47 protein-coding genes and 2 riboswitches (1 of these 49 cut by a window edge) are annotated in these 57241 nt (G+C 73.8%); of the genes, 24 read left to right on the plus strand and 23 right to left on the minus strand.

What is annotated here, in order from left to right:
• Positions 1-44: 44 nt before the first annotated feature.
• The 10 genes from IF30_RS0124995 to IF30_RS0125045 form a co-directional block, all read right to left on the minus strand.
• On the minus strand, positions 45-1031 hold the full coding sequence (locus IF30_RS0124995) for an NAD-dependent epimerase/dehydratase family protein (RefSeq protein ID WP_030242540.1): 987 nt from the start codon (positions 1029-1031) through the stop codon (positions 45-47).
• 170 nt (positions 1032-1201) lie between these two features.
• Complete coding sequence (locus IF30_RS0125000) at positions 1202-2248, minus strand: hemolysin family protein (protein ID WP_030242542.1); 1047 nt, start codon at positions 2246-2248, stop codon at positions 1202-1204.
• Entirely contained in the window at positions 2245-3588 is a 1344-nt protein-coding gene (locus IF30_RS0125005; protein ID WP_030242544.1) for a hemolysin family protein, read from the minus strand. The genes IF30_RS0125000 and IF30_RS0125005 overlap by 4 nt, the downstream gene beginning before the upstream one ends.
• 275 nt (positions 3589-3863) lie before the next feature.
• Positions 3864-4304, minus strand: a complete 441-nt coding sequence (locus IF30_RS0125010; RefSeq protein WP_030242545.1) for a PH domain-containing protein — start codon at positions 4302-4304, stop codon at positions 3864-3866.
• A 106-nt stretch (positions 4305-4410) separates the two neighbouring features.
• A complete protein-coding gene (gene hisG, locus IF30_RS0125015; RefSeq protein WP_030242546.1) occupies positions 4411-5259 on the minus strand; it encodes an ATP phosphoribosyltransferase in 849 nt (282 codons plus the stop codon).
• A 129-nt stretch (positions 5260-5388) separates the two neighbouring features.
• Positions 5389-5661 (minus strand): phosphoribosyl-ATP diphosphatase, encoded by a 273-nt coding sequence (locus tag IF30_RS0125025; RefSeq protein ID WP_030242547.1) that lies wholly within the window; start codon positions 5659-5661, stop codon positions 5389-5391.
• A gap of 101 nt (positions 5662-5762) precedes the next feature.
• Positions 5763-6236, minus strand: coding sequence for a 6,7-dimethyl-8-ribityllumazine synthase (gene ribH, locus IF30_RS0125030; protein WP_030242548.1), 474 nt, complete (start codon positions 6234-6236; stop codon positions 5763-5765).
• A gap of 132 nt (positions 6237-6368) precedes the next feature.
• Positions 6369-7649 (minus strand): bifunctional 3,4-dihydroxy-2-butanone-4-phosphate synthase/GTP cyclohydrolase II, encoded by a 1281-nt coding sequence (locus IF30_RS0125035; RefSeq protein ID WP_030242549.1) that lies wholly within the window; start codon positions 7647-7649, stop codon positions 6369-6371.
• On the minus strand, positions 7646-8233 hold the full coding sequence (locus IF30_RS0125040; protein WP_078891676.1) for a nicotinamide mononucleotide transporter family protein: 588 nt from the start codon (positions 8231-8233) through the stop codon (positions 7646-7648). Before IF30_RS0125040 ends, IF30_RS0125035 begins: the two co-directional genes overlap by 4 nt.
• Before the next feature lie 56 nt (positions 8234-8289).
• Positions 8290-9000 (minus strand): riboflavin synthase, encoded by a 711-nt coding sequence (locus IF30_RS0125045; protein ID WP_051711080.1) that lies wholly within the window; start codon positions 8998-9000, stop codon positions 8290-8292.
• A gap of 214 nt (positions 9001-9214) precedes the next feature.
• A riboswitch (FMN riboswitch) is annotated at positions 9215-9342 on the minus strand.
• A gap of 385 nt (positions 9343-9727) precedes the next feature.
• Here IF30_RS0125045 and IF30_RS0125050 point away from each other — a divergent pair.
• Positions 9728-9976 (plus strand): SCO4226 family nickel-binding protein, encoded by a 249-nt coding sequence (locus tag IF30_RS0125050; protein ID WP_030242553.1) that lies wholly within the window; start codon positions 9728-9730, stop codon positions 9974-9976.
• Between the two features lie 84 nt (positions 9977-10060).
• Here IF30_RS0125050 and IF30_RS0125055 read toward each other — a convergent pair whose 3' ends face one another.
• A complete protein-coding gene (locus IF30_RS0125055) occupies positions 10061-10375 on the minus strand; it encodes an antibiotic biosynthesis monooxygenase family protein (RefSeq protein WP_158835458.1) in 315 nt (104 codons plus the stop codon).
• A 144-nt stretch (positions 10376-10519) separates the two neighbouring features.
• Here IF30_RS0125055 and IF30_RS0125060 point away from each other — a divergent pair, with 144 nt between their 5' ends.
• From IF30_RS0125060 to IF30_RS0125080, 5 genes are all read left to right on the plus strand, one after another.
• Positions 10520-11215: an MSMEG_1061 family FMN-dependent PPOX-type flavoprotein gene (locus tag IF30_RS0125060; protein WP_051711082.1), complete on the plus strand. Its 696-nt coding sequence runs from the start codon at positions 10520-10522 to the stop codon at positions 11213-11215.
• Positions 11216-11386: 171 nt separating this feature from the next.
• A complete protein-coding gene (locus IF30_RS0125065) occupies positions 11387-11800 on the plus strand; it encodes an HIT family protein (protein WP_030242557.1) in 414 nt (137 codons plus the stop codon).
• Between the two features lie 221 nt (positions 11801-12021).
• A complete protein-coding gene (locus IF30_RS0125070; RefSeq protein WP_051711084.1) occupies positions 12022-13086 on the plus strand; it encodes a serine hydrolase domain-containing protein in 1065 nt (354 codons plus the stop codon).
• A 421-nt stretch (positions 13087-13507) separates the two neighbouring features.
• A complete protein-coding gene (locus IF30_RS0125075) occupies positions 13508-14158 on the plus strand; it encodes a hypothetical protein (protein ID WP_158835461.1) in 651 nt (216 codons plus the stop codon).
• Positions 14159-14297: 139 nt separating this feature from the next.
• Positions 14298-15515: an alpha/beta hydrolase family protein gene (locus IF30_RS0125080; protein WP_030242560.1), complete on the plus strand. Its 1218-nt coding sequence runs from the start codon at positions 14298-14300 to the stop codon at positions 15513-15515.
• Between the two features lie 210 nt (positions 15516-15725).
• Here the strand turns inward: IF30_RS0125080 and IF30_RS0125085 are convergent, their stop codons facing one another.
• The gene (locus IF30_RS0125085; protein WP_030242561.1) at positions 15726-16268 is read right to left on the minus strand and encodes a winged helix-turn-helix transcriptional regulator; all 543 of its coding nucleotides are present in this window, start codon (positions 16266-16268) and stop codon (positions 15726-15728) included.
• 151 nt (positions 16269-16419) lie between these two features.
• Between IF30_RS0125085 and IF30_RS0125090 the strand changes: the two genes are divergently transcribed.
• Both IF30_RS0125090 and IF30_RS43915 read left to right on the plus strand, forming a co-directional pair.
• Positions 16420-17925 (plus strand): MFS transporter, encoded by a 1506-nt coding sequence (locus IF30_RS0125090; protein WP_051711086.1) that lies wholly within the window; start codon positions 16420-16422, stop codon positions 17923-17925.
• A gap of 772 nt (positions 17926-18697) precedes the next feature.
• A complete protein-coding gene (locus IF30_RS43915) occupies positions 18698-22423 on the plus strand; it encodes a SpoIIE family protein phosphatase (protein WP_158835464.1) in 3726 nt (1241 codons plus the stop codon).
• A 32-nt stretch (positions 22424-22455) separates the two neighbouring features.
• Here the strand turns inward: IF30_RS43915 and IF30_RS0125110 are convergent, their stop codons facing one another.
• From IF30_RS0125110 to IF30_RS0125125, 3 genes are all read right to left on the minus strand, one after another.
• Complete coding sequence (locus tag IF30_RS0125110) at positions 22456-23529, minus strand: S-adenosylmethionine:tRNA ribosyltransferase-isomerase (RefSeq protein WP_030242563.1); 1074 nt, start codon at positions 23527-23529, stop codon at positions 22456-22458.
• Complete coding sequence (locus IF30_RS45555; RefSeq protein WP_078891670.1) at positions 23526-24461, minus strand: SDR family NAD(P)-dependent oxidoreductase; 936 nt, start codon at positions 24459-24461, stop codon at positions 23526-23528. The genes IF30_RS0125110 and IF30_RS45555 overlap by 4 nt, the downstream gene beginning before the upstream one ends.
• A gap of 88 nt (positions 24462-24549) precedes the next feature.
• The gene (locus IF30_RS0125125) at positions 24550-25509 is read right to left on the minus strand and encodes a pseudouridine synthase (RefSeq protein ID WP_030242564.1); all 960 of its coding nucleotides are present in this window, start codon (positions 25507-25509) and stop codon (positions 24550-24552) included.
• A 233-nt stretch (positions 25510-25742) separates the two neighbouring features.
• On the opposite strand from IF30_RS0125125, the gene IF30_RS0125130 reads away from it, so the two are divergent.
• The 3 genes from IF30_RS0125130 (at position 25743) to IF30_RS0125140 (ending at position 28445) form a co-directional block, all read left to right on the plus strand.
• Complete coding sequence (locus IF30_RS0125130; RefSeq protein ID WP_037901147.1) at positions 25743-26831, plus strand: PP2C family protein-serine/threonine phosphatase; 1089 nt, start codon at positions 25743-25745, stop codon at positions 26829-26831.
• 160 nt (positions 26832-26991) lie between these two features.
• Positions 26992-27381, plus strand: coding sequence for a DUF3224 domain-containing protein (locus tag IF30_RS0125135; protein WP_030242566.1), 390 nt, complete (start codon positions 26992-26994; stop codon positions 27379-27381).
• Positions 27382-27512: 131 nt separating this feature from the next.
• Positions 27513-28445 (plus strand): DUF5995 family protein, encoded by a 933-nt coding sequence (locus IF30_RS0125140; RefSeq protein ID WP_063752772.1) that lies wholly within the window; start codon positions 27513-27515, stop codon positions 28443-28445.
• Here the strand turns inward: IF30_RS0125140 and IF30_RS0125145 are convergent.
• Entirely contained in the window at positions 28406-29845 is a 1440-nt protein-coding gene (locus IF30_RS0125145) for a GuaB1 family IMP dehydrogenase-related protein (protein ID WP_030242569.1), read from the minus strand. The two genes, IF30_RS0125140 and IF30_RS0125145, sit on opposite strands and share 40 nt — an antisense overlap.
• Positions 29846-30156: 311 nt before the next feature.
• Here IF30_RS0125145 and IF30_RS0125150 point away from each other — a divergent pair, with 311 nt between their 5' ends.
• From IF30_RS0125150 to IF30_RS43920, 3 genes are all read left to right on the plus strand, one after another.
• Complete coding sequence (locus IF30_RS0125150; RefSeq protein ID WP_030242570.1) at positions 30157-31644, plus strand: SDR family NAD(P)-dependent oxidoreductase; 1488 nt, start codon at positions 30157-30159, stop codon at positions 31642-31644.
• Positions 31645-31741: 97 nt separating this feature from the next.
• A complete protein-coding gene (locus IF30_RS41975) occupies positions 31742-32194 on the plus strand; it encodes a nucleotide triphosphate diphosphatase NUDT15 (protein ID WP_051711090.1) in 453 nt (150 codons plus the stop codon).
• Between the two features lie 280 nt (positions 32195-32474).
• On the plus strand, positions 32475-33137 hold the full coding sequence (locus tag IF30_RS43920) for a hypothetical protein (protein ID WP_051711092.1): 663 nt from the start codon (positions 32475-32477) through the stop codon (positions 33135-33137).
• Positions 33138-33179: 42 nt separating this feature from the next.
• Here IF30_RS43920 and IF30_RS0125170 read toward each other — a convergent pair whose 3' ends face one another.
• The 3 genes from IF30_RS0125170 to IF30_RS0125180 all read right to left on the minus strand — a co-directional run bounded on the left by IF30_RS0125170 (position 33180) and on the right by IF30_RS0125180 (position 36552).
• The gene (locus tag IF30_RS0125170) at positions 33180-33911 is read right to left on the minus strand and encodes a YoaK family protein (RefSeq protein ID WP_078891671.1); all 732 of its coding nucleotides are present in this window, start codon (positions 33909-33911) and stop codon (positions 33180-33182) included.
• A 99-nt stretch (positions 33912-34010) separates the two neighbouring features.
• Positions 34011-34745 (minus strand): MgtC/SapB family protein, encoded by a 735-nt coding sequence (locus IF30_RS0125175; RefSeq protein ID WP_030242576.1) that lies wholly within the window; start codon positions 34743-34745, stop codon positions 34011-34013.
• Between the two features lie 136 nt (positions 34746-34881).
• The gene (locus IF30_RS0125180; protein ID WP_030242578.1) at positions 34882-36552 is read right to left on the minus strand and encodes an NRAMP family divalent metal transporter; all 1671 of its coding nucleotides are present in this window, start codon (positions 36550-36552) and stop codon (positions 34882-34884) included.
• Between the two features lie 381 nt (positions 36553-36933).
• A riboswitch (M-box (ykoK) riboswitch) is annotated at positions 36934-37109 on the minus strand.
• 158 nt (positions 37110-37267) lie between these two features.
• Here IF30_RS0125180 and IF30_RS0125185 point away from each other — a divergent pair.
• The 4 genes from IF30_RS0125185 (at position 37268) to IF30_RS41985 (ending at position 42480) form a co-directional block, all read left to right on the plus strand.
• Positions 37268-38068 (plus strand): ABC transporter ATP-binding protein, encoded by an 801-nt coding sequence (locus IF30_RS0125185; RefSeq protein ID WP_051711095.1) that lies wholly within the window; start codon positions 37268-37270, stop codon positions 38066-38068.
• Positions 38065-40806, plus strand: coding sequence for an FtsX-like permease family protein (locus IF30_RS0125190; RefSeq protein WP_030242582.1), 2742 nt, complete (start codon positions 38065-38067; stop codon positions 40804-40806). Before IF30_RS0125185 ends, IF30_RS0125190 begins: the two co-directional genes overlap by 4 nt.
• A gap of 331 nt (positions 40807-41137) precedes the next feature.
• Positions 41138-41509 (plus strand): BlaI/MecI/CopY family transcriptional regulator, encoded by a 372-nt coding sequence (locus tag IF30_RS49575; RefSeq protein WP_267884565.1) that lies wholly within the window; start codon positions 41138-41140, stop codon positions 41507-41509.
• Positions 41506-42480, plus strand: a complete 975-nt coding sequence (locus IF30_RS41985) for a M56 family metallopeptidase (protein ID WP_051711097.1) — start codon at positions 41506-41508, stop codon at positions 42478-42480. Before IF30_RS49575 ends, IF30_RS41985 begins: the two co-directional genes overlap by 4 nt.
• A gap of 147 nt (positions 42481-42627) precedes the next feature.
• Here IF30_RS41985 and IF30_RS0125205 read toward each other — a convergent pair whose 3' ends face one another.
• Positions 42628-43713, minus strand: a complete 1086-nt coding sequence (locus IF30_RS0125205; protein ID WP_030242588.1) for an NlpC/P60 family protein — start codon at positions 43711-43713, stop codon at positions 42628-42630.
• A gap of 487 nt (positions 43714-44200) precedes the next feature.
• On the opposite strand from IF30_RS0125205, the gene IF30_RS0125210 reads away from it, so the two are divergent.
• From IF30_RS0125210 to meaB, 3 genes are read left to right on the plus strand one after another with little or no spacing between them, the layout of a single operon-like run.
• Positions 44201-46096, plus strand: coding sequence for a methylmalonyl-CoA mutase subunit beta (locus tag IF30_RS0125210; RefSeq protein WP_051711102.1), 1896 nt, complete (start codon positions 44201-44203; stop codon positions 46094-46096).
• Positions 46093-48297: a methylmalonyl-CoA mutase gene (gene scpA, locus IF30_RS0125215; RefSeq protein ID WP_030242591.1), complete on the plus strand. Its 2205-nt coding sequence runs from the start codon at positions 46093-46095 to the stop codon at positions 48295-48297. The genes IF30_RS0125210 and scpA overlap by 4 nt, the downstream gene beginning before the upstream one ends.
• A gap of 12 nt (positions 48298-48309) precedes the next feature.
• Complete coding sequence (gene meaB, locus IF30_RS0125220) at positions 48310-49296, plus strand: methylmalonyl Co-A mutase-associated GTPase MeaB (protein WP_030242593.1); 987 nt, start codon at positions 48310-48312, stop codon at positions 49294-49296.
• A 79-nt stretch (positions 49297-49375) separates the two neighbouring features.
• On the opposite strand, the gene IF30_RS0125225 is transcribed toward meaB, so the two are convergent.
• The gene (locus IF30_RS0125225) at positions 49376-50227 is read right to left on the minus strand and encodes a polysaccharide deacetylase family protein (protein WP_030242595.1); all 852 of its coding nucleotides are present in this window, start codon (positions 50225-50227) and stop codon (positions 49376-49378) included.
• Positions 50228-50409: 182 nt separating this feature from the next.
• On the minus strand, positions 50410-51009 hold the full coding sequence (locus tag IF30_RS0125230; protein ID WP_030242597.1) for a superoxide dismutase: 600 nt from the start codon (positions 51007-51009) through the stop codon (positions 50410-50412).
• Positions 51010-51354: 345 nt separating this feature from the next.
• Here IF30_RS0125230 and IF30_RS0125235 point away from each other — a divergent pair, with 345 nt between their 5' ends.
• The 3 genes from IF30_RS0125235 to IF30_RS50295 all read left to right on the plus strand — a co-directional run bounded on the left by IF30_RS0125235 (position 51355) and on the right by IF30_RS50295 (position 56297).
• The gene (locus IF30_RS0125235) at positions 51355-53610 is read left to right on the plus strand and encodes a M9 family metallopeptidase (protein ID WP_030242598.1); all 2256 of its coding nucleotides are present in this window, start codon (positions 51355-51357) and stop codon (positions 53608-53610) included.
• A gap of 513 nt (positions 53611-54123) precedes the next feature.
• Positions 54124-55212 carry a cytochrome P450 gene (locus IF30_RS0125245; RefSeq protein WP_158835467.1) on the plus strand — a complete coding sequence of 363 codons (1089 nt, stop codon included), beginning with the start codon at positions 54124-54126 and terminating at the stop codon, positions 55210-55212.
• 77 nt (positions 55213-55289) lie between these two features.
• Positions 55290-56297: a JmjC domain-containing protein gene (locus IF30_RS50295; RefSeq protein WP_051711104.1), complete on the plus strand. Its 1008-nt coding sequence runs from the start codon at positions 55290-55292 to the stop codon at positions 56295-56297.
• 136 nt (positions 56298-56433) lie between these two features.
• On the opposite strand, the gene IF30_RS0125255 is transcribed toward IF30_RS50295, so the two are convergent.
• A protein-coding gene (locus IF30_RS0125255) for an ATP-binding cassette domain-containing protein (RefSeq protein ID WP_030242604.1) crosses the window boundary here: on the minus strand, positions 56434-57241 show its end. The gene runs 1190 nt beyond the window's last position; 808 of the gene's 1998 nt are visible here — the last part of the coding sequence; the start codon falls outside the window, past its right edge; its stop codon occupies positions 56434-56436.

Consider the following 57241-nt stretch of genomic DNA (forward strand, 5'->3'; position numbering starts at 1 on the left):
ACCCCCGACCCCCGCCCCCCAGCCGCGGGCCCCGGGCCGCAGGGTCAGCCCTTGAGCAATGCGGCCTCCCGTTCGGGGTCGAGCCCGACCGTGACCCGGTCGGAGCGCTGCGGGGCGGCGCCGCCGATCGACCGCAGCCACGCCCAGGTGTCCTCGACCGTCTCCGCGACCGGACGGCAGCGCAGCCCGGCGCCCACGGCGCGCTCCACCGAGCCGGTGTGCAGGAAGTCGTACAGCTCTCCGGGCGCCAGCCAGATCGGCAGCTCGGTCCACGGCTCGATGCCCGCCGCGAGGATCCGCTCGGGGTCGGTCCAGCGCAGTTCGGCGTCGGAGCCGGTGGCCCGGACGCACGCCTCCAGCAGTTCCCCCGTCGTGGCGTGGCCGGAGGGGCTGACCACGTTGTAGGGGCCGCCGAGCCGGGCCGCCGTCGCGTCCAGCGTCCAGGCCGCGAGGTCGCGGACGTCGATGTACTGCAGCGCCAGCCCGCGCGGCCCGGGGGCGAGCACCGGGCCGCCCCGGGCGATCCGGTTCAGCCACCAGGGCAGTCGGCCGATGTTCTCGTGCGGGCCGAGGATCAGCCCGGCGCGGGCCAGCAGGGCCTGCCCGCCGAACTCCGCTTCCAGGGCCAGTTCGGCGCCGCGCTTGGCCTCGGCGTAGGGCACCTCGCCCGCGAGGTCGGGAGAGGAGGCCACCGTCGGCGCCGACTCGTCCGCGCCGCCGGCGAGCGGGTGGTCGTACACCGACCGGCTGGAGACGTACGTGTAGTGGCCCACGCGGCCCTTCAGGGCGCGGGCGCTGTCCCGCACCGCCGCCGGGGCCCAGGACCAGGTGTCCACCACCGCGTCCCACTCACCCGCACCCAGCGCCGCGAGGCCGTCCTCGGCCGTGCGGTCGCCCTTCACCGCCCTGACGCCCTCGGGAGCGGGCTGCGTGCCCCGGTTGAGGGCCGTCACCTCCCACCCCCGGGCCAACGCCTCCTCGGCGATGACCCGTCCGACGAACTCGGTTCCACCCAGCAGCAGAAGTCTCATGCCGACCACCATCCTCCGAGGGTGGCCGGCATGGAACGGCTGAACGCTCTGGGCGGAATCGCCGGGAGCGGACACGCCGTCAGCGAAAGCGGGAACTCCGGGCGGGGAGCGGCGCGCTCACGCGCTCACCTCGGCCGTCTCGGCCACACTGGTCACACCGGCCACACCGGTCACGCGGTGGCGCGGTGGTCCGGGTCGTGCATCTCGCCGACCAGCTCCTCCAGGACGTCCTCCAGCATGACCACGCCGAGCGTGCGCCCGTCCTGGTCCAGCACGGCGGCCAGGTGGCAGGCGGCGCGACGCATCGCGCCGAGGGCGTCGTCCAGCGGAAGGCCGCCGCGCAGCACCGTGATCGGCCGCCACAGACGGGCCGGGATCGGCGCCGAGGCGTCCTCCACGTCGAGGACGTCCTTGAGGTGCACGTAGCCGAGGTAGCCGTGGCCCGCCGGGTCCCCGTCCGTGACCGGGAAGCGCGAGAAGCCGGTGCGCAGGGCGAGCTCCTCGACCTCGGCGGCGGTCGCCTTGGTGTCCACGGTGACCAGTTGCTCGGGCTTGAGGAGCACCTCGGTGACCGGGCGGCGGCCCAGCTCCAGGGCGTCCTCCAGACGCTCCTGGCGCTCCTCGTCGAGCAGGCCGGCGTCCCGGGAGTCGACCAGCAGGTACATCAGCTGCTCGGTGGTGAAGACCGACTCGACCTCGTCCTTGGCCTCGACCCGGAACAGCCTGAGGACGCCGTTGGCGAAGGCGTTCAGCGCCCGGATCACCGGGGTGAGCCAGCGGGCCAGCCGGTCCAGCGGCGGGCCGAGCCAGAGCGCGGCCTTCTCGGGGCCGGCCATCGCCATGTTCTTCGGCACCATCTCGCCCATCACCATGTGCAGGAAGACCACGACGGCGAGCGAGATCCCGTACGAGAGCGGGTGCATCAGGCCGGACGGGACGCCGATCGCGTGGAACGGGCCCTCCAGCAGCGCGGCGATGGTCGGCTCGGCGAGGGCACCGAGGCCCAGCGAGCAGACGGTGATGCCCAGTTGGGCGGCGGCCAGCATCGCGGAGACGTTGGACAGCGCGTGCAGCACCGTGCGGGCGCGCTTGTGGCCCGCCTCGGCGAGCGGTTCGATCTGGCTGCGGCGCACGGACACGACGGCGAACTCGGCGCCGACGAAGAAGGCGTTGCCCAGCAGGAGCAGGAGCGCGACGACGAGTTGGAGGGCGGTCATCGGAGATCGCCCCCGTCGTCGCCGAACGTCGCGGGCGCGACGGTGCGCTCCACCCGGACCCGGCTGGTGCGGTGGCGGTCGACCCCGGTCACGGTGAGCCGCCAGCCGGGCAGCTCGGCCTGCTCGCCCACCTCCGGGAGCTTGCCGAGCAGGTCGGAGACCAGGCCCGCCAGGGTCTCGTACGGGCCGTCCGGGGCGTTCAATCCGATCTTCTCCAGCTGGTCGGTCCGGGCGCGGCCGTCGGCCTCCCAGACCGGCAGGCCGTTGACGGGAGGCAGCGGGAACAACTCGGGGTGGTCCTCCGGGTCGTGCTCGTCCTGCACCTCGCCGACGATCTCCTCGACGATGTCCTCTACGGTGACGACGCCGGCGGTGCCGCCGTACTCGTCGACCACGATGGCCATCGGCTGGAGACGGCGCAGCCGGTCGAGCAGCCGCTCGGCGGGCAGGGTCTCGGGCACCAGCAGCGGCGGGGCGGCCAGCTCGCCGACCCGCACCAGGCCCCGGCGGGCGGCCGGGACGGCGAGGGCGTCCTTGAGGGTGACGATCCCGGTGACCTCGTCCAGGCTGTCGGCGTAGACGGGGAAGCGGGACAGGCCGGTGGCCCGGGTCAGGTTGATCACGTCGGAGGCGGTGGCGTCGCGCTGGAGCGCGGAGACGTCGATGCGCGGGGTCATCACGGACTCGGCGGTCAGCTCGCCCAGGCCCAGGGTGCGGACGAACAGGGTCGCCGACTCCTCGTCTATCGCGCCGGCCCGGGCCGAGTGCCGGGCCAGCGAGACCAGTTCGGCGGGGGTGCGGGCATGGTCCAGCTCCTCCTGCGGCTCGATGCCGAAGGCCCGGACGGTGCGGTCGGCGGCGCCGTTGAGGAAGCTGATCAGCGGGCGGCAGACGAAGGAGAACGCCATGTGCGGGGCCGCGACGGCGCGGGCCACCTGGAGCGGGCGGGAGATCGCCCAGTTCTTCGGCACCAGCTCGCCGATCACCATCTGGACGACGGTGGCCAGCACCATGCCGACGACGACGGCGACGCCGCGCGCGGCCGAGTCCGGCACGCCGAGGCCGGACACGACGGGCGCGAGCAGGGTCGACAGGGCCGGCTCGGCGAGCATGCCGACCACCAGCGAGGTGACGGTGATGCCGAGTTGGGCGCCGGACAGCTGGAAGGAGAGGCGCCGAAGGGCCTTGGCGACGCGGCCGGCCTGGGCGTCGCCCGCCCCGGCGGAGCGTTCCACCGCCCCGCGGTCGACGGTCACGAAGGCGAACTCGGCGGCCACGAAGAGGCCGTTGGCGAGGATCAGGAGAACGGCTGCGGACAACAGCAGCCAGGCGGTGATCACAGAGCCGCCTGCCTTCCGGGGGCCGGAAGTGGGGCGGCGCAGGTACTACCGGACGGATCGTCCATCGAGGGGGAGTGTCACTCCTCAAGTCAGTGCGGTCGGTCGCAGGTCGGGTCGGGCGATCTTTGCCCTGCTTTTACCAGCGTAGACCATAGCCGGACGGGTGTAAGAAGCCGGTTCGGACCCGCCGTGCTCCGGAACCCGCAGGTCCGGGGCCCTGCCGGCAGGTCCGGGGCTGCTGCGGCCTCGGCCGGCGGGCTCCCGGACCTCGGGTGTCAGACCTTGGCGTGGAGCTCGACCAGGTCTCGCAGCGCGCGGGCGTCCGCGATCGCCTGCGCCTTGCCGACGCCGGACTGGATGCCGACCACGGCGAGCGAGGTGCCGTCGGCCAGGTCGAGGGTCGCCCACGGGTCGCCCTGGCGGAAGTTGACCCGGACGATCTCGGCCCACGCGAGTCGGCGGCGGCGGACGAAGTTGACCACCGTCACGCCGTCCCGGTCGGCGCTCACCCGGGGGCGCGCCAGCATCAGGCCGACCGCGGCGAACAGCACGCCACTGCCCGTCATCATGATCCGGTCGTTGAGCTGCCAGTTCTCCGGCAGCAGCACGGCCAGCACGGCGAACAGCACCACCAGCAGGAAGCAGACCGGCAGCAGCAGGGCGCGGGTGCGGCGCGGCGCCCAGGTGACGGGGTACTCGACGGGCGGCGTGGACACGTGGGGTCTCCGGGTGGTTCTGGTTGCGGCAGCACGACGGGGTGGGGACGCCGGCCGGCGTCCCCACCCCATTGAACCGTTCTTTACCCGCGGGTGGGCGGGCAGGTCAGAGGCGGCAGGCGTGGATGTTGGTCACCAGGATCGCCCGGGCGCCGATGCCCCACAGGTCGTCCATGATCCGCTGGGCCTCCTTGCGGAGCACCATCGCGCGGACCGCGACCCAACCCTCGGTGTGCAGCGGCGAGACGGTCGGCGACTCCAGGCCCGGGGTGAGCGCCACGGCGGCGCCGACGCTCTCGGCGCGGATGTCGTAGTCCATCAGCACGTAGCGGCGGGCCACGAGCACGCCCTGGAGGCGGCGCAGGAACTGCTCCACCCGCGCGTCCTCGCCCGCGCCCTTGGGGCGGATCACCACGGAGTCCGACACCAGGATGGGCTCACCGAACACCTCCAGGCCGGCGTTGCGCAGGCTGGTGCCGGTCTCCACGACGTCGGCGATCACGTCGGCGACGCCCAGCTGCACCGCGGTCTCGACCGCGCCGTCCAGCTTGGTGACCGTCGCCTTCACCCCGTGGTCGGCCAGGTGCTGCTCGACCAGACCGGTGTAGGAGGTCGCGATCCGCAGGCCCTCCAGGCCCTTGACGTCCTCCACCGCCACGCCCTCCGGACGGGCGAAGCGGAAGGTCGACCCCGCGAAGCCGAGGGCGAGCACCTCCTCGGCGTTGGAGTGCGAGTCCAGCAGCAGGTCGCGGCCGGTGATGCCGACGTCCAGGCGGCCGGAGCCGACGTAGACGGCGATGTCGCGGGGGCGGAGGAAGAAGAACTCCACGTCGTTGTTCGGGTCGACGAGGACGAGCTCCTTGGGGTCCTTCCGCTGGCGGTAGCCGGCCTCATGGAGCATCTCCGCCGCGGGACCCGAGAGCGAACCCTTGTTGGGGACGGCGATGCGCAGCATGGGAGGTTGCTTCCTTACCTGTCGGGAGGGGGTGTGCTCCGCGGAGCGGGAGCTGCGGGAGCTGTTGTTCGGGGTGCTCGGACCAGCGGTGCGCGCGGACGCCGTCTCGGAGGTACGCGCGGACGCCGTCTAGAGGTACTTGTAGACGTCGTCGAGCGTCAGCCCGCGGGCGATCATCATCACCTGAAGGTGGTACAGCAGCTGCGAGACCTCCTCCGCCGTCTGCTCGTCCGACTGGAACTCGGCGGCCATCCAGACCTCGGCGGCCTCCTCGACGACCTTCTTGCCGATGGCATGGACGCCCTGCTGGACGAGTTGCGCGGTACGGGAGGACGAGGGGTCGCCGGTGGCGGCCTTCTGCTGGAGCTCGGCGAAGAGCTCCTCGAATGTCTTCGAAGCCATGATGGGGCCACCTTACGGCGTGCGGGCGGACGGACGGTAAACGGTCCCGGACCGTGGACAGTCCGGTGGACGTCCACGGTCCGGGACCGTACGGGATGCCGTCAGAGCGCTGCGCGCAGCGCCGCGGCGGTGGCGACGGCGGCGGTGACGGCCTCGTGGCCCTTGTCCTCGGCGGAGCCGGGCAGCCCGGCGCGGTCGATCGCCTGTTCCTCGTTGTCGCAGGTCAGCACGCCGAAGCCGACCGGGACGCCGGTGTCGACGCTGACCTGGGTGAGGCCGACGGTGGCGGCCTGGCAGACGTAGTCGAAGTGCGGGGTGCCGCCGCGGATGACCACGCCGAGGGCCACCACCGCGTCGTATCCGCCGTCGGCGAGGCGCTTGGCGGCGACCGGCAGCTCGAAGGTGCCGGGGACGCGCAGCACGGTGGGCTCGGCGATGCCGAGTTCCTTGAGCGCGCGGTGGGCGCCGTCCAGCAGGCCGTTCATCACCTTGTCGTGCCACTGGGCGGCGATGACGGCGACCTTGAGGTCGGCGGCGCCTTCGACGGTCAGCTCGGGGGCTCCGTGGCCGCTCATGTTCCTGGTCCGTTCTCTCGTGTGGTGTGGCGTGTGGCTCGTACGGGCGTCGGCTCGTACCGGCATGGGGCTCGTACGGGCATCGGCTCGTACGGGCATGGGCCCGTACGGGCGTCGTGGGTGGGGTGGGATTCAGGAGCCGAGGCCGGGCAGGTCGTGGCCCATCCGGTCGCGCTTGGTGCGCAGGTAGCGCAGGTTGTGCTCGCCCGGCGCGATCTCGACCGCCTCGCGCCCCTTGACCTTGAGGCCGTGCTCGGTGAGCGCGGTCGACTTCTGCGGGTTGTTGGTGAGCAGGGTGAGCGATCGGACGCCCAGGTCCACCAGCATCTGCGCCGCGATGCTGTAGTCGCGGGCGTCGGCGGGCAGTCCGAGGTCCAGGTTGGCGTCGACGGTGTCGCGCCCCTGCTCCTGCAGCTCGTACGCACGCAGCTTGTGGGCCAGGCCGATCCCCCGCCCCTCGTGGCCGCGCAGGTAGAGCACCACGCCGCGGCCGGCCTCGGCGATCCGCTGCAGCGAGGCCTCCAACTGGGGGCCGCAGTCGCACCGGAGCGAGCCGAAGACGTCGCCGGTCAGGCACTCGGAGTGGACCCGCACCAGGACGTCCTCGCCGTCCGGCAGACGCCCGTCGGCCCCCAGGCCGCCCGCCACCAGGGCGATGTGCTCGACGCCGTCGATGGTCCCCTTGTAACCGACGGCGGTGAACCCGCCGTGCACGGTGGGCAGGGCGGTGACGGCGGCCCGGTCGACGTGCAGCTCGGTGCGGCGGCGGTAGGCGATCAGGTCCTCGATGGAGATGACCGCGAGGCCGTGCTCGCGGGCGAAGGCGACCAACTCGGGCAGTCGGGCCATGGTGCCGTCGTCGTTGACCACCTCGGCGATCGCGCCGGCCGGCGGCAGCCCGGCGAGCCGCGCCAGGTCGACGGCGGCCTCGGTGTGACCGGGGCGGACCAGCACGCCGCCCTCGACGGCGCGCAGCGGGAAGACGTGCCCGGGCCGGGTGAGGTCGCCCGGCTCGGTGCCCGCCGAGGACAGCAGCCGGACGGTGCGGGCGCGGTCGGCGGCCGAGATGCCGGTGTCGACCCCCTCCCGGGCGTCCACCGACACGGTGTACGCGGTGCCCTTGCGGTCCTCGTTGACCTGGGTCATCGGCGGGAGCTTGAGGCGGTCCAGCTCCTCACCGGTCATCGGGGCGCAGATCACGCCGGAGCTGTAGCGGATGGTGAAGGCCATCAGCTCCGGGGTCGCGGCCGACGCGGCGAAGACGATGTCGCCCTCGTTCTCGCGGTCCTCGTCGTCGACCACGATCACCGCGCGGCCGGCGGCGATGTCGGCGATCGCCCGCTCGACCGGGTCGAGGACGAGCTCGGCCTCGGTGGTGTCCTGAGTGCCGCTGTCGGACTGGTTCTCGGTCATGCCGTGGCTCCCTGCGGGACGTTGGCGGACTTGGCGCGCGGCTCCCGGGTGCTCAGCCACCACGAACGCAGGCCGAGCAGCACCAGGACGAAGTAGACGGAGTAGGTCAGGCCGGAGAACGTGTAGCCGCTGTTGAAGGCGAACGGCACGCCGACCACGTCGACGGCGATCCAGGCGAACCAGAACTCCACCCAGCCCCGCGCCTGGGCCACCATCGCGGCCAGCGTGCCGACGAAGATGTAGGCGTCCGACCAGGGACTCCAGGACAGACTGGGGAAGGACGTGAAGAGCAGGGCGAGCGCGACCGTGCCCGCCGCGGTGCCGGCCGCCAGCGCGAGCCGCTCGGGCCAGGTCGCGAACCGTACGGCGATGGTGCCGCCGTCGCGGCGGCCCCGCCGCCACTGCGACCACCCCCAGGCGGCGGTGACGATCACGATCAACTGCTTGCCGATCAGGCCGGGGACGTGCCCCCCGAGGTAGGCGGCGATCAGCACCGCGCCGGACAGCAGCTGGACCGGCCAGCTCCAGACCGAGCGGCGCCAGCCGAGCGCCAGGCCGGCGAAACCGAGCAGGTTGCCGAACATGTCGGCCCACTTCACGTGTTCACCGAAGACGGTGAACGCCTCTCCACTGAGCCAGCTCACTTGGACTCCCCCGGGGTTCCGTCGATCGTCAGGTCGGACAGGGTGCGGGACTCGGGCAGGGTGCGGGATTCGGGCAGGGTGCGGGACTCCAGCAGTCGCTCGACGTACTTGGCGAGCACGTCCACCTCCAGGTTGACGCTCTCGCCGACGGCCTTGGCGCCGAGCGTGGTCAGCGCGAGGGTGGCCGGAATGAGGCTGACCGTGAAGCTGTCCCAGGCGGCCTCCACCACGGTGAGGCTGACGCCGTCGACCGTGATCGAACCCTTCTCCACCAGGTAGCGGGAGATGCTGCCGGGCAGCGAGAACCGCAGCACCTCCCAACGCAGTTCACCGTTCGCGTCGCGCTCGCCGGGCTCGCGGCCCAACAGCCGCCCGGTCGCGTCGACATGGCCCTGGACGAGGTGGCCGCCGAGCCGGGCGCCGAGCGCCATGGCGCGCTCCAGGTTCACCCGGGAGCCGGGCTTCAACTCGCCGAGGCTCGAACGGTGCAGCGTCTCGGCCATCACGTCCGCACTGAACTCGCCGGTGCCCGCCGCCAGTTCCTCCGGGGTGTCGACGACGGTCAGGCAGACGCCGTTGACCGCGATGGAGTCACCGTGGCCCGCGTCCGAACAGACCACCGGGCCGCGCAGGCGGATCCGCGAGGAGTCGCCGATCTCCTCGATCGACACGACCTCGCCGAGCTCTTCGATGATGCCGGTGAACACCCGGGTACTCCTCGCGCTTGGGGCGCGGACTCCGGGGCGGCAGAGGGAGATGACACGGACGGGCAACGGCGCACGGGCCGACCGCGCCACCCGTCGCCGGGATGCCGGGGCCGCCGGGAGATCGCTCACCCGGCCGGGAGACACCGCTCCCGCCGTCCACCTGACCGTGGTCCGGTCCGGTAACGATGGACCACGGGTACTGCTCACGTCCGCCCGCGCACGCCTCCCATCCGGACTTTAACCGTCGGTCCAGGAATTTCACCTGGTCAACCGGCCGCTGGCTGCGGACGGGTCGCGGACTGTAACCGCCGGTTCGGATTTTCACCGACCCCGGAGTGCGCTGAACGTCACTGCTGTTGCCGTCATTCTGCCACGGTCGACGCAAGGGCAGGGAGTGCCTTTCGCTGTGGCCTGTTTCACGGACTTGCGGGGAATGTGCGGCGGGGTGCTAGCGGCTGCTTCCGTCCTTGCCGCTCTCGGTGGCACCACCGTTCCCGGCGCCCTTACCGTCCTCGGCGCGCGGCCGGTCCCTTCCGGGGTTGGACTCGGTGGCACCGGCGGCGGGGCGCGGACGGGTTCGGTGGCGCTGCCGGTCGGGGCGCGGACGGGGTTCGGTGGCACTGCCGTCGGCGCGCGGACGGGGTTCGGTGGCGCTGCCGGTCGGCCGGGGCGAGGCTGGAGAGACGGGGGCCCGCCGGTGACGCAGCGAAGCCGAGAGGTGAGGGCGATGGCGAAGTTCATGGACGTCCACCACGGAATGGCCGGGATCACGGCCGAGCAACTCAGGCAGGCCCACGCGGCCGACCTGGCGGTCGAGGGCGAGGAAGGCGTCCACTTCGAGCAGGCGTGGGCGGACCCGGAGTCGGGCACGGTGTACTGCCTCTCCGACGCGCCGTCCAAGGAAGCGGTACAGCGGGTCCACAGCCGTAGCGGGCACCCGGCGGACGAGATCCACCCGGTGCCGTTGACGGCGTGAGGCCGACTCGCGGCCCGAGGGCGGGGGCGGCCGGGGGCAGGCTCGGCCGGGGCCAGGGGGGCTCGGGCCTGAGGGCGGCCGGGGTCAGAGGGTGGCGGGTGCGGTGACCTGGAGGAAGTGGCTGACCTGCGGGGGGTGCGCCAGGTAGCACAGCTCACCCTCCGACCAGACCGGTCGGATCCGCCACATCGGCCCGGCGTACCCGAGCAGGGCCGCCTCGTCCCGCCAGCGGCTCACCACCAGCACGTGGTGCCCGTCCTCGGTCACCGAGCGCAGCAGCTCCCCGCCGAGGCAGCCGTCCGTCCGCCCCAGCTGCGGGATCACCTCGGCGCACAGATGCGCGCAGAACTCCTCGATGCGGCCTGCCAGGACCTGCCCGGCCCAGATTCTGACGATCACGACCACCACCTCCGCCCGGTTGGAGTCCTTGGCCCCATTATGGGCGGAAAACCGCTGGTGGCGAGGGGTACGGCGGATCTTCCGCGGAAGGCCCGGGCTTGGCCGGCCGGAGGTGCGCCGAGGGCCCTCGGCTAGATTTCCGGTATGACCACCACACCGGAAACTGTCGCCTCGTCAAGCCTCGGGCCGGACCGGCCGGGCAGCCTGTTCGACGCCCTCAGCGCGGGAGCCCTGACCGACCCCGCCCAGCTGCGGGAGATCTACGAACAGCCCGGCGACCATGCGCGCCGCAAGCAGGTCGACCACCTGCACGAAGTCGCCCAGCGCCTGATCGCCTGTTCCCCCCTGGTGTTCGTCGCCAGCACCGACGGCGCCGGGCGCTGCGACGTCTCACCGCGCGGCGGCCCCGCCGGGCTGGTCTCGGTGCTCGACGAGTACACGCTGGCCATACCGGACGCCACCGGCAACAAGCGTTTGGACACCCTGCACAACATCCTGGAGAACGGCCGCGTCGGACTGCTCTTCGTCGTCCCGGGCCGGGACACCACGCTGCGGGTCAACGGGCGCGCCTGCGTCTCCACCGACCCGGAACTGCTGCGGCAGCTCACCGCCGTCGGCAAGCCCCCGCGCAGCGCGATCGTGGTCGCGGTCGAGGAGGTGTACGCGCACTGCCCCAAGTCCCTCCTGCGCGCGTCGGCCTGGAAGCCGGAGAACTGGCTCGCGAAGGACGCGCAGCCGACGTCGGCGGAGGTCACGCTCTCGCACCTGCGGGACGAGTCGCTGACCATCGAGATGATCGAGCAGAACGAGCGGGAGGCCTTGCTGTACCGGTACGAGTGAGGCGGCGGTGCCTTGCAGCGGGGTGAGCGGCAGGCCTCGCAGCGGATGAGCGGCGGTGCGCGGGGGTCCGCGGTCCGGCGGGCGCCCCCGGTCCGCCTCCGGACGGCTGGCGCCGACTCCTCCGGCGTTTGCCGAGGTGCCGTGGCGGCCGCGGGTGGCTTGAATGGACGGATGGACTGCGTCTTCTGTGCGGTGGTGGCAGGCCAGGAGCCCGCGCACCGGGTGCTCGACGACGAGGCGGCGGTGGCCTTCCTGGACCGCCGGCCGCTGTTCCCCGGGCACGTCCTGGTCGTACCGCGCGCCCACCACCGGACGCTGGCGGACCTGCCGGCGGACCAGGTGGGACCGTTCTTCCTGCGCGTGCAGCGGGTGGCGGCGGCCGTCGAACGGGGGCTGGGCGCAGCGGGCAGCTTCGTGGCCGCGAACAACCGGATCAGCCAGTCGGTGCCGCACCTGCACGTCCACGTGGTGCCGCGCAACCCCAAGGACGGACTGCGCGGGTTCTTCTGGCCGCGGGGGAAGTACCCGGACGAGGCGGGAGCGGCCGAGGTCGCGGCCCGGCTGCGGGCGGCGCTGGAGGAGTGAGCGGCAGGTCCCCTTCTTCATTCGGCTTCCTCCTCGCCTTCCTCCTCGTCGCCTTCGGTGCTCCATGGTGTCTCCGCGCCCCGTTCCGGGGCCCGCTCTCCGGGGCCCGCCGATCTACCGTGCCTGGCGCAGCCGGATGTACTCCTGGAGGAGCATGGGGGCGGCCGAAATCCTTTTCCGGGCTGACGAATCGGCAGGTCGGGCCACCTAGGCTGACCGTCATGAACGAACTCGCGCGCGCCGTGCAAGAGACGGCCGACCGACTCGCCGACCGGCACGTCGGCGCGGTGGTCGCCGGGCTGGCCGGCGGTGCCACGGAGATCCACGGTGTCGGGCGCACCGGTCCCGGGGGCGGTGCGCCCGGGCCGGACACCTTGTTCGAAGTCGGTTCCGTCACCAAGGTGTTCACCTCGCTGCTGCTGGCACGGCTGGTGCTCGACGGCTCGGTGCGGCTCGACGAGCCGCTGGCCGAGGTGCTTCCCGAGGCCCGGAACCGTCCGGCCGTCGTCCCGGCCAGGGGCGGACAGCAGATCACGCTGCGGCACCTCGCCACGCACACGTCCGGGCTCCCCCGCCTGCCCCGCGGCATGCTGGTGAAGGCGCTGCTGAGGCCGAACGATCCCGATCCGTACGCCCGTTGCACCGCCGGGTACGTGCTGGACGGGCTCGCCCGGACGAAGCTGCGGACCGTCCCCGGCCGCGGCTTCCGCTACTCCAACCTCGGCGCCGGGCTGCTCGGTCTGGCGCTCGCCCACCGGAGCGGCACCGGGTACGAGGAGTTGGTGGCGCGCGAGATCTGCGGGCCGCTGGGGCTGACGGACACCCACGTGCGGTCGGACGCGGAGCAGACCGAACGGCTGGCGCGCGGGCACACGACGGGCGGGCGGCCGGTGCCGTACTGGGACTTGGCGGCCGTACCCGGCATGGGTGCGCTCCGGTCGACCGCCGCCGACCTCGCGATACTCCTGCGGGCCCAGTTGGCGGCCGGCCGGGAGCCGGACGCGCCGCTGGCGCCCGCGATCACGCTCACCCGGGAGACCAGGCACCGGGTCAACCCGTTCGCCTGGATGCACCTGGGCTGGCTCGGCCACCGGCTGCACACCCAGCAGGGCGGCCACCTGCAGATCTGGCACAACGGCGGCACCGGCGGGTTCCGATCCTTCGTGGCCTTCGACCCGGAGAAGCAGGTGGGGGTCGTCGTGCTGGCCAACACCCGCCGGTCGGTCGATCCGGCCGGCACGACGCTGCTGCGCAGGCTGCAGAAGGACTTCGCAACGACGGGGTGAGGAGGGGCGGTCGGCGGCGCTGCGACGAGGGCGGCGCTGCGCGATGCGGTGCTACTGGGCGGAGGGTCGGAGGGTGCCTGGTGGGCGATGGCCTGCCCTGGTCACGGCTCCCCCCGGCGACGGCGGAGGCCGGGCGGCGCGTGATGATGGTGGGTCGTTTCGGGCCAAAATGTGCCGATCGGCACTGTTGGTGAAGGCAACGGACGGTCGATGCTGGGATCCGGCACATGCGGTCCCGATTGCGGAGTCCGCCGAGTGAAAGGGGGCCGACGTGGCGGTGGCGTGGTCGCCCATGCGGGCACAGGCGGTCGGCTCGACCGGGCCGAGCGGCCCGGTTCGGCCGGTCCACCGGCTCGGGCCGCCGGTCCGGGTGTACCGGCGGTTCCGGCCGGTACCCCGCCGGGCGTGGGCATGGCTGGCCGTGTGCGCGGCTGCCGTCGCGGTGGCGGTCTGCCTGGCGCTCGGCGAGTGGTGGCCCGCGCCCGTGGTGGGGGCCGTCGCAGTGGTGGTCGCGAGCGGGCTCGGCCGGCTGCGGCCGGTGCGCGGGCTGCAGGCCGTGCGGGTCCACGAGGGCGGCCTGGCCCTGGTCTCGGCGGGCGGCGGCGAGTGCTCGGTGCCGTGGAGCGCGGTGGAGGCCACCGAGTACTCCCCGGGCGGGCGGCGCGGCGGGTGCGAGCGGGGGCGAATATGGGCCGTCGGCGCGGCGGAGCCGGTGGCGCTGCAGCACCTTCGCGGGCCGGGTGGGCTGGGCGGCCTGTTCCGGGAGCTGGAGGAGCGGCTGTCCCCCGGCCTGCGGGCCGGCCTCCACGACACGCTGCGCGGCGAGGGAGTCGTCCGGTTCTCCCGGGGTCGGCTCACGGTGACGGCCGGCGGGCTGGTGCACCGGCCGCCGCACCCGCTCGTCGCGGCGGAGGCCTACCGGTGGGCGGAGGTGGCGTCGGCCCGGGCGTCCGGCTTCGGAGAGTTGGAGATCCGGACCCACTCGGCGGGCCTGCCGCTCACCCTCCCGGTGTCCAACGCACCGGCGGCAGCGGACTTCCTGGAGGAACTCCGGACGGCCGCCCTCGGGTGACCGGCCCGGGTGGACCGGCCTGGGTGGACCGGCCGATGACCGGCAGACCCCTAGGGGGCGTGACGGGCTCCTCCCGGAAGGGATCAGTACCTCCCTGAGTGGACGTCAGTTCCGCTGTCCGGGGCCTACCGTCGCCGACATGAGCCGACTTCGCACCACCGCTGCCGCGGCCGCCCTGCTGCTCGCACTGCCGCTGTCCGCCGCCGCTCCCGCCCTGGCCGCGCCCTCGCCGACCGGTTCCACCGCACCCGTCGGCGCCCCGACCACCGCACCCGCCGGCGCCCCGACCACCGCCCCGACCACCGCCCCGACCACCTCCCGCATCCAGCTCCCTCGCCCGACCGGGCCGTACGCGGTCGGGCAGGACGTCCTGCACCTGGTGGACCAGAACCGTCCGGACCCGTGGGTGCCCTCCGCCGGTCCGCGCCAGCTGATGGTCTCGATGTACTACCCCGCACACGCCGGGACGGGCAGCCCGGCGCCGTACATGACCGACGGGGCGGCCAGGGCCCTGCTGGACGGGAAGCTGCCGGGCAACACCATCCCGACCGCGGCGGAGGCCGACGCCCGCACCTGGGCGGAGTCCGGGGCGCGCCCCCAGGGCGGCCACTACCCGCTCGTGGTGCTGTCGCCCGGCTTCACCATGCCGCGGGCGTCGCTGACCAGCCTCGCCGAGGACCTGGCCAGTCGCGGGTACGTCATCGCGCTGGTCGACCACACCTACGAGAACACCGGCACGACCTTCCCCGACGGGCGGACGCTGCCCTGCGTGATGTGCGGCAGGCCCAAGGAGTGGCCCGCCGTGGACGAGAGCCGGGCCAAGGACGTCTCCTTCGTCGTCGACCGGCTGACCGACCACCCGCACCCGGCCTGGCGCTACGCCCGCCTGATCGACCGCGACCGGATCGGCATGGCCGGGCACTCGGCCGGCGGCGCGGCCACCGTCCCGGCGTTGCTCACCGACGACCGGATCGGGGCCGGAGTGGACCTGGACGGCACCATGGACGTCCTGGTGCCCGACTCCGGGATCGGCGGCAAGCCGTTCCTGATGATGGGCCACCCCCTGGACGGCGGCGCCGAGGACAGCAGTTGGGTGAGGAGCTGGTCCAACCTCGACGGCTGGAAGCGCTGGCTGACCGTGGACGGCACGAACCACGCCGACTTCACCGACTTCCCGCTGTTCTTCGACGGGCTCGGCATCCCCCAGGTCGCCCAGCCCGCCATCGCGAGCGGGCGCGCCGTCCAGCTCACCCGCAAGTACGTCGGCGCCTTCTTCGACCTGCAGCTGAAGGGCGTCGCACAGCCGCTGCTCGACGGTCCGACCGCCGCCGACCCGGAGGTCCGGTTCCACTCCTGATCATCGGCACCTCGGCACCGGTCGACCGCGAGCGAGGCCGCCGGCAGCCTGTCGGCGGCCTCGTCGCTGTGCGGGTGCGGACTGAGGGGCGGCCGGCCAGTCGGGCCCGGCCGGGTCAGGCGGGCACAGCAGGGTCAGGCGGGCCCGGCCGGGTCAGGCGGGCACAGCAGGGTCAGGCGGGCACAGCAGGGTCAGGCGGGCACAGCAGGGTCAGGCGGGCTCGGCCGCCGAGGCGATCGGTTCGAGCAGCGGGTGCGGGCGGACCAGGGCGAGGGAGACCGGGTCCTCGCGCCGACTGCCCGCCCGGGCAGGGTTGGGGCGCATGACCACCTCGGTCGGCGGGACGGGCGCACCGCCGCACGTCGGGCAGCCGCCCACGAGGTCCAGGTCGGTGCCGCAGGCGGTGTGCGCGAAGAGGTGGTGCGGGCCGCCCTCGGTCGCGTGCCGACCACCCCAGCGGCTCAACTGGTAGAGCGGACCCCAGAGTTCGAGTCCGGTCCCGGTGAGCAGGTAGCCGTGGCGCAGTGGCGACCACTGGTACGGCTCCTTGCGCAGCACCCCGGCCGCGACCAGGGCGTTGAGCCGCGCCGTGAGGACGGCGCGCGGGATGCCGAGGTGGGTGAGGAAGTCGTTGAAGCGCTGCACGCCGTAGAAGGCGTCGCGCACGATCAGCAGGCTCCACCGCTCGCCGACCACCTCCAGGGCGCGGGCCAGTGCGCAGTCCTGCAGTTCGTAGTCGGTTCCCAGGGCCATGGCCGCCAGCCTAGTCCACTCCCCGAGAGGGTTCAATGAACAGACCAAGGGTGGTAGCGTGCCGCTCGAGACGAAGGTTCATTCACCAGACCAATTACCTGGAGGCCGGGCCGCGAGCCCCGGCCCCCGTCCAGTCCCGGAGGGAACACCCATGCCCCCCGCACCACCCGGCTCCTCCCCCGTCACCCCGGCTCGGCGCGTCCGCCCCGGTGCCACGCTGGCGACCACCGCAGCGGCCACCGCCCTCACCACCGTCGCCTACACCGCCCCCACCGCCTCGCTCGCCGCCACCGCCCAGGCCGCACACCTGGGCGCCACCGGTCGCACCTGGATCCTGACCGGCACCCTCGTCGGCATCTCGGCTCTGCTGCTCACCGCTGGGAGCGCGGCCGACGACCACGGACGCAAGCGCGTCTTCACCTTCGGCATCCTGCTGTTCGCCGCCGCCGAGGCGCTGGCCGCGCTCGCCCCCGACGGCACCGTCTACCTGGCCGCCCGGGTGCTCCTCGGGCTGGCCTCGGCGGCCGTCCTGGCACCGGCGCTCGGCCTGATCAGCCACGCCCACCCGCCCGGGCCCGGGCGGATCCGGGCGCTCGGGATCTGGGGCGCGGCCGTCGGCCTCGGCATCGCGATCGGGCCGGTGTACGGCGCGCTGGTCCAGCAGTGGGCCGGGTGGCGCGCGGTCAGCGGCGGGATCGCGGCCGTGTCGGCGGTCGTCGCCGCCTGTGCCGCCGCCCTCCTCACCGAGTCGCGGGCCGAGCGGGCGCGCGCGCTCGATCCGTACGGGGTACTCACGCTCGCCGCCGGAACCTCCGGCCTGATCGCCGGTCTGGCAGAAGGACGCGACGGCTGGGCGCGGCCGACGGTGGTGGCGCTGCTGGGAGGCGGGCTGTTACTGCTCGCGGCGTTCGTCCTGGTCGAGGCGAGGGTGCGGGAGCCGATGCTGGACCTCACACTGTTCCGCAGCCCCGGCTTCCTCGCGGCCACCGGCGGAGCGCTGTTCACCGGGCTGTCACTGGTCGGGTTCATGAGCTACCTGCCCACCCTGCTGCAGGCCGTGCTCGGCCTGTCCGGACTCGCGGCGGGCGGTGTGCTCGCCCTGTGGTCGGGCCTGTCGGTGGTCTCCGCCCTGCAGGCCCGGCGGCTGGCGACGCGCCTGTCGGCCGCCGGGCAGGTGACGCTCGGGCTGCTGGTCTGCGGCGTCGGCGAGCTGGGCCTCTACGGGCTGGAGCCCGGCTCCTCCTGGCTGCGGCTGGCGCCGGGGCTCGCGGTCGCGGGAGTCGGCAGCGGGGTGCTCAACGCCGCCCTCGCCCGGCTGGCGGTCGGCAGTGTCCCGGCACACCGGGCCGCGATGGGCTCTGGCGCCAACAACACCTCCCGCTACGTCGGTTCGGCGCTCGGCGTGGCGGTCACGGTCGCCGTCGCCGGCTCAGCCCGCCCGGGCGCCCCCGGACCCGCGGCTGCCGCCAGGGCCCTGGCGGCGGGCACCGACCGGGCCGTCCTGGTCGCCGCCGCCCTCTGCCTGGTCGGCGCCCTGCTCGCCCTCGCCGCCCGCACCGCCGAAGCCCGCGCGGAGACGGAGACGGAGACGGAGCCGGAGGTGGAGACGGAGGTGGCAGCGGCCAGGCTCCGCTCGGAGCGCGCCGCCATGCGGTGACGCCCGGGAAGTCGGCCCGGTCGACTTCCCACGCACCACACCCACCGACCACCTGCGGCCCAGGCCCGCCGCGCCACCGGGCGCGTGACGGGTCGGCCGGCGCAGTGGCCTCTCCCGAGCCCGGCGATCAGCGCGAGGATGCGTGGCAGGCGGAGACCGACACCCCGCCCGGGGCGCGGCCCCGGGTACGGCCCTGGCGGCGGTCACGGTCGGTGCCGCGTCCGGTGCTGCCCGGTGCGCCCGGTGCTGCCGGTGGCCGTCCGCACCGCGACGGCGTGCTGCTCCCGGACCGTAGGGGGTGCCGGGGTGCCGGGGTGCCGGGGTGCCGGGGTGCCGGGGTGCCGAGATACCGGGGCACCGGCGCGGACTCGGGGTTGTTCGGGTCGTGCCCCGCGAGGGCCCTGGCGGGGGGCGGGCTGCGTGGAGGCCGTGGTGCGGGGCGCCGCGGAGTTCGCGGCCGCCGACCCGGTGCCCGGTCCCGGGGACGCGCCGGTGCCGGGTGGGGAGCCGCTGCCGCTCGGTCGGCCGGCGCAGGGGGGTGTTCGTTGGCCGGCGCAGGGCCGGGTGTTCGTCCGCCCCGCCGGTGCGCGAGGCGCTGCCGTCGGGTGTGGGCGGGCGGGTCGGTCGTGGAGCTGACCGCCGGGCGGTACCTGCTCCCGGACGCCTTCCGCGACGGCGAGCGGATCCAGGACGGCACCGGTCCCCTGGCCGTCGGGCGCCTGCGGCCACGGTGAGCGGCCGTCCCGGGGCGCGTGCGAAGATGGCAGGGCTGGTGGGAACGATCTCCGGACGCTTCTGGGACGGTTCTCTGGCCATGGTGAACGACAACGCGCAGCGCGAGGGGCAGCCGCGGCAGGACGCCCTGCTGATGGTGCCGATCGCGACGGCGCTGATCGCCGCCGACGGGCGGATCCTGCACTGGAGCAGCGACGCGGAGGCGCTGCTCGGTCACCGTGCGGTGGACGCGGTCGGGGCCAAGGCGGCCAAGCTGCTGACCTCCGACGACGAGCGGCCCGAGGTGCTGGAGCTGTTCCGGCAGATCCTCGAGGGCCTGCCGTGGACGGGCGTGTTCCCGGTGCGCCACCGTGACGGGCACCTGGTGAATCTGGAGTTCCGCACTCACCCGATCCGGGGGCCGGGCGGCGCTCCGATGGTGCTGGCCGTCGCGTCCGAGGTGACCACGCTGCGCCGGATCCAGGCGGACCTGGCCGTCCTGGACGGCTTCTTCACGCAGTCCCCGGTCGGCATGGCGGTGTACGACACCGACCTGCGCTTCGTCCGGCTGAACGAGGCGCTGGCGCGGGCGAACGGCCTGACCGCCGAGGAGCACCTGGGCCACCGGCTCACCGAGGTGCTGCCGGGGCTCAACGGCGCCGAGTCCGAGGCGGTGATGCGCCGGGTGCTGGCGAGCGGCGAGCCGGTGGTGGACACCCGCTCGCACGGCCGCACCCCGGGCGATCCGCACCACGACCACGCCTGGTCGGCCTCCTACTTCCGGTTGGAGGACCGCAGCGGCCGGGTCCTCGGGGTGAGCGCGACCGTCATCGACATCACCGAGCGCTTCCGGGCCGACGCCCGGGCGGTCCGCGCCCAGGAGCGACTGGCCCTGCTGGTCGACGCGACCGCCTCGATCGGCACCACGCTCGATCTGCGGCAGACCGCCAGGGAGCTGGCCGACGCCATGGTGCCCAGCGTCGCGGACATCAGCGGGGTGTTCGCGCTGGAGGCGCTGGTGGCCGGCCGCAACGTCGAGCCGCCCGCGCCGGACGCCCCTCAGCTGGTGCGCCGCCTGGCCCTGGCCACCGACGACCCGCTCTACCCGGCCGACGCGCTGCCGGTCGACGCCGTGTACGAGCTCCCGCCGGATTCCCCGTACAGCCGTGCGCTGAGCGCCGGACGGACGGTGGTGGTGCCGTCCTGGGAGCTGCCCATGCTGGGCGAGGGCATCAGCGAGAGCCGCCGGCAGGCCTACCTGGGCGACCGGCCGCGCCCGGTGCGGATCACCCCGCTGGTGGCGCGCGGCACCACGCTCGGCATGGTGGTGTACTCGCGGCGCGGCGAGCGCGAGTCCTTCGCCGAGGCCGACATCACCCTCGGTGAGGAACTGGCCTCGCGGGCCGCCGTCGCGATCGACAACGCCCGGCTGTACCTGCGCCAGCACCAGACCGTCCTGGCCCGCCAGCAGGCGCTGCGGGAGGCGAAGGCGGCGCAGGAGCGCCTGGCGCTGGTCAACGTGGCCTCCACCCGGATCGGCACGACGCTCGATCTCGCCCAGACCGCGAAGGAGTTGGCCGAGGTGGCGACGCCCAGGCTGGCGGACACGGTGGTGGTGGAGGTGTTGGAGGAGTTGGTCCGCGGCGAGCGCGAGGTCCGCGCGCCGGCGGACGGTTCGGCGCTGCTGCGACGGATGGCCTTCCATTCGGTGCACGGCTCGACCCTGCAGCCGATCGCCCGCACCGGCAACGTGCACCGCTTCCAGTCCGGTTCGCCGTACGCGTGGAGCCTGGCGCACCGAAAGCCGGTGCTGGTGCCGCGGATGGACGAGCAGGGCATGGCCTGGTTCGCGGACGATCCGGTGCGCACCGCCGCCATCCGGGAGCAGAACGTGCGCTCGTTCATGGTGGTCCCGCTGATCGCGCGCGGCACCCCGGTCGGCGTCGCGGGCTTCTACCGCACGCTCGCCGAGCGGCCGTACGAGGACGATGACGTGGCGTTGGCCGGGGAGTTGGCGGTGCGGGCCGCCGTCTCGATCGACAACGCGCTGCTGTTCACCCGCGAGCGCGACGCGGCCGCCGCCCGGCAGCGGGCGCTGGACGAGACCTGGGCCGCCCAGCAGCGGCTGTCGCTGCTGAACGAAGCCAGCACCCGGATCGGCACCACGCTGGATCTGCACCGCACCGCGCAGGAGTTGGTGGAGGTGGTGATCCCGCGCTTCGCCGACTTCGTCACCGTGGACCTGCGCGATGCGGTGCTGAGCGGCGAGGAGCCCGGGCCCGTCCCGGCCGAGGGGCCGGTGCTGATGCGGGCGGTGGCGGTCGGCGAGGCCGCCTCGGACGGCAGCATGACGGGCGCGGCCGACCAGATGGGCGAGACCTCCCAGTCCGCCGAGGTGTACGCGCAGAGCCTGCGCACCCGGCGCTCGATCCTGGTGTCCGAGGTGACGGAGGAGAAGCTGCGCCGGATCGTCGCGGCCCCCGACCGGGTGGAGCCGAGCCTGACCGCCGGGGTGCACTCCTACCTGATGGTGCCGCTGGTGGCGCGCGGACACGTGCTCGGCGGCGCGGAGTTCGTCCGCACCCGCAACCCGGCGCCGTTCGGCCCGGCGGACCGCTCGCTCGCCGAGGAACTGGCCGCCCGCACCGCGCTGGCGATCGACAACGGCCGGCTCTACCGCCGCGAACGGGACACCGCCCTCATGCTGCAGCGCAGCCTGCTGCCGCAGGAGGTGCACCGCACCCTCGGGTTGGAGATCGCCTACCGCTACCAGCCCAGCAGCGTGGTCAGCGAGGTCGGCGGCGACTGGTTCGACGTCATCCCGCTGTCCTCCGGGCGGGTCGCCCTGATCGTCGGGGACGTGATGGGCCACGGCATCCGGGCCGCCGCGACGATGGGGCAACTGCGGACGGCGGCAAGGACGTTGATCACCCTCGACCTGGATCCTGCGCGCGTCCTGTACCGGCTGGACGAGGCCACCACCGCCGTCGGGGAGGGCCAGTTCGCCACCTGCGTCTGCGTGGTCTACGACCCGGTGGACCGCCGCTGCACCGCGGCCAGCGCCGGACACCTGCCGCCCGTGGTCGCCGACACCGAAGGGCACACCCGCCTGATCGAGCTGCCCACCGGCGCACCGCTCGGGGTCGGCGGAGTCCCCTTCGAGAGCGCGGAGTTCACCCTCCCCGAGGAGGGCATCCTGACGCTCTACACCGACGGGCTGGTCGAGCGCCGGGGCCGCGACCTGGACGAGGGGATCCGGCTGCTCCGCCGGACGGTCGCCGACCGGCGCGGCTCGCTGGAGCAGACCTGCGACGCCGTCCTCACCCGGCTCACCGCCCGCACCAGCGAGGACGACATCGCCGTCATCATGGCGCAGGTGCGCCCGTACGGCGCGGACCGGATCGCCACCCTGCCGCTCACCGGCGACCGCGCGATGGTCGCGCACTCGCGGCGCTTCACCCGCGAGACCCTGGACTCCTGGGGGCTCCACGCGCTCGTCGACTGGGCCGAACTGCTCACCAGCGAGCTGATCACCAACGCCCTCGTGCACGCCGGATCCCCCACCCAGCTGCGGCTGTTCTGCAACCGGGTGCTCACCGTCGAGGTCGCCGACCAGGAGACGGAGGCGCCCCGGATCCGCCGCGCCCGCACCGAGGACGAGGGCGGGCGCGGCATCCACCTGGTCAACGAGCTCGCGCACCGCTGGGGCAGCCGCCGGACCGGCGACGGCAAGGTGGTCTGGTTCGAGCTGGAACTGCCCCCGGGAGCCTCACCGACCGCATGAAGCGGCTCTCGACCGGCCCGGCCGGAGCTCGTTCAGTCCGGCAGGAGGAGGTTGACGTCGCCGAACTCGTGCCAGAGGTAGCGGTGCCGGACGGCGGCGTCGTAGCAGGCGGCCAGGAGCGGACGGCCGGCGACGGCGGCGAGCATCAGGAGGTGGGAGGCGCGGGGCTCGTGCCAGCCGGTGAGCAGACCGTCCACGGCGCGGACGCCGCGCTCCGGGGTGATGACCAACTCCGTCCAGCCGTCGGCCTCCTGGAGGGCACCGTCCGGTGCGACGGCGGACTCCAGGGCCCGGACCACGGTGGTGCCGACGGCGATCACCCGGCCGCCCTCGGCCCGGACGTGCCCGACCAGACGGGCCGTGGCGGCCGGGACGTGGAAGCGCTCGGCGTACGGAGCCTCGTGCACCTCGGGCGAAGCCACCCCGGTGTGCAGGGTGACCGGTGCGACGAGCACGCCCCGGCCCGCCAGCCGGGCCACCGTCTCGGCGCTGAACGGGCGGGCCGCGCTGGGCATTTCGCTGCTCCCCGGGACGGTGGCGAAGACCGTCTGGTAGGCCTCGATCGGCCACTCGCGGTCCACGTAGCCGTACCGGATCGCCCGGCCGTGCCGCGCCAGGTAGGGGAACAGGCGGGTCGGCAAGTCGAGTTCGGCGCGCCAGAGGCGGGCGGTGAAGGCGCGGGTCAGCACCGCGGAGCCGCCGGCGGGCAGCGCGACCCGCAGTCCCGGGCGGGCCGGGGACTCCTCGGGCGGGTAGTACGCAGCCGCCTCCCCCGGCACCACCCGGCGCAGTTCGACCAGGTGGGAGCCGTGTCGGTCCGGCTGGGCGGAGGAGAGGTGCAGCGCCACGGGGGTGCCGTCGGGCAGCGCGCCGGACAGCGCGGCCGGAAGGGTGGCCGAGTTGTTGACCACCAGGAGGTCTCCCGGACGCAGCACCGCGGGCAGGTCGGTGAAGCGACGGTGCTCGACACCGCCGGTGGCTCGCCGGCCGACCAGCATCCGTACGCCGTCCCGGGCGGCGCCTCGGGCCTCCGCCGGTGCGCGGGCGGAGAGCTCGGGCGGGACGGTGAGGCCGAGGCCGAGGCCGAGCTGGGTGCGGGCGGTCACCGGTCACCCCGGTCGGCCCGGGCCGCGGTCGGCTCCGCGGCGTGGTCCACGGTCTGGTCCGTGGCCGGGTCCGCGGTCGGCTCCGCGGCCGGGTCCGCGGCCCGCTCGGCCAGGTCCACGGCCCGGTAGCGGCCGGACGGCGCGCCGCCCCGGAGCAGGCCGAGCAGGACGGGCGCCACCTGCTCGGGCAGCGGCTCCCCGGAGATGTCCTCACCCGGGCAGGCCTCCTGGAGCATCCGGGTGCGCATGCTGCCCGGGTCGACCGCCCAGACCCGCAGCTCCGGCTCTTCCAGGGCGAGGACGGCGGTGGCGAGGTCGAGCGCGGCCTTGCTTGCTCCGTAGCCGCCCCAGCCGACGTAGGGCACGACGGCGGCGTCGGAGCTGATGTTGAGGACGGCGCCGGCGCGGGCGCGCAGCTGCGGCAGGACGAGTTGGGTGAGGGCGATCGGGGCGAGCGCGTTGGCCTCGAAGGTCTCCAGCAGGTCCGGCAGCGGGTGGTCGGCCAGCCGGGGCAGTGGCTGCGAACCGGGGGTGGGCCCGGAGGCGGGCGCGGAGCCGGGTTCGGAGGCGGGGGCGGGTTCGGAGCCGGGCCCGGAGGCGGAGGCGGGTTCGGAGGCGGGGGCGGGCGCGCCGTTGAGCGTGCCGGCGTTGTTGACCAGCAGGCTCGCGCCGCCGAGGCGCTCGGCGGCCTCGGCCAGGTGGGCGCGGTGGTCGTCGTCGACGATGCTGCCGGGCAGGGCGACGACCTTGGTGACGGCGGCCAGCTCCGCCTCGGCGGCGGCGAGGCCCGCCGCGCCCCGGGCGGTGATCACCAGCTGCCAGCCGTCGGCGGCGAGGGCGTGCGCGAGGGCCAGGCCGAGGCCCCGGGAGGCGCCGGTGACCAGGGCGACGGGGGCGGGGTGCGGTACGGCGGTGCGCTGTGCTGCGTTCATGCCGCAACCATCGCGCCGCCGGGGCGGGCGGTGGATCGACCGCCGGGACCGGGCCGGGGGGACGTTGGTCGTAGACCGGCGGACCGTCCTACGACCCGGCGCCGGAGCCTTCGGCCCAGCTCTGCGGGTCCGTCCAGGAGGCCAGGGTGCGGCGGGTCTCGAAGCGGCGCTCGCGGCCGGTCAGCGGGTCCGTGAACTCGATCACCGAGGCGAGCAGTTGCAGCGGGCGGCGGAAGTCGTCGGGGGCCGGCTCGGGCAGCACCACCGGGTACACCGGGTCGCCGAGGATCGGCAGCCCGAGGCCGCTCATGTGCAGCCGCAGCTGGTGGGTGCGTCCGCTGGACGGGTGCAGCCGGTACCGGCCGTGGCCGTCGCGGCGTTCCAGCAGCTCGATCCGGCTCTCGCTGTTCGGGGGCGCGTCCAGCTCCCGTGCGGCGATCACTCCGCGTTCCTTGACGATGTGGCTGCGCACGGTGCGGGGCAGGCTCAGCTCCGGGTCGTACCCGGCGACCGCCTGGTACTCCTTGCGCACCAGGCGGTCCCGGAAGAGCGTCTGGTAGGCACCGCGCTCCTCGGGGCGCACCACGAACATGGCCAGGCCGGCGGTGAGCCGGTCCAGGCGGTGCGCCGGACTGAGCGCGGGCAGGCCGAGGGTGTGCCGCAGCCGGGAGAGGGCCGTCTCGGCGACGTGCTTGCCGCGCGGGGTGGTGGCCAGGAAGTGCGGCTTGTCGACGACCACCAGGTGCTCGTCACGGTGCAGCACGACCAGCTCGAACGGGACGCGCACCTCGTCCGGGAGGTCCCGGTGGAACCACAGGTGCCCGCCGGGGCGGAACGGTTCGTCCGGCGCGATCGGGCCCTGCTCGCCGACGATCTCCCGGTCGCGCAGCGCCGCGTCGATCCGTTCGGCGGGGACGGTGGGCAGCCGTTCGAGCAGGTGGTCCCGCACGGTCGGCCAGGGGCCTTCGAACGGCAGCCGCAGGTGCACCGGGTCGACGCCGTGGCGCTGCGGGAGGGGGGAGGCGGGTCGGCGGTTCTTGCGTCTCATGTCCCGGCCCAGGGTAGTGCGCGCCGCCGCCGGCCCCGCCGGCGGTGCTGCCCCGGTCCCGCTCGGGCGGGCCGAGGCGCTGAGCCGGGCGGACCGCGCGGTCGAGGTGCTGACCCGGGGCGGGGCGGGGAGAGTGGGTCGGAGGCCCTCGCTCCGCCGGGGGCCTCCGACGATCTTGTCAAACACCAGTCGGGCTCGGAGCCGTCCGAGGCCGACGGACCACTGGAGGACGTGTGACCGCCGACGGCCCGGACGGGGTGCCGCCGCTGCACCTGCCCCGACGGACCCGGATGCTGCTGTACGGCTCGCTCCTGCTGCTGGTCGCCGCCGTCGTGACGGCGCTGGCCATCGGCCCGGGAACCACCCTGTCGCCGCTGCTCGCGGTGGCCCCCGTCCTCGCCGGGGCGACGACCCGGAAGGCCCGGGTGCCGCTGCTGGTCGGCTCGGCGGCCCTGCTCGCGGTCGGGCTGCTGGAGTCGGCCAACGCGCAGCTGCCGCTCTCCGTCCGGATCAGCGTGCCGGTGACCGTCCTGGCCTCGACCCTGGCCAGCGCCGCCAGTGTCGTCCTGGTGGCGGCCCGCGAGCGGGAGCTGTTCCAGGTCCGGACGGTGGCCGAGGCGGCGCAGCGGGCGCTGCTGCGACCGCTGCCCGAGCGGATCGGCCCGCTGCGGGTGGCGGTGCGCTACGTCGCGGCGGCGGCCGAGGCGCGGATCGGCGGGGATCTGTACGCCGTGGTCGAGACCCGGTTCGGGGTGCGGATCCTGTTGGGGGACGTCCAGGGGCACGGCCTTCCGGCGGTGGAGACGGCGGCGGACGTCCTCGGCGTGTTCCGGGAGGCGGCCCGGACCGAGCCCGATCCGGGCCGGCTCGCCGAGCGGTTGGACGCCGCACTCACGGCCCGCCCGGACGAGGACCGGTTCGCCACGGCGCTGCTGCTCGACGTGGCGCCGGACCGGGGGCCCGTCCGGGTGGTGAACTGCGGCCATCCGCCCCCGCTGCTGCGCCGGGCCGGACGGGTGAGCGAGTTGGAGCCCCCGTTCTCGGCGCCGCCGCTGGGCCTGCTCGGACTGACCGGCGACGAGTACCCGGCGCGGGCGTTCGACCCGGAGCCGGGCGACCTGCTGCTCCTGCACACCGACGGCGTCTCGGAGGCCCGGGACGCCGAGGGCCGGTTCTACCCGCTCGCGGAGCGACTGCCCGGGCTGCACGGCGGGAGCCCTGCGGACCTGCTGGACGCGGTGCTGGCGGATGTCGGCGGCTGGGTCGGGAACGACGGGCTGGCCGACGACGCGGCGGTGCTGGCTGTGCGCTGGGAGCTGTGACAGCCCCGCAGGGCGTCAGTCAGTGGCAGAGCCGCCACCGCCGGGAACCCGGTGACGACCGTCGGTGTCAGTGGCGCGTGCAAGGCTCGGTTCGCGGTCGGCGGGGAGCCTGCCGCCTGCGCACGGGATGACGGTCGACGGTTGACGAGGGGACGGTGTCATGGGGACCACGGCAAGCGGGTCGTTCGAGCTCACGGCGTTCGAGCCGGTGGAGACGGAGGAGCGGGAGGGCGCGTCCTTCGGGCGGGTCCGGATCGCCAAGACCTTCACGGGCGGGCTGAGCGGCACGAGCGAGGTGCGGATGCTCTCCGTCGCCGGCCCGTCCGGCGCCCCGGCGTCGTATGTCGCGGTGGAGCACGTGACGGGCGAACTGGACGGGCGCAAGGGCTCGTTCGTCCTCCAGCACGCGGCCTGGGATGCCACCGGCACGACGATACGCGTGGTGCCGGGCACCGGGGCGGGGGAATTGGCCGGCATCACCGGTGAGTTCCGCCTGGCCGTCGACGACTCCGGCGCGCACTCCTATGTCCTGGAGTACGAGCTGGCCTGACGGCCCGCGTCCGGCGCCCGGCGTCACCTTCTCGGCCGTGTGCCGGACCCGCCGGGCGTTCGGCGGCGCTGTCACGATGATGCGATCAGTGCACATGCGATCAGTGCACGATCGGCATCGGAGGGTGGCGCATGCCCGACGCAGCGGTGGGTCGTCCCCAGTCCACGGTCGGTGACGCGGCCACGGTCGAGGAGGTGGTCGGCCGGCTGCGGGAGATCGGGGCGGCGCTGCCCCCGGCCGACGGGGTGGCGGTCTTCAACCGGCTCTACCTCGACGTGACGCAGGCCGTCCGCGACCGGCTCGGCCCCGGGTACTTCGCGGATCCGCCGGCGATGGCCGAGCTGGACGTGGTGTTCGCCGGGCGCTACCTGCGGGCCGTGGCCGCCGACGCGGCCGGGCGGGAGCCGCCCGCCTGCTGGCGGCCGCTGTTCGCGCTGCGCGCCCATCCGGGCGTGCACCCCCTGCAGTTCGCGCTGGCCGGGATGAGCGCCCACATCCAGCACGACCTGCCGCTCGCCGTCGTGGACACCTGCCACCGCCGGGGCTGCGGCCCGGGCGACGTCGAGGAGGACTACCACCGGATCAACGGGGTGCTGGCCGACGTGGAGGCGGCCGTCCGCGAGCAGCTGATGCCCGGGCCGGACCTGCTGGAGCGCGCCGAGCCGCTCACCCACCTGCTCGGCACCTGGTCGGTCGAGGCCGCCCGGGAGGCCGCCTGGTCCGCCGTCGCGGCGCTCTGGGAGCTGCGCCACGTGCCGGTCGCGGCCCGGGCCTTCGCCGCCGCGTTGGACTGCTCGGTCGGGCTGCTCGGCCGCGCACTGCTGCTCCCGCTCGGTCCGGGTGCCGCTCAGGTCGGCCCCGGAGCGGCACCGGCCGGCCGGCTCCCCGAGGCGAGGAACCGGCCGGCCGGAGGATCCGCCGGACCGCCGGCTGGCGGTCCGGCGGCGGACGGTCAGGCCCCGCCGGAGGGTGAGGCCACACCGGGCGGTCGGCCCCGGGCCGGGGCCGGGGCCGGGACGGGCGGTCAGGCCCAGCTGGAGTGCAGCGGCTTGCCCTCGGCGTAGCCGGCCGCACTCTGGACGCCCACGATCGCCTTCTCGTGGAACTCCTCCAGGGTGTTGGCGCCCGCGTAGGTGCAGGAGCTGCGCACACCGGCCACGATCGAGTCGATCAGGTCCTCGACGCCCGGGCGGGCGGAGTCGAGGAACATCCGGGAGTGCGAGATGCCCTCCTCGAACAGTGCCTTGCGGGCGCGGTCGTACGAGGAGTCCTGGGCGGTGCGGTTGCTCACCGCGCGGGCCGAGGCCATGCCGAAGCTCTCCTTGTACTGGCGGCCGTCGGCAGCGGTGTGCAGGTCGCCCGGGGACTCGTAGGTCCCGGCGAACCAGGAGCCGATCATCACGTTGGAGGCGCCGGCGGCCAGCGCCATGGCGACGTCGCGCGGGTGCCGCACGCCGCCGTCGGCCCACACGTGCTTGCCGAGCCGGCGCGCCTCGGCGGCGCACTCCAGGACGGCGGAGAACTGCGGGCGACCGACGCCGGTCATCATCCGGGTGGTGCACATGGCGCCGGGGCCGACGCCGACCTTGAGGATGTCGGCGCCCGCCTCGACCAGGTCGCGGACGCCGGCGGCGGCGACCACGTTGCCGGCCACGATGGGGATCTGCGGGTCCAGGCCGCGCACCGCGCGAAGCGCGCTGATCATGCTCTCCTGGTGGCCGTGCGCGGTGTCCACCACCAGCACGTCGGCGCCGGCCTCGATCAGGGCCTTGGCCTTGCCCGCGACGTCGCCGTTGATGCCGACGGTGGCGGCGATCCGCAGCTTGCCGTCCGCGTCCACGGCGGGGGTGTACAGGGTGGCGCGCAGCGCGCCCTTGCGGGTGAGGATGCCGACCAGGCGGCCCTCGCCGTCGACCACCGGGGCGAGCTTGCGGTGCGCCTCGGTGAGCTTGTCGAAGGCGGCGCGCGGCTCGATGCCCTCGTCCAGGACCAGCAGGTCGCGGGACATGATGTCGGCGAGGCTGGTGAAGCGGTCCACGCCCTGGCAGTCGGACTCGGTGACGACGCCGACCGGCTTGCCGTCCTCCACGACGACGAGGGCGCCGTGCGCGCGCTTGGGGATCAGCGAGAGCGCCTCGGCGACGGTGTCGCCGGGGGCGAGGGTGATCGGAGTGTCGAACACCAGGTGGCGCCGCTTGACCCAGGAAATGACCTCTGAGATGACCTCGGTGGGGATGTCCTGCGGGATGGCGACCAGGCCGCCGCGGCGGGCGACGGTCTCGGCCATCCGGCGACCGGCGATGGCGGTCATGTTGGCCACGACCAGCGGGATGGTGGTGCCGGTGCCGTCGTTGGAGGACAGGTCCACGCCCTGCCGGGAGCCCACGGCGGAACGGCTGGGGACCATGAAGACGTCGTCGTACGTCAGGTCGTACGAGGGCTTGAGGTCGTTCAGGAAGCGCATGAAGGGGGCTCTCTGGCTGGGAGAAATTACACCTCGGGTGCGGTTGCGGCGATGCCGCCGGGGCGCACTCGGGCGCCCGGCACCCAACGTTCGATTCTCCGTGAGGGTGGCGGCAAAAGCCAGTTCGGGGGGCATCGCTGGGTCTGTCCACAAATGGTGATCAATGCTCCGCGCGTAGACCTGGAGGATCATCCAAAAACTGCCGCCCACGTCGGCTTTTCGCCCGGGTGGCGGCCACTCCCGTAGCATTCACGCGGTAACGGCGAGGCGAGCGGGAAGCGGCACCAGGCGTGGGCATCGGGCAGACGGACATCCGGCAGGGTCAGGGCGAGGACATCGAGGAGGAGATCGACTACGGTCCCGGCCTCGACCCCGAGCGGCTGGAGCTCTGCCTGTCGGTACTCGCCGAGCTGGACGAGCTGCACGTCGACCACCCGGACGCGATCACCGTCCGCAAGGCCGTCGGCGGCATATTCCGCACGCTCAAGCAGCGCCGCCGCCAGGAGACCCGGGCCCGCAAGACCGCCAACGACCGCGCGGTCACCGCCCGCACCGCCACCGGTGCGCCGACCCGGATCGACGACGAGACCGCCGGCGCCTTCGGCCTGACCACCGTCACCACCACCGAGATCGCCGGCATCCTGGAGCGGCCGCGCTCCTGCTACACCTGCAAGGGCCGGTACACCGAGGTCGACGCGTTCTACCACAACCTCTGCCAGACCTGTGCGGCCCTGAACCGGGCCCGCCGGGACGCCCGTGCCGACCTCACCGGCAAGCGCGCGCTGCTCACCGGCGGCCGGGCCAAGATCGGGATGTACATCGCGCTGATGCTGCTGCGCGACGGCGCCCACACCACCATCACCACCCGCTTCCCGAACGACGCGATCCGCCGCTTCAAGGCGATGCCCGACAGCGCCGAGTGGATCCACCGCCTCAAGATCATCGGCATCGACCTGCGCGACCCGGCCCAGGTGATGGCCCTCGCCGACGAGGTCGCCGCCGACGGCCCGCTGGACATCCTGATCAACAACGCCGCGCAGACCGTGCGCCGCCCGCCGGAGTCCTACCGCGAGCTGGTAAACGCCGAGTCCGCACCGCTGCCCGCCGGTGAGCTGCCGCAGTCCACCACCATCGGCCGCTTCAACAGCGGCAGCGTCGACCTGCCCGCGCTCCCCCACCAGGCGAGCGGCGAGGAGCGGCGCCTCGCCGCCGAGGACGTCACCTCGCTCGCCCTGGTCACCGGCTCCGCCACGCCCGCCCGGATCGCGGCCGGCACCGCGATCGACGCCGGCGGCCTGGTGCCCGACCTCTCGGACACCAACAGCTGGGTGCAGACCGTCGAGGAGGTCGGCCCGGTCGAGCTGCTGGAGGTCCAGCTCTGCAACTCCACCGCGCCGTTCATCCTGATCAGCCGGCTGCGCCCGGCGATGGCTGCGTCCGCCTCCCGCCGCAAGTACGTGGTCAACGTCTCCGCGATGGAGGGCGTGTTCACCCGCGGCTACAAGGGCGCCGGCCACCCGCACACCAACATGGCCAAGGCCGCGCTCAACATGCTCACCCGCACCAGCGCGCAGGAGATGTTCCAGACCGACGGCATCCTGATGACCGCCGTCGACACCGGCTGGATCACCGACGAGCGGCCGCACCCCGACAAGATGCGCCTCGCCGACGAGGGTTTCCACGCCCCGCTCGACCTGGTCGACGGCGCCGCCCGGGTGTACGACCCGATCGTGCGGGGCGAGGCGGGCGAGGACCTGTTCGGCTGCTTCCTCAAGGACTACAAGCCCGCCAACTGGTGAGCTCACGGAGCGGGTCCGGAACAGGCGCGGCAGGCGCGGACGCGACGGACCCGGCCGCAACGGAGCCCGACGGGACGGCAAGGGAGACGACGGCGAGATGACCACCACCCCCGTGCTCGGCGCCGGGATCATCGTGCCCACCGGGGACGGCCGGGTGCTGATCGGGCGGCGCACCACCGCCGGTGAGCCGCCCAGCTGGAGCCTGCCGGGCGGCAAGGTCGACCCCGGCGAGTCCTTCGAGCAGACCGCGGCCCGCGAACTCGCCGAGGAGACCGGCATCGTGCTGCCGGCCGGGGCGATGCGGGTGCTCGCCGTGCACCTCGACCACGAGCTCGGACGGCCGAGGCTGACCGCCGCCGTCCTCGCGCCGCCCAGTCTGGCCGAGGCGGTGGTCACCGAGCCGCACGCCTGCGCCGGCTGGGAGCGGTTCCCGGTGGACGCACTGCCGGATCCGATGTTCTACCCGTCCGCGCTGGTGCTCGGCAGTTGGTTGCCCGGACTGGACGGCGTGCGGCGGGACAGGACGCACGGCTACCCCGTCTCCCGCTGAGGGCGGCCGACGGGGCGGCCGAGGGGACGGCTGACAGGACGGCCGGGATGGTCGCGCAGACCAGCCGCACCGGGAGGCCCGCGGCCTCGTGCACGGAGCGACGGAACGCCCCGGCTGCGGGGCCGCGCGGCACCGGCGGGGCGGTAGTGGCGGTGCCAGCCCGGAGGAGCCGGGAGTGGCGATCCTCCGAGCGCGTACCGCTCTTGTGCCTGAGGGCCCGTCGGGTGGAAATTGGTGGCACAACGGCCTTGCGCCCCCGCGCCCCTGAGGAGCCCTCAACGTGTCGTCCAGGACGCCCCGCCGCCCGGCTCGGCCCGCGTCGCTCCCGCGGCGAAGGGGCAGCCTGCTGCGGCGGGCCCTGGGCGCCGGGCACGAACCGCTCGTCCGCCCCCTCGACCGCTCCCGTGCCCGAGCGTGGCTGCTCGCCGGGCTCGGTGCGGTGCTCGCCGCCGCCCTCGCCGCGGGCGGCGCCGTGCTCCTGTACCGCGACACCGCGCCCGCGGCCGCGGCCCAACGGGCCCGGCTGCACCGGATCGAGGCGGTCGTCCGCAGCACCCCGGACCGCGCCGCCGTGGCCGGCAGCCGCTTCGCCGACGGCTACAGCGACCGGATCGACGTCGACGCCGCCTGGACGGCTCCCGACGGCGCCCAGCGCTCCGGCACTGTCCAGGCCCCGCGCTCCGCCCTCGCCGGCTCCCGCGTGCCGATCTGGATCGACCCGTCCGGCACCGCCTCCGCTCCCCCGGTCGAGCGCGCGGCCCTCGTCGTCTCCGCCGCCTGCACCGGCACCGGCGCCTTCCTCGTCCTGCTCGCCCTGCTCACCCTCGGCCTCCGGCTGCGCCTGCACGTGCTCGACCGCCGCGCCGAGGCCGCCTGGACCGACGGATGGTCCCGCTTCGAACCCCTCTGGAGCGGCCGCGCGGGGCACCGCCACGAGGACTGAGTCCACCAGGGCTGAGCCACGGCGCACCCGCCCGGGCTGCCCTCAGCGGGGCCGGGTCCAGGCAGGGGCAGGAGTGGGCTTGGCCGCGTGGTGGGTGACGGCGGCGACGGCGAGGAGGAGGACGAGGGCCAGGCCGAGCGCGGCGGGGACGTCGGCGTGGAGGACGAGGAGGGCGCCGAGGAGGGCGCCGGCGAACATCCAGACCGCGGAGGCGAGGCGGCGGGAGCCGGTGAGGTCCGCGGCGAGGGCGGTGATGGTCATGGTGAGCACGGTGGTGGTGAGGTCGGGCACCTTCAGTGCGCGGACCACCGCGTTCTGGCCGCCCATGGCGAAGCCGAGCAGCGCGACCAGGGTGTAGCGGGCCGGCTCGGAGGTGTGGCCGACGGCGGCGGCCAGAACGGTGCTCGCGGCGACGAGCACCGCCTGGCCGGCGACGGCGGCGGTCAGCAGGCGCCCCCGGTGGCCCGGCAGGCGGCGGGAGAGGTGGCCACCGGCCAGGGCGCCGAGCAGGAAGGCGGCCAGCGCGGCCAGCGACGCGGTGGCGGAGAGGTTGGCCGCGCCGGCCAGGGCGAAGCCCAGGAACACCACGTTGCCGGTCATGTTGGCGACGAAGACGTGGCCGAGTTCGAGGTAGCTGACGGCGTCCACCAGTCCGGTGACCACGGTCAGCGCCAGCAGCAGCGGCACCAGTGGACCGTGCTCGGGGCCGGGGCCGGGGTCGGGGTCGGGGTCGGGCTCGGGGCCGGAGTCAGGCTCGGGGTCGGGGGTCAGCATCGGGTCTCCCAGGCGGTTCGTGTGACGGTCCTTCCGTTCTACTCCTCGGGCCGCCTCCCTCGGGCCCGCTCCCTCGGGCCGCATCCCTCCGGACTCCTCTCAGGCAAGTGCCGGGCCGCCCGGATCCTCCGGATCGTCGTCCAGGTGCCAGTGCAGGTCACGGACGCCGGGTTCCAGGGACAGCCGGGTGACGACCTGTTCGAGCGCCGGGGCGACCTGCCCGGTGATCGCGACGGTGGCCCGCAGGCTGGTGGCGTCGCCGTCCTCGGTGCGGCGGGCGCGCAGGCCGGTCGGGGCGAGGCCGGAGCCGGCCAGGGCCTGGAGCAGCAGGGCCCGGATGTGGGTCTCGGACCTGCGGTCGCACTCCAGGTGGACGGTGGCACGGCAGGTGGAGTCCGGGTCGCTGCCGGACTGCGGGGCCCGGTCGAGCAGCCGCCCGGCCGGGCGCAGCACCACGTGGACGCCGAGCACCATGAGCGTGCCGAGGACGGCCAGCTCCAGTTCGCCGGAGGCGGCCAGGACTCCCACGGCAGCCGAACACCACAGCGTGGCAGCGGTGTTGAGGCCGCGGACGCCGGCGCCGTCGCGCAGGATGACGCCACCACCGAGGAAGCCGATGCCGGAGACCACGTAGGAGGCGACCCGGGTGGGGCTGCCGGTGTCACCGACGGCCTCGCTGTACAGGACGAACAGGGTGGCGCCCGCGGCGACCAGGGCGTTGGTGCGCAGGCCGGCCATCCGGGCCCGCCACTGGCGCTCGACGCCGATCAGCGCGCCGCAGGCGACGCCGGTGGTGAGCCGGACCAGGAAGTCGGCGGTGGTCAGGGCGTGCACGACGGCACCTCCTTCACGGGGGGACGGGGGACGGGGGGACGGGGTTCGGGGTTCGGGGTTCGGGGTTCGACGTTCAGTGTTCGGGCGGGCGGCGGGTCAGTGGCCCGGGGAGCGGGTCAGCGGCCCGGAGAGCGGGTCAGTGGCCCAGGGCGGTCTGGACGACCTTGATGATGACCATCACCATCGCCACGAGCAGGTAGGCGCGCAGGGCGCCCATGCCGACCTTGCGGGCGGTGGACACGACCGGCTTGTCGAGGGTCTCCAGCGGGGGCATCCGCCAGTTCTCGCGCCCGGTGCGGTCGACGGGGTCCTCCTTGGTGGCCGTACGGCCGGTGGTGAAGGAGTATCCGGCGACCAGGACGCCCGTGACGCCGCAGCCGGCCATGATCCACAGGATCGCCTCGGAGCTGATGTCCGGCCAGACGACGGCGGCGGTCAGGATCATCGAGAGCATCACCAGGACGCCGACCACGGCCGAGGTGAAGGCGTTGGTCCGGGGCCCGTTCACCCACGGCCCTAGCACCGCCCGGTCGTTGCAGAGCAGCAGCAGGAAGACGGTGGCGGAGGGCAGCAGGACCCCGGCCAGCACCTGCACGAACTGGGTCATCAGCCCCTGGAGGTGGTCGGTGGACAGCAGCGTGATCGCGGCGGCCAGTACGACCAGGCCCGCGTAGACGGCGTAGAAGCCCTTGGCGCCCTTCACCCCGCGGTGCAGCGAGTGCTTGATGCCGAAGACGTCGCCGATCGCGTACGCGGTGGACAGCGAGACGGCGAACGCGCCGATGATCGAGGCGTCCAGCAGCGCGATCGCGAACAGCACCCCGGCGACGTGCCCGGCCTTGGCCTCGATGCCTCGGGCCAGCGCGCCCGAGTCGGAGAACTGCCCGGCGCCGTCGGTGCCGGCGAAGGCCGCCGCCGTGAGCCCGATCAGTGCCGCCGCGCCGACGATGACCACGACGATGCCGATCCACAGGTCGATCTTCTCGTACCGCATGAAGCGCGGGGTGATCCGCTTGTCGATGACGTACGACTGCTGGAAGAACAGCTGCCACGGGGCGACGGTGGTGCCGACGATCGAGATGAACACCAGCATCACGGCGGCGAGCTGTCCGGACCCACCGGGCAGGGCGGGCGTCACGAAGTCGTGGGCCATCTGCGAGGTCTTCGGGTGGACCAGGAAGTAGATCGGCACCAGCAGCAGCGAGCCCACGCACAGCGCCACCGCGACGCGTTCGAAGCGCTGGAACGAGCCGGTGAACGCCGAGGCGATGATGATCGCCGCCGCCGGCACGACCGCGGCCGCCTTCGGCAGCCCGAGGTAGCCTGCCGCGAGCGTCACGCCGATGAACTCCGTGACCAGCGTCAGGGCGTTCAGCAGGAACAGGTCGATCACGCTGAAGGCGCCCCAGAACTTCCCGAAGCGTTCCAGGATGAGCCGGGCGTGGCCCACCCCGGTGACGGCGCCGAGGCGCAGCACCATCTCCTGGTTCACGTACAGGACCGGGACCAGCATCAGGAGCGTCCACAGCAGCTTGGTGCCGTAGTTCTGCCCGGCCTGGCCGTACGTCGAGAAGGCGCCGGCGTCGTTGTCGCCGACCATCACGATCAGGCCGGGCCCGACGACGGCGAGGAGCGTCTTCAGTCGGGCCGAGAGGCCGTGCCCGGGGGCGGTGTCGTCGAGGCGGACGGTCCCGAACGCGCCCTTGATGTCGCCGACGTGGGCGTCGTCGAGGACGGCGGAGGGGGCCGCCGAGGAGGCGGCGGTGCGGGCGGCGGGGACCTTCGGGTCCAGCGTCACGTGGGTCATGGGTGGGGCCTCCCTGCCCCCTGGGTCGAGGGGGCGTCAGGGGGCACGCGGCGGCCGAACCCCCTGCGAGCGCACGGCACCGGACCGCACGGCGGCGCCGGGCGGCGGCAGCCGTGCTGGCATGACGGTGCGCCAGACACTGGCATGACGGTGCGTCAGGCACTTTGCGTCCGGGCATGGTTGAGCGCCGGATGGAGCGCCTGGCGAACGGGCAGGGAGGGTTGTTACCGCGTGCCGGAGGTGATCGAGAGCATGCGGGGGTAGGGGCGACTGTGGCCCGGACTACTGCAGTCCATGTTTCTCGCCTCCTCCCGGCCGGGGGCGCACCGACTGTGCGCCGCTTCACGACACGGCAAGGAGCACGCCGGCCCGCAGGGAGCCGGCACACCCCAACTCGTCAGAGCTTTGGCACTCCACGGCGTGTCCAGCCGACCGGCCGGAAGCCACTTGGGGTCAACCCTTAAGTCGGGAAGACCTGTCCTGAACCTGGGCGTCTCTCGACGTCGTCGGGTCAGTGGCCTGTGTCCGTGAAGACGCCTCACCGAACGAGGTGCCCTCGTTCACGACCTCCAAGGCCGTGAACCTCGAACAGCATAGCCCGACTTCACGGGCGCCGAGCCGATTGCCGGCCCAACTTCGACACCTTTGTAGAAGCTTGACCGAACCCGACGGACTTGAGCATCTCCCCCCGGCGGCATATATAGTTCACCGACATATGCAGTTGAGTAGCTCACGAGGGGGAAGTGTGTCCCACACCGATCCGACCCGATCCGCGCCCGTCCTGCGCCTGGCCGCCGTCTCCCGGGTGCACGGGCGCGGCGCCGCCGAGGTGCACGCCCTGCGCGGGATCGACCTGGCCGTCCGCCCGGGCGAGTTCGTCGCCGTCATGGGGCCCTCCGGCTCCGGGAAGTCCACCCTGCTGACCCTGGCCGGCGGCCTCGACCAGCCCAGCGGCGGCGAGGTACTGGTGGAAGGGGTCGCACTCGGCGGCCTCAGCCGCGGCAAACTCGCCGACCTGCGGCGGCGGTCCATCGGCTACGTCTTCCAGGACTACAACCTGATCCCGGCGCTCACCGCCGCCGAGAACATCGCCCTGCCGCGCGAACTCGACGGCGTCCCGGGCCGCCGCGCCCGCCGCGAGGCGCTGGCCGCGCTGGAGGAACTGGGCATCGGCGAACTCGCCGACCGCTTCCCCGACGACATGTCCGGCGGCCAGCAGCAGCGCGTCGCCATCGCCCGCGCACTCATCGGCGAGCGCCGGCTGGTACTCGCCGACGAGCCCACCGGCGCCCTCGACTCCGCCACCGGCGAAGCCGTCCTCGCCGTCCTGCGCGCCCGCTGCGACGCCGGGGCCGCCGCCATGATGGTCACCCACGAGGCCCGGCACGCCGGTTGGGCCGACCGGATCGTCCACCTGCGGGACGGCGCGGTCGACTCGGAGACCCCGGGCCACCGCTCCACCTCCTGCCCGGCCGCGGTCCACCGGCCCGGCGCGATGGGCGGGGTGACGCAGTGAGGCTCGGAGCCTGGCGGGTCGCCCTGCGCATCGCCCGCCGCGACGCCCTGCGCGCCAAGGGACGCAGCGCCCTGATCGTCGCCATGATCGCCCTGCCCGTCCTCGGCGTCACCGGCGCCGACGTGGTCCACCGCAGCGGGCAGCTCACCCCGGCCGAACGGGTCGAGCGGGTGGTCGGCGGCGCGGACGCCCTGGTCACCGCACTCAACCCCGGCCAGAACGTCGAACAGGCCCCGATCGCCGAGGACGGCGCCTTCGCCGTCACGCCCCGCCCGAACCAGCAGCCCACCGCCGAGCAGCAGAAGGGCGCGAGCACCGACCCGGTCACCCTGGTCGGCTCGCTGCTGCCGCCCGGCAGCGCGCTCACCCCGGCCCGGCCCGGGCCGGAGACCGGCGCGACCTCACCCGAGGGCCTGGTCCGCACCCTCACCACCGAGGCGAACCTCAGCGACCCGATCTGGCACGGCCGGATCGACCTGGTCGACGGCCGCGCCCCGGCCGCCCCGCACGAAGTGGCCGTCACCCAGGCCTTCCTGGACCACGCCGGCCTGAAGATCGGCGGCACCACCACCGTCCAGGAACTGGACGGGACCACCTTCACCATCACCGGCATCGTGGAACACCCGGACGAGCTCGGGCGGGTCGAACTCGTCGCCCGGCCGGGCGAGTTGCTCGACCAGATGGCCGCCGCCGCAACGCCCGGCCAGTCCGCCGCGAACGCACGGACCGCCGCCGAACACGCCTCCTGGCTGGTCCGGCTCCCGTCGGGCGCCGCGCTCGACTGGGCCAAGGTCCAGGAGTTCAACGCGCACGGCTACACCCTCACCGCGCGCTCCGTGGCACTCTCCCCGCCGCCGCCCGCGGCCGTCCCGTACTACCGCGACGCGTACCACTACCGCGACCCGACGGCCGACAACACCACCAAGGTCGTCGCCGCCACCGTCACCGGCATGGCGCTGCTGGAGGTCGCCCTGCTCGCCGGGCCCGCCTTCGCCGTCGGCGCCCGCCGCTCGCGCCGCCAACTCGCCCTGCTCGGCGCGGCCGGCGGCCGCCGGACCCACGTCGGCGCGGTGGTGCTCGGCGGCGGCCTGGTCCTCGGCACGGCCGGGGCACTCGCCGGCGTGGCGCTCGGCACCGCCTTGGTCGCCGCGCTCCGGTCCCGGATCGAACAGGTCGGCGGCACCCGCTTCGGGCACTTCGCCCTGCCGCCGCTGGACCTCCTCGCCATCGCCGGGATCGGGCTGGTCACCGCCCTCCTGGCGGCGGCCCTGCCCGCGCTGCAGGCCGCCCGCCGCAGCGTCACCGCCGGGCTCACCGGCCGGGACACCGTCCGGGGGCCCAGCCGTGCGATCACCGTGACCGGCGTGCTGCTGGTCGCCCTCGGCGCCGTGGTCGCGATGTACGGCGCAAGCGCCGTCGAACGCGGCCGGGCCGCCGTCGGCACCTACGACACCCGCACCCTCACGGTGCTCGGCGGCTCGGTGACCGCCGAACTCGGACTGCTGCTCTGCACCCCGATGCTGGTCGCCGCGATCGGCCGGGCCGCCGGAAAGCTGCCGCTCGGGCCCCGCCTCGCCCTGCGCGACTCGGCCCGGCACCGCTCGCGCACCTCCCCCGCGGTCGCCGCGGTGATGGCCGCGGTCGCCGGCGCCGTCGCCATCGGAGTCTTCAGCACCAGCACCGACGCCGAGAACCGGCGCGACTACCGGCCCTCGGCCCCGTACGGCAGCGTCCGGCTCACCAGCTCCAGCGACGGGCTCCGACTCGACCAGCTGCGCGGCGAGGTGGAGAAGCAGCTGACCGGTCTCGGCCCCCGCGGCGACCTCGCCCAGGTGGTGTACCGGTTCTGCCCCAACTGCTCCAGCAACGTCCAGCTCAAGGGCCCGGTGGACTGGCGCACCCTCACCGAGATGCCGCACCTGACCGCCGCGGACGCCACCGTGCTGCACAACCTGTTCGGCGTCCACGACCCGGCCGCCGACCAGGCCCTCGCCGCCGGCCGGCTCCTGGTCTTCGACCGCAACCTGGTCGGCGCGGACGGGAAGGCCGTGCTCCAACTGCGCGGCGGCGGAGCACCGGTGCAGCCGGGCGAGATCCCCAAGCCCGACCTCCAGGAGGTCCCGGTCGACGCGGTGCTGGTCGACAACCCGGCCGCCGCCCGCTTCGCCCAGGGCATGATGCTGCCCTCCGCGCTCCCCGGCCTGGGGCTCTCCGCGCATCCCACCGGCTCCGTCTGGGTGCCCGCCACCCCGCCCGACCGCAAGCAGCAGCAGCGCACCGAGGCCGCCGCGATCCGGCTCGACCGCGCCGCCCAGTTGGACGTCGAACGCGGCTACCAGCCGAAGAGCGACGCCCTCACCCTGGCGCTCACCGGCTTCGCCGGGCTGGTCGTGCTGGGCGCGGCCGGGATCGCCACCGGCCTCGCCGCCGCCGACTCCCGGCAGGACCAGGCCACGCTGGCCGCCGTCGGCGCCCCGCCGCGGATCCGGCGCACCATGGCGGGCCTGCAGTGCGCGCTGATCGCCCTGCTGGGCGCGCTCCTCGGGGCGGCCAACGGGTTCGTACCGGCGGTGGGGCTGCTGAAGTCCCGGGCGAGCGGGTTCGGGGCCCATCCGGCGCTGATCACCGCGCCGTGGGGCGAGCTGCTGCTGGTCGTCCTCGTGCTGCCGGTGGTGGCCGGACTGCTCGCGGCGCTGTTCACCAAGTCCCGGATCCCGCTCGGGCGACGGCTCTCCTGAGCCCACGACGCCGGGTCCGCTCACCGGCTGAGCACCACCCGAGCACCACCCGGGCACGGCCCGGCCACTGCCGGGCACCAGCCGGGCGCCCGCCTCCGCCAGCCGGGGGCGGGCGCCCGGCGCTCGCCGTAGCATGGGCCGCGCTCCGGCGGCCCGAGGTGCCGACGGACGGTTCCGTACGGTTCGGGCTCGTATCGTGCGGTTCGGTTCGGTTCCTTACGGTTCGGTTCCGTACGTTCCGTATGGTGCTGTTCGGTTCGGTTCCGTACGTCCCGCACGGTCCGGTACGGTTCAGCCCGATCGGGTGCGGTTCGGCGAGGGAGACACGGCAGTGCTACGGGGGTTCGGCGACCTGGAGGCCGAGATCATGGACCGGCTGTGGTCCTGGCACCGGCCGGCCACGGTCCGCGAGGTCGTGGACGACCTGCGGCAGCAGCGGGAGGTCGCGTACACCACCGTCACGACGGTCGCCGACATCCTGCACACCAAGGGCTGGCTGCGCCGCGACAAGGTCGGCCGCGCCTGGGTGTACGAACCGACCTGCACCCGCGAGGAGTACACGGCCCGGCTGATGCACCGGGCGCTGGAGACCACCCCCGACCGGGCCGGCGCGCTGCTCCACTTCGTCGACCGGATCAGCGGGGACGAGGCCTCCGCCCTGCTCGCGGCCCTCGAACAGGTGAAGTCCCGGGACGCGGAGTGACCCTCGCGCTGCTCGGCCTCTACCTGGTGACGGTCGGTGTCCTGCTGCCCCGGCGACTGGCCGGCTCCGCCCGGCTCCAGGCCCGCCCGGCGACGGGCGCGGCACTCTGGCTCGCGCTGATGGCCTCGTTCACGGTGGCCACGGCGCTCGCGGCGCACCACCTGGCGGAGCCCTTCGCCCACGAGCCGGCCGGGCTGCTCGGCCTGGCGGCCGACGGCCTGCTCCCGCGCGGCTCGCTCCCCCACCACGAACCGGCCGGGCCCGTCCTGCCGCACACCCACGACTGGTGGCTGCCGGCCGCGGCCGGCACGGTGGTCGCCGCGCTGGTGGCCGCCGTCGGCCTGCGCACCGGCCTGGCCCGGCGGCGGCACCGGGCCCTGCTGGACGTGGTCGCAGTACGGGACAAGCGCTGGGACGCGCTGGTGCTGGAGCACCCGCACCCGACGGTCTACTGCCTGCCCGGGCGACGATCCCGGGTCGTGCTGTCGCGCGGGGCGCTGCGGCTGCTCGACGAGCGGCAGCTCACCGCGGCCGTCGCCCACGAGCACGGGCACATCCGGGGCCGCCACCACCTGTTCCGGCTGCCGGCGGACGCCTTCGCGCTGCTCCTCGGGCCGCTGCCGCTGGCCCGGCTGGGGCGCTCCGAGGTGGCGCTGCTGCTGGAGATGGCGGCGGACGACGCGGCCCTGGCGCAGGTGTCGCGGAGTGAACTGGCTTCGGCGCTCTGCGCGTTGGCGACCGTCGGTGCCCGGCTTCCGGGGCGGGCGCCGGGAGGGGGTCGTGGCGCGGGTCCGGAGGAGGGTCCGGGCGGCGGGTCGATGGGAGCGACCGCGACCGGGGTGCTGACCCGGGTCCGCCGACTGGCCCGGCCGGGGCGCGGGCGGCGGCGACCGGGCCGGCAGCTCGTGGCGTTGGCCCTGCCGGTGCTGCCGGCGCTGCCGTACCTGCTGGCCTGCGCCCCGCCTCCGTAGCCGGGCCGCCGCCCAGCGGGGCCGGCAGGGAGCGGCGCCGCTGCGGAACGGCGCCGCTGCGGAACGGGACCGCTGCGGAACGGGACCGGCGGGGAACGGCGAAGCCCGCCCCCGCCGGAGCGGGGGCGGCCTTCGCCGCGAACGCGGTCAGGCCGGGCGGACGGCGCCCATGTACTTCATCACGGAGATCGGCAGCACCTCGATGTTCTTGCCGGTGCGCGGCGCGTGGATCATCTTGCCGTCGCCGATGTACAGGCCGACGTGGTGCAGGTCGTCGTAGAAGAAGACCAGGTCGCCGGGCTGGAGGTTGGCACGGTCGACGTGCGGGCCGGAGTTCCACTGGTCCTGCGACATCCGGGGGATCGTCACGCCGGCCGCACGGTAGGCCATGCTGGTGAGGCCGGAGCAGTCGAAGCTGTCGGGGCCGGTCCTGCTCCAGCCGTACGGCTTGCCGAGCTGTGCCTGGGCGAAGGCGATGATGGTGGCGGCCCGGCCGCCGGCGGCCGGCACCGGGGCGTTCAGGTCGGGGCGCTCGGCGGAGCGGGAGGCCCGGTCGGCCGCGGCGGCGTTGGCGGCCTGCTTGGCTTCGGCCTTGGCCCGCTCGGCGGACTGCTGGGCGTTGACCTTGGCCCGGTCCTCGGCGCTGAGCTTGTTGAGCGTCGCCTGGGCCTGGGCCAGCTTGGTCTGGATCTCCTTCTTCTGCTCCGCCAGCTGGGTGCCGACGGAGTCGAGCGCGGCGAGCGTGGCGGTGGCCTCGGCGCGGTCCTGGTCGAGTTTGCGCTGCTCGTCCTGGGCCTGCTTGAGCAGGCTCGCCTGGGAGTCGGAGACCTGGTTCTGCACCGAGGCGCGCTCCAGGTAGCCGGCCGGGTCGGAGTCGAGCATCAGCTGGACGGCGGGGTCTATGCCGTTGGTCCGGTACTGGTCGGCGGCGACCGCGCCGAGCCGGGTGCGCAGCTCGTTCATCGCCTCCTGACCGCGCGCGACCTTCTCCTGGATCAGGTTGGCGTCGCCCTGCAGCTTCTGCTGCTTCGCCTGGAAGCCGTTGTGGCGCTCGATGGCCTGCTCGGCCTGCTCGTTGAGCTGGTCGACCTGTTCCTTGACGGTGGCGAGGTTGGGTGTGGGCTCGGCGTGGGCGGTGCCGGAGGCGAGGACCGCGCCGCCGGCCGCCATGGCCGTGGTGAGGACCGCCATGCGGGCCCGGCTCGGGGGGCTGGGCTTGCGACGCTTTCCCATGGGCGGTCGGCTCTCCTTCGGGGGAATCCGCGGAAGCGGGGACGGCTTCGCGGGGGCCGGGGCGGATGAAGGCGGACAGGGCGAGCAACGGGGGGGAAACCGCCCCACCCGCCTTCTTCGAAGTAACTTAATAGATGAGTGGCGGGGTTCCGCAATCCCCCTGATCATGGCCTCGCGGGGCCACACCGGGGCACCGATCGCGTTCCGTGCCATCGACGTTGACTACGGACGCCACCGGCCCGCCGGTTCACCCGCAGCCGCCCTCGCACGACACCCGCACCGGACCCGCACACCGCAGCCCGCCCCACCCGGCCCAAGCCCGCCCCGGCCCCGGGCCCGAGGCCCCCCGACTCCGGGCCCGAGGCCCCCCGACTCCGGGCCCATGGCACTCCCTCGCGCGCGGAGTGCTAAAGGCCCGCCAAATGGAGGGATAGGTCACAGCCCACTCCCCTCCTGCGGCTCTGCGAACGAGCGCTAACCTGCGAACATGAAGGTCCCGCCCGAAGGGCTCCCCCTCGCTGCCGAGTTCCCGGCCGCGCACCGTGAGCAGTGGCAGGCGCTCGTCCAGGGCGTGCTGCGCAAGTCCGGTGCCCAGCCCGAGGACGGCGCCGCCGCCGAGCAGGCACTCACCACCGACCTCCAGGACGGCCTCAGCGCCCGCCCCCTGTACACCGCCGACGACACCGCGGTCGACCCCGGCTACCCGGGCTTCCCGCCGTTCGTCCGCGGCGGCCGGCCCCAGGGGTCGGCCGTCGCCGGCTGGGACGTACGGCAGCGGCACGCCGACCCGGACCGGCGGCGCACCAACGAGGCCGTGCTCGCCGACCTGGAGAACGGCGTCGGCTCGCTCTGGCTGGAACTGGGCGACACGGGCCTGCCCGTGGACGCCCTGCCCGAGGCACTGACCGGCGTGTACCTGGACCTGGCCGCCGTGGCACTCGACGCCGGACCCGACTTCACCGAGGCCGCCGAGCAGTTGTTCCGGCTCTACCGGCAGCGCGAGGTCTCCCCCGCCGATGCCGCCGGCAACCTCGGCGCCGACCCGCTCGGCCTGCAGGCCCGCACCGGCGACACCGCCCGCACCGACGCGCTGCTCGCCGAGGCCGCCGCGCTGGCCGCCCGTTGCGCCACCGACTACCCGGGCGTCCGGGCACTGACCGTCGACGCCCTGCCGTACCACGAGGCCGGCGCCTCGCCCGCCCAGGAGCTGGGCTGCTCGCTCGCCACCGGCGTCGCCTACCTGCGCGCGCTGACCGGGGCCGGGCTGTCGGTCGACGCCGCGCTCGGCCAGCTGGAGTTCCGCTACGCGGCGGACGCCGACCAGTTCCTCACGATCGCCAAGTTCCGTGCCGCGCGCCGCCTCTGGGCCCGGATCGCCGAGGTGTCCGGGGCCGGCGCCGCAGCCTCCGCGCAGCGCCAGCACGCCGTCACCTCCCGGGTGATGATGACCGCCCGCGACCCGTGGGTGAACATGCTGCGCACCACCGTGGCCTGCCTGGCCGCCGGGGTCGGCGGCGCCGACGCCGTCACCGTGCTGCCCTTCGACAGCGCACTCGGCCTGCCGGACGCCTTCGCCCGCCGCATCGCCCGCAACACCCAGTCGATCCTGCTGGAGGAGTCCCACCTGGCCCGGGTGATCGACCCGGCCGGCGGCTCCTGGTACGTCGAACAGCTGGGCGAGGAACTGGCGCAGGCCGCCTGGGCCTGGTTCCAGGAGATCGAGCGGGCCGGCGGCCAGCAGGCCGCCCTCGCCGACGGACTCGTCGGCGAGCGGATCGCCGCGACCTGGGCGGAACGCTCGACCAGGCTCGCCAGGCGGCGCGAACCGGTCACCGGCGTCAGCGAGTTCCCGCACCTCGACGAGCAGCCGCTGGTCCGCGAGCCGGCCCCGGCCGCCCTCGCCGGCGGCCTGCCGAGGGTGCGTCGCGCCGAGGCGTACGAGGCGCTGCGGGACCGCTCGGACGCCCACGCCGCCGCGAGCGGCGCCCGCCCGGCGCTGTTCCTCGCCTCGATCGGCACCGCCGCCGCGCACACCGCGCGCACCACCTTCGCGGCCAACCTGTTCCAGGCCGGCGGGATCGCGACGACCTCCGTCGAGTCCGTCGACCCGGCCGCGTTCGCCGAGGCCTTCCGGGCCTCCGGCGCGAGCGTCGCCTGCCTGTGCTCCAGCGACGCCCTCTACGCCGAGCACGCCGCGTCGGTGGCCGGCGCCCTGAAGGCCGCCGGCGCCGCGAAGGTGCTGCTGGCCGGGCGGCCCGGCGAAGTGCCCGACGGAGTGGACGGGTTCGTCCACGCGGGCGGGGACGCGGTCGCCGTCCTGACCTCCCTGCTGGACCTGATCACCGGCGCGGGCAGCGCCCACGAGAGCAAGGTGGCCCGATGATCCCCGACTTCACCGGAATCGGGCTGGACGGCGGCACCGCCGCGGACGCCACCGACGAACGCTGGCAGGCCGCCTGGCGGCAGTCCACCGGCAAGGACGTCGACGAACTGCTCTGGGACACCCCCGAAGGCATCGCCGTCAAGCCGCTGTACACCCCGGCGGACCTGGCCGGGCTGGACTTCCTGGACACCTACCCGGGCATCGCACCGTACCTGCGCGGGCCGTACCCGACCATGTACGTCAACCAGCCGTGGACCGTCCGCCAGTACGCGGGCTTCTCCACCGCCGAGGAGTCCAACGCCTTCTACCGCCGCAACCTGGCGGCCGGCCAGAAGGGCCTCTCGGTCGCCTTCGACCTGCCCACCCACCGCGGCTACGACAGCGACCACCCGCGCGTCACCGGCGACGTCGGCATGGCGGGCGTCGCCATCGACTCGATCTACGACATGCGCCAGCTGTTCGACGGCATCCCGCTCGACCGGATGTCGGTGTCGATGACCATGAACGGCGCCGTGCTCCCGGTGCTGGCGCTGTACATCGTCGCCGCCGAGGAACAGGGCGTGCCGCCCGAGAAGCTGGCCGGGACCATCCAGAACGACATCCTCAAGGAGTTCATGGTCCGCAACACCTACATCTACCCGCCGCAGCCGTCGATGCGGATCATCTCCGACATCTTCGCGTACACCTCGCAGAAGATGCCCCGGTACAACTCGATCTCCATCTCCGGCTACCACATCCAGGAGGCGGGCGCGACAGCCGACCTGGAGCTGGCCTACACCCTCGCCGACGGCGTGGAGTACCTGCGCGCGGGCCTGGACGTGGGGCTGGACGTCGACGCGTTCGCACCCCGGCTGTCGTTCTTCTGGGCCATCGGCATGAACTTCTTCATGGAGGTCGCCAAGCTGCGCGCGGCCCGGCTGCTCTGGGCCAAGCTCGTCCGGCAGTTCGACCCGAAGAACGCCAAGTCCCTTTCGCTGCGCACCCATTCGCAGACCTCGGGGTGGTCCCTCACCGCCCAGGACGTGTTCAACAACGTCACGCGCACGTGCGTCGAGGCGATGGCCGCCACCCAGGGCCACACCCAGTCGCTGCACACCAACGCCCTCGACGAAGCACTCGCCCTGCCCACCGACTTCTCCGCGCGCATCGCCCGCAACACCCAGCTGCTGCTGCAGCAGGAGTCCGGCACCTGCCGGGTCATCGACCCGTGGGGCGGCTCCGCGTACGTCGAGAAGCTGACCAACGACCTCGCCGCCAGGGCCTGGCAGCACATCCAGGAGGTCGAGGCCGCCGGCGGCATGGCCAAGGCGATCGACGCCGGCATCCCCAAGATGCGCGTCGAGGAGGCCGCCGCCCGCACCCAGGCGCGCATCGACTCCGGCCGCCAGCCGGTGATCGGCGTCAACAAGTACCGGGTCGACAGCGACGAGCAGATCGACGTGCTCAAGGTCGACAACTCCGCGGTGCGGACCGCCCAGATCGAGAAGCTGCGCCGCCTGCGCGAGGAGCGCGACGAGGCGGCCTGCCAGGATGCCCTGCGGGCACTGACCCGGGCCGCCGAGGCCGGGCCGCAGCGCGACGGCTCACTCGACGGCAACCTGCTGCACCTGGCCGTCGGCGCCGCCCGGGCCAAGGCGACGGTGGGCGAGATCTCGGACGCCCTGGAGAAGGTGTACGGCCGCCACTCCGGCCAGATCCGTACCATCTCCGGTGTGTACCGAGACGAAGCGGGCCCCTCCGCCCCCCTCCAGCGCACCCGCGACCTGGTCGAGCGGTTCGAGCAGGCCGAAGGCCGCCGACCGCGCATCCTGGTCGCCAAGATGGGCCAGGACGGCCACGACCGCGGCCAGAAGGTCATCGCCACCGCCTTCGCCGACCTCGGCTTCACCGTCGACGTCGGCCCGCTCTTCCAGACCCCGGCCGAGGTCGCCCGCCAGGCCGTCGAGGCCGACGTGCACATCGTCGGCGTGTCGTCGCTGGCCGCCGGACACCTCACCCTGGTGCCCGCACTGCGCGCCGAACTCGCCGCGGCGGGCCGCGAGGACATCACCATCGTCGTCGGCGGCGTCATCCCCCCGCAGGACTTCCAGGCGCTCCACGAGGCGGGCGCGGCAGCCGTGTTCGGCCCGGGCACCGTCATCCCGGACGCCGCGCACGACCTGCTGACGACGCTGGCCGCCGAACTCGGCCACGAGCTGTGAGTTCCTGATCGCATGCCTCCGCGGACGATCGACCTCGACAGCTACGTGGCGGGTGTCCTCGACGGCTCGCGCGCCTGGATCGCGCGAGCCGTCACCCTCGTCGAGTCCACCCGGCCCGACCACCGCGCGCTCGCGCAGCAGCTGCTCCAGCGACTGCTCCCGCACGCGGGCGGCGCGGTGCGGGTCGGCATCACCGGCGTGCCCGGTGTCGGCAAGTCGACCTTCATCGACTCCTTCGGGACGATGCTGACGGGGCTCGGCCACCGGGTCGCGGTACTCGCCGTCGACCCGACGTCGAGCCGCACCGGCGGCTCCATCCTGGGCGACAAGACCCGGATGGAGCGCCTCGCCGTCGACCCGAACGCCTTCGTCCGCCCGTCGCCCACGTCCGGGACGTTGGGCGGGGTCGCCAAGGCCACCCGGGAGTCGATGGTGGTCATGGAGGCAGCGGGCCACGACGTGGTGCTCATCGAGACGGTCGGCGTCGGCCAGTCCGAGACGGCGGTGGCCGGGATGGTGGACACCTTCCTGCTCCTCAGCCTGGCGCGCACCGGCGACCAGCTGCAGGGCATCAAGAAGGGCGTCCTGGAACTGGCGGACGTCATCGCCGTCAACAAGGCCGACGGCCCGCACGAACGCGACGCCAAGGCCGCCGCCCGCGAACTCGCGGGCGCGCTGCGACTGCTGCAGCCCCCGGACGCGGCCTGGACCCCGCCGGTCCTGACCTGCAGCGGCCGCGAGGGCGCAGGCCTCGACGTGCTCTGGGAACGGCTGCAGCAGCACCGCAAGGTGTTGGACGCCACCGGCGCACTCGCCGCCAAACGCCGCGACCAGCAGGTCGAGTGGACCTGGGCCATGGTCCACGACCAGCTGTTCGCGCGGCTCCACGAGCACCCCGAAGTGCGGCGACTGGCGACCCGGTTGGAGACCCAGGTCCGGGCCGGCACCCTCCCGGCGGGGCTGGCCGCCCAACAGATCCTGGACGCCTTCTTCGGCTGACCGCCGCCGTAAGGGCCAAGCGCCGTGCCCCGCGTACGCGGGGCACGGCGCTTCGACGGTTTCCAGGCGGGGGCGGGCGTCACGGGGTGGTCTGCACCGCGAAGCCGGTGGGGCGGCCCTGGGCCTTCAGCCAGGTGAGCACCTGGTCGAGGGCTTCGACGGTCTGCTGGCGGTCGCCGCCGCCGTCGTGGAACAGGATGGTCGGGCCGTTGTGGATCTCCTTCTTGACCGTGTCCACGATGGCCGCCGTGCCGGGCTTGTTGAAGTCCTTGGAGTCGATGTTCCAGCCGAGCGGGCGCATGCCGTTCGCGGCGGCGATGCGCCGGCTGTCGGAGGTGAACGAGCCGCCGGGGGCCCGGTAGTACTGCACGTTGGCGCCGCCCGCGGCGTCCTCGATCATCTTCTTCGCGTCCAGGATCTCCTTCTCCTGGTAGGCGACGGGCTTCTTGTCCATCGCGGTGTCGTGGTGCACGGTGTGGTCGCAGAGCCGGTGGCCGGCGGCGACGACCTGCTTGACGAGGTCGGGGTGGGCCTTGGCCTGCGGTCCGATCATGCAGAACGTCGCTGTCACGCCGTGCCGCTTGAGGATGTCGAGGACCTTCGGGGTCCAGGTGGGGTCGGGGCCGTCGTCGATGGTGATGTTGACGGCGTTGCCTCCGCTCTCGGAGGCGTGGGCTATGCCGTCGGGTATCCCGCCCGGCTGCTGGGTGCCGCCGTCGCCGCCGCTGCCGGAGCCGTCGTTTCCCTTGCGGCCGTCCCCGCCGGTGCCGTCCGCGGATCCGCCGTGCTCCTGCGCGGCGTTCGGCCCGGGCGTGTGGTCCGAGTCGGCCAGGGTCGCCACTCCCCAGGCGCCCACCGTCAGAACGACTGCCGCCACCGCGAGGGCGACCCGGCTGCCGGCCAGGTTCTTCACACGTGCATTCAGGTCCATCGACTGACCGCTCCCCCACCTGTCTTCGAGTTTCCGAGGTTCATGACGTGAACCGGATCGAACGGGTTCCCCGGTTCCCCCGTTCCTGCGGGCGGAGCCCCGGGTGAGGGCGGCCCCCGGGTGAGGGAGGGGCCGGGCCCCGGACCGGCCGAGCGGGCCGGGGCCGGTTCGGCGGACGGGTGTCAGGCAGTGGCGGCGGCGAAGCGGGCCGAGACGTCCTGCCAGTTGACGACGTCCCACAGGCGGGTGACGTAGTCGGGGCGGACGTTGCGGTACTGCAGGTAGTAGGCGTGCTCCCAGGCGTCGAACGCGAGCAGCGGGGTGGTGCCCTGGCCCACGTTGCCGTGGTGGTCGTAGACCTGTTCCACGATCAGGCGCCGGCCCAGCGGCTCCCAGGAGAGGATGCCCCAGCCGGAGCCCTGGACGCCGGTGGTGGCGTTCGTCAGCTGCTTCTTGAAGGCCTCGAAGCTGCCGAAGTGCTCGGTGATCGCGTCGGCCAGTTCGCCCTCGGGGCGGTCGCCGCCCTCCGGGGAGAGGTTCTGCCAGAACAGGGAGTGCAGGACGTGGCCGGACAGGTGGAAGGCGAACGTCTTCTGCAGGCCGACCAGGCCGCCGAACTGTTCCTTGTCGCGCGCCTCGGCGAGCTGCTCCAGGGTGTCGTTCGCGCCCTTGACGTAGGCGGCGTGGTGCTTGGAATGGTGCAGCTCCAGGATCTCGGCGGACATGGCCCGCTCGAGCGCGGAGTAGTCGTACGGGAGGTCGGGAAGCGAGTAGGTGCCCATCAGGACACGGCCCCTTTCGGCAGGTCGGACAACGGTGATCGTGTCGGGACAACACTATTGCGTATGACTTGCAAGAGCGAAGCATCTGCTCCTGCTTATTCCCTACGTCACACCGGCCGTTCGCCCGGCACCGCGAGGCCTGACGAGATCGAGGCCTGACGGGCACGACCCCTGTCGGGCTCGAGACCTGACGGACTCGAGGCCTGACGGGTTCAAGCCTGACGAGCTTTCCGCTTCCGGGGGCTTCCCGCCGTCACCCTTCATGTGCCATTTTACATGTCACACATTGGAGCGGTCGTGTCCCCGAAACGCACGACCACTACCGGCCCCGGAGGCCCCCACCCCATGCGTCCCTTCCGGATAGCGAAGGCGAACGCGCGCAGAGTCCCTGCGCTCGGCGCCGCCTTCTTCCTCGCCCTCGGACTCTTCTCCCCCCAGGCCCACGCCGCGGACCAGCCGTCGGCCCCCGCCCCCACCCCCAAGGCCGCCGCACCGCGCGCGATCCCCGTACCGAAGTCCCCCGACACGCCCGAGGACGCCCGACCGCTCGCCTCGGACCCGAGGGCCAAGGCCACCGCCCCGACGGCGGGCAGCACCGTCGGCGCCGCCAAGGCCCCCAGACAACTCGCCGCCGGCGCCTGCGACGTGTCCGCCTTCACCGGCAACTCCGGCGCCGCGCTGGTCCAGCAGGTCAAGTCGGCCGGACTCGACTGCGTCAACTCGCTGTTCACCCTCACCGGCAACGACGCCAGGGGCGCCTTCGCCGAGGCCCAGATGACGAGCGTCGCCGACGCCCTCCGCGACGTCTCCGCCGCCTACCCCGGCGACGACTCCACCGCCGCCGGGCAGTTGGTGGTCTACCTCCGCGCCGGGTACTACGTGCAGTGGTACCACCCGGACGTCGTCGGCACGTACGGCGCCACCCTGCAGACCGCCATCCGCGGCGCGCTGGACGGCTTCTTCGCCGCCCCGCACAGCAAGGACGTCACCGAGGCCAACGGCGCCACCCTCGCCGAGGCCGTCACCCTGATCGACAGCGCCCAGGAGAACGCCCGCTACACCGGCGTCGTCAAGCGCCTGCTCGACGGCTACTCCGGCGCCTGGACCGGCTCGATGGCCACCGCCGTCGCCAACACCGAGACCGTCATCTCCCGCGGTTTCGACCTGCCCGCCTTCGTCGCCGCCCTCCAGGCGGACCCCGGCTTCGCCACCTCCCTGGCCTCCTTCGTCACCCGCAACAGCTCCCAGCTCACCGGCTCGGACCCGGTGACGGGCATCGGCATCCAGATCGGCAACCTGCTCGCCAACGACGCCACCAAGGCCCAGGGCCGCCCGATCGTCAAGGACCTGGTCAACCGCTACCCACTGGTCGGCAACACCGGTCCGCTCACCATGAACCTGGTCTGGTTCGCGGAGAACAAGGACGCGGGCAACTGCGCCTACTACGGCACCTGCGACCTGCCCACCCGGCTCGTCCCGCTCGTGCTCACCGTCGACCACACCTGCAACGCCGGCCTGCGCATCCGCGCCCAGGACATGACCGCGCAGCAGCTCGCCGACACCTGCAACAGCCTCATCAACGAGGACGCGTTCTTCCACGGCGTGGTCAAGGACAGCGGACCGGTCGCGAACGACGGCAACAGCAGCCTCGAGGTCGTCGTCTTCGACGACTACTACAACTACAGCCTCTACGCCTGGGAGATGTACCACATCGCCGTGGACAACGGCGGCATGTACGAGGAGGGCGACCCGTCCAAGGTCGGCAACCAGGCCCGGTTCATCGCCCACGAGGCCTCCTGGCTGCGCCCCCAGTTCCAGATCTGGAACCTCAACCACGAGTACACCCACTACCTCGACGGCCGCTACGACTTCTACGGCGACTTCGACGCCGGCATGACCACCCCGACCGTCTGGTGGGTCGAGGGCCTCGCCGAGTACATCTCGTACAGCTACCGGGGCGTCCACTACGACGACGCCGTCACCCAGGCGGGCAAGGGCACCTACGCGCTCAGCGCGCTCTTCGACAACACCTACGACAACTCCGACTCCACCAGGATCTACAACTGGGGCTACCTGGCGGTGCGTTACATGCTCCAGTCGCACCCGCAGGACGTGACGGCGCTGCTCGGCAAGTACCGCGTGGGCGACTGGAACGGCGCCCGCGCCCTGCTCAAGACCACCATCGGCACCGCGTACGACGCCGACTTCGCCGGCTGGCTCAAGGCGTGCGCCGCCGACGACTGCGGCTCGCTGCCCGCCGACCGGGCCCCCCTGTGCACCGCCGCCGACACCCGGCAGTTCGACAAGGACTGCCGCCGCGACGGCGTGGCCGCCACCACCGGGAACTACAGCTACAGCTTCCTGAACCTGCCCGCGGGCGTGAAGCAGCTGACCATCACCACCAGCGGCGGCACCGGCAACGCCGACCTCTACTACAACGGCAGCACCTGGGCCACCACCGGCTCGTACCAGGCCGCGTCCACCGGCAGCGGCAACGGCGAGAGCGTCACCATCACCAACCCGCCGTCCGGCTGGGTGTACTTCAGCCTCTTCGGCCGGCAGGGCTTCGACGGCGTCACCGTCACCACGACCTACAACTGACCGGCTGACCGGCTCGGCAACCGGGCCGCCCGTACGGACCGGAGGGCCCCGCGGCGACGCGGGGCCCTCCGCCGTTCCCGCGCACGGTTGCACCGCCTCACGACTCCACCCCGCGTGGAACGGGGTTATAACGATCCGCTCACCAATTGCGCCGTTAACGTTGCGCAGAAATTCGATCAATGTTGTCCGGGGGGTGTCAGGAACAGCCTCCTTCGGTTAGGGTCCTGAACCAGACGAAGCGGTTCGGGTTCCATTGCCGGAATTCCGGATCCGCCGACCCGACAGGGCAGGCCGGTTCGGCGCTGCCCATTATCACGGAATGGAGACAGCCATGAAGATGATCAAGGCGATCGCCAAGAAGTTCAAGCGCAACGAGGACCTCTCGGCCCACGCGTGGGTCCTGCACGTCATCTGATGCGCCACCGTCGGCGGGGGGCGCAGCCGTGCTGACGCCCCTCGCCGGCGCCACCCGGAACCGCATTTCACCGCCATTCCGATAAAGGCTGGATTCCCGTGGAAGAAGTGGAAGAAACGGCGCCGGCAGCACTGCGCGACCATTCCGTCGTCTATGCCCCGAGGATCCGGGACCTGCTCGCCCGGAATGGGAAGGTATTCCGGATCGACGCCACCACGGTCGGCGTCTCCCACTGCGACCTGATGGCCGAGATCGTCGCGGCGCGCCCCGTGCTGCCCACCGAGCGCTCGGTCTACAAGCCCGCCGCGGGCGCCGAGATCCCCCACGACAGCGCGACCCGGACCATCCGCGCGCTGGGGCAGGACGTGACGGCGGCCATCCGTACGCCACCGCCCCCGACCCGCGCACTGTCCGGCGCCTGGCCCTACGCGGCCACCTCCTACCTGCGCCGGTGGCTCTACTCCTCCGATCCCCTGCCGCTCTCCCTGCTGTCGAAACGCGGCGTCACCCGCTCCGACGCGCTCTCCCGGATCGTCGACCGCGCCGTCACCATCTGGCCGGGATCCGAGGCGGCGGGCAGGTCGACCGCGCTGGCCGAGCTGATCCGCGGCGCCTCCGACCCGCTGGACCGGAAGCAGGCCATCGCGATGTACCGGCGCGCGAGCGCCACCCTCTGCGACGGCGTGGCCGCCCTGGCCGGCAACGCCCTGTGGCTCCTGCGGCAGGAACAGGAACGGGACGGAGCGCGGACGCCGGACCGGCAGACACCCCGCGCCGACCTCACCGCCGTCCTCTGGGAGACCCTGCGGCTGCTCCCGCCCGCGTGGATGCTGTGGCGCAACGGCGGCGACGCGTACACCGGCCTGCACCCCGAGATCCGCCCCGAGGACAACGTGGCGCTCCTCCCGCTCCTGATGCACCGCCACCCCGACTACTGGCAGGATCCGCTGGAATTCCGGCCCGAACGGTGGAGCGGCGTGGCGGACCCGGAGAAGACGCCCGCGTTCATGCCGTTCGGGTTCGACGGCGCCCGCTGCTGGGCCAAGCACCTGGTCGTCCCCCTGGCCGAACGCCTGCTGGCCACTGCCCTCGACGACGGTCTCGTCATCCGCAGCCCGCGCCAGGACGCGCCCGTGCCGCTGCGCTCCCTGCTCTCCGTACGGTTCGAGGCGTCCGTCGGCGCGTGAGCGCACCGGCGGTACGCACCGCGCAGTCCGACGCCACCCGCCCGACCCCCGCACACAGGACACCCCCGGGACACGCCATGGAATCGCCCACGCTCGCCGACTGGGTCGGCGACCTCGACCGCTTCGGCCACCGCCAGTGGCAGCGCGAGCCCGCGGTCTTCACACCGGGGCGGGCCGCCTCCCCGTTCGACCTCGGCGAACTGGACGCCGCCTTCGACAGCGGGCTGCTGCGCGCCCCCTACCTGGAGATGGTCCGCTCCGACAAGGTCGTCGTCCCGCCCGACGCCTACACCACGTCGCGCGTGGTCAACGGCGTGGCGCACGACGGCTTCGCCGACCGCGCGAAGGTCATCGCCCGCCTGCGGGCCGGGGCGACGCTGCTGCTGCGCTGCGTCGACCAGTGGCACCGCCCGACGGGCGAGTTGGCGGCCCGGCTGGCCGAGGAACTCGACCGGCGCGTGGAGGCGTTCTTCTTCCTCACGCCTGCCGGCGCTCAGGGGCTCGCGGTGCACCGCGACGACGCCGACGTCTTCGTCCTCCAGGCGGCCGGCCGCAAGACCTGGTACGTCCACGACGCTCCGGCGGTGGCGGACTGGTCGCTGGGCGAGCTCCCGGACGACGAACGTTCGCCGCGGCTCCTCCAGCACGTCCTCGAACCCGGCGACGTGCTCTACGTCCCGCGCGGCTTCGCGCACCGGGCGGTGGGCGCCGCCGGGCTCTCCGCCCACCTGTCGCTGACGGTCCGCGACCTCTCGCTGCAGGACCTGCGGACGGCCCTCGGACAGCGGCTGGCCGAAGGGCTCGCCCTCCCGGCCCGCCCGCTGGGCGAGGCCGCGATCGCCGACGCCTGCGCCGCGCTCCTCGACCATGCCCGGGCGGAGCTGGACACGACCGAACCGAAGGACCTGCTGGCGTCCGCCCGAGCGGCCGAGGCTCGGCGGCGGCTCGCGCCCACGGAGGCGGAGACGTTCGCCGAGGCGGCCCGCACCTGGGAGGACACCGCGCACGGCACCGGGCCCGCCGGGCTGGCGGCCGTCGGCCGCACCTGGCGCAGGCTGCGCGAAGCGGCCCGCCCGGCGAACTGACGACCCCGGGCGCCGGCCGGGAGGGCCGGAGGGCCCCGGGGCTGCCATAGCACCGGCCTCCGGTTCTCCGGTTCTCCGGTTCTCCGGTTCTCCCGGCCGCCCGCCCCTCGGGCTCTCCGGCGCGATCACCCGCCCGTCAGCTCTCCTCCCCCGCCGCACGCTGGACCGGGACGGTCCGGTCGCGCTGCAGATCGAGCAGTTCGCGGAACAGGCCGTCCGCACGGGCGGCGAGTTCGGCCCAGGTGCCGGTCTGGACGATGCGGCCCTTGTCCATCACGATCACCCGGTCCGCGACCGCGGCGTTGGCGATGTTGTGGGTGACCAGGAGGGTGATCCGCCCGGGGGCAAGGGCCCGCAGGGCGTGCAGGATGCGGTGCTCGGCGCGCGGGTCGAGGTCGGAGGTGGGCTCGTCCAGGATCAGCAGGCCCGGGCTGCGCACCGTACGGTAGAGCGCCCGCGCCACCGCCGCGCGCTGCCAGCCGCCGCCGGACAACTCCGCTCCGCCCCACCATCCTTGGGCGAGCAGTGTGCGCCAGCCGGAGCGCAACCGGCCCACGGTCTCGTCGAAGCCGGTCCGCGCCGCGGCCCGTTCGACGTCCGCCATCACCTCGTCGGTGAGGTGGCCCAGGTGGACGTTCTCGGCGGCGCCCAGCGGCCAGCGGGCGAACTCCTGCGGCACCCGGGCCACCCGGGACCACATGCCGTCGGCGTCCAGTTCCTGCACCGGCACGCCGTCCCAGGTGATCCGGCCCGACTGCGGCAGGTAGAGGCCGGAGAGCAGCTTCAGCAGGGTCGACTTGCCGCTGCCGTTCTGCCCGATCACGGCCACCACCTCGCCCTCCCGCAGGGTCATGCTGACGCCGTCCAGCGCGGGTTCCTGCTGCTCGCCCGGGTAGGAGTGGCTCACGTCGCTCACCTCGACCAGCCGCGGGGCGCCGGGCACG

The sequence above is a fragment of the Streptomyces sp. NRRL S-350 genome, from assembly GCF_000719705.1.
GTDB lineage: Bacteria > Actinomycetota > Actinomycetes > Streptomycetales > Streptomycetaceae > Kitasatospora.

What these genes read in the sequence shown, in the direction of transcription:
- IF30_RS0125185 (WP_051711095.1), top strand. Translation starts at nt 37,268, where the DNA reads ATGCAGTTGAGTAGCTCACGAGGGGGAAGTGTGTCCCACACCGATCCG.
- IF30_RS0125210 (WP_051711102.1), top strand. Translation starts at nt 44,201, where the DNA reads ATGAAGGTCCCGCCCGAAGGGCTCCCCCTCGCTGCCGAGTTCCCGGCC.
- IF30_RS0125225 (WP_030242595.1), bottom strand. Translation starts at nt 50,227, where the DNA reads ATGGACCTGAATGCACGTGTGAAGAACCTGGCCGGCAGCCGGGTCGCC.
- hisG (WP_030242546.1), bottom strand. Translation starts at nt 5,259, where the DNA reads ATGCTGCGCATCGCCGTCCCCAACAAGGGTTCGCTCTCGGGTCCCGCG.
- IF30_RS45555 (WP_078891670.1), bottom strand. Translation starts at nt 24,461, where the DNA reads ATGAACGCAGCACAGCGCACCGCCGTACCGCACCCCGCCCCCGTCGCC.
- IF30_RS0125140 (WP_063752772.1), top strand. Translation starts at nt 27,513, where the DNA reads ATGCCCGACGCAGCGGTGGGTCGTCCCCAGTCCACGGTCGGTGACGCG.
- IF30_RS0125205 (WP_030242588.1), bottom strand. Translation starts at nt 43,713, where the DNA reads ATGGGAAAGCGTCGCAAGCCCAGCCCCCCGAGCCGGGCCCGCATGGCG.
- IF30_RS41975 (WP_051711090.1), top strand. Translation starts at nt 31,742, where the DNA reads ATGACCACCACCCCCGTGCTCGGCGCCGGGATCATCGTGCCCACCGGG.
- IF30_RS0125090 (WP_051711086.1), top strand. Translation starts at nt 16,420, where the DNA reads ATGCCCCCCGCACCACCCGGCTCCTCCCCCGTCACCCCGGCTCGGCGC.
- IF30_RS0125025 (WP_030242547.1), bottom strand. Translation starts at nt 5,661, where the DNA reads ATGGCTTCGAAGACATTCGAGGAGCTCTTCGCCGAGCTCCAGCAGAAG.
- ribH (WP_030242548.1), bottom strand. Translation starts at nt 6,236, where the DNA reads ATGAGCGGCCACGGAGCCCCCGAGCTGACCGTCGAAGGCGCCGCCGAC.
- scpA (WP_030242591.1), top strand. Translation starts at nt 46,093, where the DNA reads ATGATCCCCGACTTCACCGGAATCGGGCTGGACGGCGGCACCGCCGCG.
- IF30_RS0125180 (WP_030242578.1), bottom strand. Translation starts at nt 36,552, where the DNA reads ATGACCCACGTGACGCTGGACCCGAAGGTCCCCGCCGCCCGCACCGCC.
- IF30_RS0125235 (WP_030242598.1), top strand. Translation starts at nt 51,355, where the DNA reads ATGCGTCCCTTCCGGATAGCGAAGGCGAACGCGCGCAGAGTCCCTGCG.
- IF30_RS0125060 (WP_051711082.1), top strand. Translation starts at nt 10,520, where the DNA reads ATGACCACCACACCGGAAACTGTCGCCTCGTCAAGCCTCGGGCCGGAC.
- IF30_RS0125070 (WP_051711084.1), top strand. Translation starts at nt 12,022, where the DNA reads ATGAACGAACTCGCGCGCGCCGTGCAAGAGACGGCCGACCGACTCGCC.
- IF30_RS50295 (WP_051711104.1), top strand. Translation starts at nt 55,290, where the DNA reads ATGGAATCGCCCACGCTCGCCGACTGGGTCGGCGACCTCGACCGCTTC.
- IF30_RS0125000 (WP_030242542.1), bottom strand. Translation starts at nt 2,248, where the DNA reads ATGACCGCCCTCCAACTCGTCGTCGCGCTCCTGCTCCTGCTGGGCAAC.
- IF30_RS0125170 (WP_078891671.1), bottom strand. Translation starts at nt 33,911, where the DNA reads ATGCTGACCCCCGACCCCGAGCCTGACTCCGGCCCCGAGCCCGACCCC.
- IF30_RS0125135 (WP_030242566.1), top strand. Translation starts at nt 26,992, where the DNA reads ATGGGGACCACGGCAAGCGGGTCGTTCGAGCTCACGGCGTTCGAGCCG.
- IF30_RS0125125 (WP_030242564.1), bottom strand. Translation starts at nt 25,509, where the DNA reads ATGAGACGCAAGAACCGCCGACCCGCCTCCCCCCTCCCGCAGCGCCAC.
- IF30_RS0125230 (WP_030242597.1), bottom strand. Translation starts at nt 51,009, where the DNA reads ATGGGCACCTACTCGCTTCCCGACCTCCCGTACGACTACTCCGCGCTC.
- meaB (WP_030242593.1), top strand. Translation starts at nt 48,310, where the DNA reads ATGCCTCCGCGGACGATCGACCTCGACAGCTACGTGGCGGGTGTCCTC.
- IF30_RS0125085 (WP_030242561.1), bottom strand. Translation starts at nt 16,268, where the DNA reads ATGGCCCTGGGAACCGACTACGAACTGCAGGACTGCGCACTGGCCCGC.
- IF30_RS0125080 (WP_030242560.1), top strand. Translation starts at nt 14,298, where the DNA reads ATGAGCCGACTTCGCACCACCGCTGCCGCGGCCGCCCTGCTGCTCGCA.
- IF30_RS0125065 (WP_030242557.1), top strand. Translation starts at nt 11,387, where the DNA reads ATGGACTGCGTCTTCTGTGCGGTGGTGGCAGGCCAGGAGCCCGCGCAC.
- IF30_RS0125035 (WP_030242549.1), bottom strand. Translation starts at nt 7,649, where the DNA reads ATGACCGAGAACCAGTCCGACAGCGGCACTCAGGACACCACCGAGGCC.
- IF30_RS0125050 (WP_030242553.1), top strand. Translation starts at nt 9,728, where the DNA reads ATGGCGAAGTTCATGGACGTCCACCACGGAATGGCCGGGATCACGGCC.
- IF30_RS0125040 (WP_078891676.1), bottom strand. Translation starts at nt 8,233, where the DNA reads ATGTTCGGCAACCTGCTCGGTTTCGCCGGCCTGGCGCTCGGCTGGCGC.
- IF30_RS0124995 (WP_030242540.1), bottom strand. Translation starts at nt 1,031, where the DNA reads ATGAGACTTCTGCTGCTGGGTGGAACCGAGTTCGTCGGACGGGTCATC.
- IF30_RS0125145 (WP_030242569.1), bottom strand. Translation starts at nt 29,845, where the DNA reads ATGCGCTTCCTGAACGACCTCAAGCCCTCGTACGACCTGACGTACGAC.